Source organism: Pseudonocardia halophobica (genome assembly GCF_027922425.1).
GTDB classification, from domain to species: Bacteria; Actinomycetota; Actinomycetes; order Mycobacteriales; family Pseudonocardiaceae; genus Pseudonocardia; species Pseudonocardia halophobica.
Window position 1 is genome coordinate 57,672 of record NZ_BSFQ01000019.1, and the last position, 57,671, is coordinate 115,342.

The 57,671-nt window shown below is 74.4% G+C and carries 47 protein-coding genes and 1 tRNA gene (2 of these 48 cut by a window edge); 21 read left to right on the forward strand and 27 right to left on the reverse strand.

Annotation, left to right across the window (positions count from 1 at the left end):
• Positions 1-1,553, reverse strand: the 5' portion of a protein-coding gene (uvrB, locus tag PKE99_RS21425; protein WP_037044202.1) for an excinuclease ABC subunit UvrB. It extends 658 nt beyond the left edge of the window; the window shows 1,553 of its 2,211 coding nt (coding positions 1-1,553); it begins with the start codon at positions 1,551-1,553; its stop codon lies off the left edge, out of view.
• Positions 1,554-1,635: 82 nt separating this feature from the next.
• Here uvrB and PKE99_RS21430 point away from each other — a divergent pair, with 82 nt between their 5' ends.
• Positions 1,636-2,166, forward strand: coding sequence for a ribonuclease FAU-1 family protein (locus tag PKE99_RS21430; protein ID WP_081924019.1), 531 nt, complete (start codon positions 1,636-1,638; stop codon positions 2,164-2,166).
• A gap of 37 nt (positions 2,167-2,203) precedes the next feature.
• Here PKE99_RS21430 and PKE99_RS21435 read toward each other — a convergent pair whose 3' ends face one another.
• The 5 genes from PKE99_RS21435 to rpsA form a co-directional block, all read right to left on the reverse strand.
• Positions 2,204-2,866: a hypothetical protein gene (locus PKE99_RS21435; protein ID WP_037044199.1), complete on the reverse strand. Its 663-nt coding sequence runs from the start codon at positions 2,864-2,866 to the stop codon at positions 2,204-2,206.
• Positions 2,863-3,735 carry an RNA polymerase sigma factor gene (locus PKE99_RS21440; RefSeq protein WP_051737218.1) on the reverse strand — a complete coding sequence of 291 codons (873 nt, stop codon included), beginning with the start codon at positions 3,733-3,735 and terminating at the stop codon, positions 2,863-2,865. Before PKE99_RS21440 ends, PKE99_RS21435 begins: the two co-directional genes overlap by 4 nt.
• Before the next feature lie 162 nt (positions 3,736-3,897).
• Entirely contained in the window at positions 3,898-5,097 is a 1,200-nt protein-coding gene (coaE, locus tag PKE99_RS21445) for a dephospho-CoA kinase (RefSeq protein WP_037044196.1), read from the reverse strand.
• A 25-nt stretch (positions 5,098-5,122) separates the two neighbouring features.
• Positions 5,123-5,833, reverse strand: coding sequence for a hypothetical protein (locus tag PKE99_RS21450; protein ID WP_156067442.1), 711 nt, complete (start codon positions 5,831-5,833; stop codon positions 5,123-5,125).
• A 178-nt stretch (positions 5,834-6,011) separates the two neighbouring features.
• A complete protein-coding gene (rpsA, locus tag PKE99_RS21455) occupies positions 6,012-7,481 on the reverse strand; it encodes a 30S ribosomal protein S1 (RefSeq protein WP_037044191.1) in 1,470 nt (489 codons plus the stop codon).
• Between the two features lie 322 nt (positions 7,482-7,803).
• On the opposite strand from rpsA, the gene PKE99_RS21460 reads away from it, so the two are divergent.
• From PKE99_RS21460 to PKE99_RS21470, 3 genes are all read left to right on the forward strand, one after another.
• Complete coding sequence (locus PKE99_RS21460; RefSeq protein WP_037044189.1) at positions 7,804-8,622, forward strand: class I SAM-dependent methyltransferase; 819 nt, start codon at positions 7,804-7,806, stop codon at positions 8,620-8,622.
• Positions 8,619-9,698 carry a DNA glycosylase AlkZ-like family protein gene (locus PKE99_RS21465; RefSeq protein WP_051737217.1) on the forward strand — a complete coding sequence of 360 codons (1,080 nt, stop codon included), beginning with the start codon at positions 8,619-8,621 and terminating at the stop codon, positions 9,696-9,698. Before PKE99_RS21460 ends, PKE99_RS21465 begins: the two co-directional genes overlap by 4 nt.
• Before the next feature lie 80 nt (positions 9,699-9,778).
• Positions 9,779-10,213 carry a hotdog fold thioesterase gene (locus tag PKE99_RS21470; protein ID WP_037044186.1) on the forward strand — a complete coding sequence of 145 codons (435 nt, stop codon included), beginning with the start codon at positions 9,779-9,781 and terminating at the stop codon, positions 10,211-10,213.
• A gap of 40 nt (positions 10,214-10,253) precedes the next feature.
• Here PKE99_RS21470 and PKE99_RS21475 read toward each other — a convergent pair whose 3' ends face one another.
• The 6 genes from PKE99_RS21475 to PKE99_RS21500 form a co-directional block, all read right to left on the reverse strand.
• Entirely contained in the window at positions 10,254-10,976 is a 723-nt protein-coding gene (locus tag PKE99_RS21475; RefSeq protein ID WP_037044184.1) for an ABC transporter ATP-binding protein, read from the reverse strand.
• On the reverse strand, positions 10,976-11,980 hold the full coding sequence (locus PKE99_RS21480; RefSeq protein ID WP_231498156.1) for an ABC transporter ATP-binding protein: 1,005 nt from the start codon (positions 11,978-11,980) through the stop codon (positions 10,976-10,978). The genes PKE99_RS21475 and PKE99_RS21480 overlap by 1 nt, the downstream gene beginning before the upstream one ends.
• The gene (locus tag PKE99_RS21485; RefSeq protein WP_051737216.1) at positions 11,977-13,758 is read right to left on the reverse strand and encodes a branched-chain amino acid ABC transporter permease; all 1,782 of its coding nucleotides are present in this window, start codon (positions 13,756-13,758) and stop codon (positions 11,977-11,979) included. The genes PKE99_RS21480 and PKE99_RS21485 overlap by 4 nt, the downstream gene beginning before the upstream one ends.
• The gene (locus PKE99_RS21490) at positions 13,755-14,681 is read right to left on the reverse strand and encodes a branched-chain amino acid ABC transporter permease (RefSeq protein WP_037044183.1); all 927 of its coding nucleotides are present in this window, start codon (positions 14,679-14,681) and stop codon (positions 13,755-13,757) included. The genes PKE99_RS21485 and PKE99_RS21490 overlap by 4 nt, the downstream gene beginning before the upstream one ends.
• Before the next feature lie 99 nt (positions 14,682-14,780).
• Positions 14,781-16,013 (reverse strand): branched-chain amino acid ABC transporter substrate-binding protein, encoded by a 1,233-nt coding sequence (locus PKE99_RS21495; protein WP_037044180.1) that lies wholly within the window; start codon positions 16,011-16,013, stop codon positions 14,781-14,783.
• A gap of 470 nt (positions 16,014-16,483) precedes the next feature.
• On the reverse strand, positions 16,484-17,113 hold the full coding sequence (locus PKE99_RS21500; protein WP_231498155.1) for an ANTAR domain-containing response regulator: 630 nt from the start codon (positions 17,111-17,113) through the stop codon (positions 16,484-16,486).
• Between the two features lie 139 nt (positions 17,114-17,252).
• Between PKE99_RS21500 and PKE99_RS21505 the strand changes: the two genes are divergently transcribed.
• A tRNA-Leu gene (locus PKE99_RS21505) sits at positions 17,253-17,329 on the forward strand.
• A 430-nt stretch (positions 17,330-17,759) separates the two neighbouring features.
• The gene (locus PKE99_RS21510) at positions 17,760-19,835 is read left to right on the forward strand and encodes a DEAD/DEAH box helicase (RefSeq protein WP_197040568.1); all 2,076 of its coding nucleotides are present in this window, start codon (positions 17,760-17,762) and stop codon (positions 19,833-19,835) included.
• 28 nt (positions 19,836-19,863) lie between these two features.
• On the opposite strand, the gene PKE99_RS21515 is transcribed toward PKE99_RS21510, so the two are convergent.
• Positions 19,864-20,958, reverse strand: a complete 1,095-nt coding sequence (locus PKE99_RS21515; protein ID WP_037044172.1) for a class I SAM-dependent methyltransferase — start codon at positions 20,956-20,958, stop codon at positions 19,864-19,866.
• A 162-nt stretch (positions 20,959-21,120) separates the two neighbouring features.
• Between PKE99_RS21515 and PKE99_RS21520 the strand changes: the two genes are divergently transcribed.
• Together PKE99_RS21520 and PKE99_RS21525 are read left to right on the forward strand one after the other, a co-directional pair.
• Complete coding sequence (locus PKE99_RS21520) at positions 21,121-24,036, forward strand: ATP-binding protein (protein ID WP_037044169.1); 2,916 nt, start codon at positions 21,121-21,123, stop codon at positions 24,034-24,036.
• A gap of 217 nt (positions 24,037-24,253) precedes the next feature.
• Positions 24,254-25,033, forward strand: coding sequence for an isocitrate lyase/PEP mutase family protein (locus PKE99_RS21525; protein WP_037044168.1), 780 nt, complete (start codon positions 24,254-24,256; stop codon positions 25,031-25,033).
• 7 nt (positions 25,034-25,040) lie between these two features.
• Here PKE99_RS21525 and PKE99_RS21530 read toward each other — a convergent pair whose 3' ends face one another.
• The 4 genes from PKE99_RS21530 to PKE99_RS21545 form a co-directional block, all read right to left on the reverse strand.
• On the reverse strand, positions 25,041-25,463 hold the full coding sequence (locus PKE99_RS21530; protein WP_037044166.1) for an SRPBCC family protein: 423 nt from the start codon (positions 25,461-25,463) through the stop codon (positions 25,041-25,043).
• A gap of 15 nt (positions 25,464-25,478) precedes the next feature.
• Positions 25,479-26,012, reverse strand: a complete 534-nt coding sequence (locus PKE99_RS21535) for a DUF1360 domain-containing protein (RefSeq protein ID WP_037044164.1) — start codon at positions 26,010-26,012, stop codon at positions 25,479-25,481.
• 30 nt (positions 26,013-26,042) lie between these two features.
• Positions 26,043-27,359, reverse strand: coding sequence for an erythromycin esterase family protein (locus PKE99_RS21540; RefSeq protein ID WP_037044161.1), 1,317 nt, complete (start codon positions 27,357-27,359; stop codon positions 26,043-26,045).
• Between the two features lie 88 nt (positions 27,360-27,447).
• A complete protein-coding gene (locus PKE99_RS21545) occupies positions 27,448-27,603 on the reverse strand; it encodes a hypothetical protein (protein WP_197040567.1) in 156 nt (51 codons plus the stop codon).
• 168 nt (positions 27,604-27,771) lie between these two features.
• On the opposite strand from PKE99_RS21545, the gene PKE99_RS21550 reads away from it, so the two are divergent.
• Entirely contained in the window at positions 27,772-28,788 is a 1,017-nt protein-coding gene (locus tag PKE99_RS21550; RefSeq protein WP_037044159.1) for an NAD-dependent formate dehydrogenase, read from the forward strand.
• A 10-nt stretch (positions 28,789-28,798) separates the two neighbouring features.
• Here the strand turns inward: PKE99_RS21550 and PKE99_RS21555 are convergent, their stop codons facing one another.
• The gene (locus tag PKE99_RS21555) at positions 28,799-30,169 is read right to left on the reverse strand and encodes an NAD-dependent succinate-semialdehyde dehydrogenase (RefSeq protein WP_037044483.1); all 1,371 of its coding nucleotides are present in this window, start codon (positions 30,167-30,169) and stop codon (positions 28,799-28,801) included.
• Between the two features lie 78 nt (positions 30,170-30,247).
• Here PKE99_RS21555 and PKE99_RS21560 point away from each other — a divergent pair, with 78 nt between their 5' ends.
• From PKE99_RS21560 to PKE99_RS21570, 3 genes are read left to right on the forward strand one after another with little or no spacing between them, the layout of a single operon-like run.
• Positions 30,248-30,781, forward strand: coding sequence for a 2Fe-2S iron-sulfur cluster-binding protein (locus tag PKE99_RS21560; RefSeq protein WP_037044156.1), 534 nt, complete (start codon positions 30,248-30,250; stop codon positions 30,779-30,781).
• On the forward strand, positions 30,778-31,785 hold the full coding sequence (locus PKE99_RS21565; protein ID WP_037044154.1) for an FAD binding domain-containing protein: 1,008 nt from the start codon (positions 30,778-30,780) through the stop codon (positions 31,783-31,785). The genes PKE99_RS21560 and PKE99_RS21565 overlap by 4 nt, the downstream gene beginning before the upstream one ends.
• On the forward strand, positions 31,782-33,869 hold the full coding sequence (locus tag PKE99_RS21570; RefSeq protein ID WP_037044152.1) for a xanthine dehydrogenase family protein molybdopterin-binding subunit: 2,088 nt from the start codon (positions 31,782-31,784) through the stop codon (positions 33,867-33,869). The genes PKE99_RS21565 and PKE99_RS21570 overlap by 4 nt, the downstream gene beginning before the upstream one ends.
• Here the strand turns inward: PKE99_RS21570 and PKE99_RS21575 are convergent.
• Together PKE99_RS21575 and PKE99_RS21580 are read right to left on the reverse strand one after the other, a co-directional pair.
• Positions 33,838-34,893 (reverse strand): NAD-dependent epimerase/dehydratase family protein, encoded by a 1,056-nt coding sequence (locus PKE99_RS21575; protein ID WP_051737215.1) that lies wholly within the window; start codon positions 34,891-34,893, stop codon positions 33,838-33,840. The genes PKE99_RS21570 and PKE99_RS21575 overlap by 32 nt on opposite strands.
• Entirely contained in the window at positions 34,890-35,720 is an 831-nt protein-coding gene (locus PKE99_RS21580; RefSeq protein ID WP_037044150.1) for a SigB/SigF/SigG family RNA polymerase sigma factor, read from the reverse strand. Before PKE99_RS21580 ends, PKE99_RS21575 begins: the two co-directional genes overlap by 4 nt.
• A 232-nt stretch (positions 35,721-35,952) precedes the next feature.
• On the opposite strand from PKE99_RS21580, the gene PKE99_RS21585 reads away from it, so the two are divergent.
• Together PKE99_RS21585 and PKE99_RS21590 are read left to right on the forward strand one after the other, a co-directional pair.
• Complete coding sequence (locus PKE99_RS21585; protein WP_156067440.1) at positions 35,953-36,282, forward strand: hypothetical protein; 330 nt, start codon at positions 35,953-35,955, stop codon at positions 36,280-36,282.
• 159 nt (positions 36,283-36,441) lie between these two features.
• Positions 36,442-37,932: an ATP-binding protein gene (locus PKE99_RS21590; RefSeq protein ID WP_037044148.1), complete on the forward strand. Its 1,491-nt coding sequence runs from the start codon at positions 36,442-36,444 to the stop codon at positions 37,930-37,932.
• A 45-nt stretch (positions 37,933-37,977) separates the two neighbouring features.
• Here PKE99_RS21590 and PKE99_RS21595 read toward each other — a convergent pair whose 3' ends face one another.
• Both PKE99_RS21595 and PKE99_RS21600 read right to left on the reverse strand, forming a co-directional pair.
• Positions 37,978-39,225, reverse strand: a complete 1,248-nt coding sequence (locus PKE99_RS21595; protein ID WP_051737214.1) for a glycosyltransferase — start codon at positions 39,223-39,225, stop codon at positions 37,978-37,980.
• Between the two features lie 172 nt (positions 39,226-39,397).
• A complete protein-coding gene (locus PKE99_RS21600; RefSeq protein WP_051737213.1) occupies positions 39,398-39,907 on the reverse strand; it encodes a PRC-barrel domain-containing protein in 510 nt (169 codons plus the stop codon).
• Positions 39,908-40,068: 161 nt separating this feature from the next.
• On the opposite strand from PKE99_RS21600, the gene fdh reads away from it, so the two are divergent.
• The 3 genes from fdh to nrfD are packed head-to-tail and all read left to right on the forward strand — an operon-like array spanning position 40,069 to position 45,220.
• The gene (fdh, locus tag PKE99_RS21605; RefSeq protein WP_197040574.1) at positions 40,069-43,278 is read left to right on the forward strand and encodes a formate dehydrogenase; all 3,210 of its coding nucleotides are present in this window, start codon (positions 40,069-40,071) and stop codon (positions 43,276-43,278) included.
• A complete protein-coding gene (locus tag PKE99_RS21610) occupies positions 43,275-44,213 on the forward strand; it encodes a 4Fe-4S dicluster domain-containing protein (protein WP_037044144.1) in 939 nt (312 codons plus the stop codon). The genes fdh and PKE99_RS21610 overlap by 4 nt, the downstream gene beginning before the upstream one ends.
• The gene (gene nrfD, locus PKE99_RS21615; protein ID WP_425566506.1) at positions 44,210-45,220 is read left to right on the forward strand and encodes an NrfD/PsrC family molybdoenzyme membrane anchor subunit; all 1,011 of its coding nucleotides are present in this window, start codon (positions 44,210-44,212) and stop codon (positions 45,218-45,220) included. Before PKE99_RS21610 ends, nrfD begins: the two co-directional genes overlap by 4 nt.
• 9 nt (positions 45,221-45,229) lie before the next feature.
• Here the strand turns inward: nrfD and PKE99_RS21620 are convergent, their stop codons facing one another.
• A complete protein-coding gene (locus PKE99_RS21620; protein ID WP_037044142.1) occupies positions 45,230-45,874 on the reverse strand; it encodes a hypothetical protein in 645 nt (214 codons plus the stop codon).
• Positions 45,875-46,118: 244 nt separating this feature from the next.
• Here PKE99_RS21620 and PKE99_RS21625 point away from each other — a divergent pair, with 244 nt between their 5' ends.
• A complete protein-coding gene (locus PKE99_RS21625; protein WP_051737211.1) occupies positions 46,119-46,451 on the forward strand; it encodes a GYD domain-containing protein in 333 nt (110 codons plus the stop codon).
• 77 nt (positions 46,452-46,528) lie between these two features.
• On the opposite strand, the gene PKE99_RS21630 is transcribed toward PKE99_RS21625, so the two are convergent.
• Positions 46,529-47,728: a baeRF2 domain-containing protein gene (locus PKE99_RS21630; RefSeq protein WP_051737210.1), complete on the reverse strand. Its 1,200-nt coding sequence runs from the start codon at positions 47,726-47,728 to the stop codon at positions 46,529-46,531.
• A 249-nt stretch (positions 47,729-47,977) separates the two neighbouring features.
• Between PKE99_RS21630 and PKE99_RS21635 the strand changes: the two genes are divergently transcribed.
• From PKE99_RS21635 to PKE99_RS21645, 3 genes are all read left to right on the forward strand, one after another.
• Complete coding sequence (locus PKE99_RS21635; RefSeq protein ID WP_037044140.1) at positions 47,978-49,261, forward strand: alpha/beta hydrolase; 1,284 nt, start codon at positions 47,978-47,980, stop codon at positions 49,259-49,261.
• Positions 49,258-51,732: a bifunctional lysylphosphatidylglycerol flippase/synthetase MprF gene (locus tag PKE99_RS21640; protein WP_231498154.1), complete on the forward strand. Its 2,475-nt coding sequence runs from the start codon at positions 49,258-49,260 to the stop codon at positions 51,730-51,732. Before PKE99_RS21635 ends, PKE99_RS21640 begins: the two co-directional genes overlap by 4 nt.
• Before the next feature lie 269 nt (positions 51,733-52,001).
• A complete protein-coding gene (locus PKE99_RS21645) occupies positions 52,002-53,543 on the forward strand; it encodes a bifunctional aspartate transaminase/aspartate 4-decarboxylase (RefSeq protein WP_051737209.1) in 1,542 nt (513 codons plus the stop codon).
• 43 nt (positions 53,544-53,586) lie between these two features.
• On the opposite strand, the gene PKE99_RS21650 is transcribed toward PKE99_RS21645, so the two are convergent.
• The 3 genes from PKE99_RS21650 to PKE99_RS21660 all read right to left on the reverse strand — a co-directional run.
• Positions 53,587-54,990 (reverse strand): alanine--tRNA ligase-related protein, encoded by a 1,404-nt coding sequence (locus PKE99_RS21650; protein ID WP_037044138.1) that lies wholly within the window; start codon positions 54,988-54,990, stop codon positions 53,587-53,589.
• A 77-nt stretch (positions 54,991-55,067) separates the two neighbouring features.
• Entirely contained in the window at positions 55,068-56,291 is a 1,224-nt protein-coding gene (locus PKE99_RS21655; RefSeq protein ID WP_051737208.1) for a hypothetical protein, read from the reverse strand.
• A 404-nt stretch (positions 56,292-56,695) separates the two neighbouring features.
• Positions 56,696-57,671 carry the 3' portion of an alpha-amylase family protein gene (locus PKE99_RS21660; protein ID WP_081924012.1) on the reverse strand. The gene runs 1,070 nt beyond the window's last position, so 976 of the gene's 2,046 nt are visible here — the last part of the coding sequence; the start codon falls outside the window, past its right edge — the gene reads right to left on this strand; its stop codon occupies positions 56,696-56,698.

Here is a 57,671-nt window from a genome sequence, read left to right on the forward strand (position 1 = left end):
ACCTCCGAGTGCAGGTACCGCACCCGGATGCCCAGCTCGAGCAGGTAGTCGGTGAGGTCCTCGGCCATCTTCTTGGTCAGCGTGGTGACCAGGACCCGCTCGTCCCGCTCGGCGCGCTCCCGGATCTCGCCCACCAGGTCGTCGATCTGGCCCTTGGTGGGCTTCACGACGATCTCGGGGTCGACCAGGCCCGTCGGGCGGATGACCTGCTCGACGAACTCGCCGCCGGTGCGCGACAGCTCGTACGGGCCCGGGGTGGCCGACAGGTAGACCGTCTGCCCGATCCGGTCGGCGAACTCCTCCCAGGTCAGCGGGCGGTTGTCGACCGCCGACGGCAGCCGGAAGCCGAACTCCACCAGGTTCCGCTTGCGGGACATGTCGCCCTCGTACATGCCGCCGATCTGCGGCACGGTGACGTGCGACTCGTCGATGACCAGCAGGAAGTCGTCCGGGAAGTAGTCGATCAGGGTGGCCGGCGCGGTGCCCGGGCCGCGGCCGTCGATGTGCCGCGAGTAGTTCTCGATGCCGGAGCAGAACCCGACCTGCCGGATCATCTCCAGGTCGTACTGGGTGCGCATGCGCAGCCGCTGGGCCTCGAGCAGCTTGCCCTGGTTCTCCAGCTCGGCGAGCCGCTCCTCCAGCTCCTTCTCGATGTCCCGGACCGCGCGCTCCATCCGCTCGGGCCCCGCGACGTAGTGCGTGGCCGGGAAGATCCGCACGGTGTCGACCTGCTTGACCACGTCACCGGTGAGCGGGTGCAGGTAGTAGAGCGCCTCGATCTCGTCCCCGAAGAACTCGATCCGGATCGCGAGCTCCTCGTACGCCGGGATGATCTCCACGGTGTCGCCGCGCACCCGGAAGGTGCCGCGGGCGAAGCTCAGGTCGTTGCGCGTGTACTGCACGTCGACCAGCAGGCGCAGGAACGCGTCTCGGTCGATCTCGCCGCCGACGTCGAGCTTCACGGAGCGGTCGAGGTACGACTGCGGCGTGCCCAGGCCGTAGATGCAGGACACCGACGCGACGACCACGACGTCCCTGCGGGACAACAGGTTCTGCGTGGCGGAGTGCCGCAGGCGCTCCACGTCGTCGTTGATCGAGGAGTCCTTCTCGATGTACGTGTCCGTCTGCGCGATGTACGCCTCGGGCTGGTAGTAGTCGTAGTACGAGACGAAGTACTCGACCGCGTTGTTCGGGAGCATCTCCCGCAGCTCGTTGGCCAGCTGCGCCGCGAGCGTCTTGTTCGGGGCCATCACCAGCGTGGGCCGCTGCACCCGCTCGATCAGCCACGCGGTGGTGGCCGACTTGCCCGTACCGGTGGCGCCGAGCAGCACCACGTCCTGCTCGCCCCGCTTGAGGCGCTTCTCCAGCTCCTCGATCGCCGCCGGCTGGTCGCCTGCGGGCTCGTACTCGCTGACGACCTCGAAGTGCCCGCCGGTGCGCTCGATCTCGCCCACGGGGCGGTACTCCGAGTGCGCGAGCGGGACCTCCGCCTCGCCGCCCTCACGAGCGCTGCTGTCACGAGCGCTGCCGGGAACCTCTGTCGCGAATGCCACGAACCCAGGGTACGAGCGACCCCCGACAGTTTCCTGCCGCCGAACCCCCCGCGCGGACCGTTCGTCGGGCAGGATCGGCCGCGTGCACCCGCCGAAGATCCAGACCTTCGACGTGCCCGCCGGCGTCAACTTCGACACCAAGGGCATCCGGCGCGAGGTGGCGGAGTACCGCCGCACCCCGTTCGGGCTCTACATGAGCCGGCCGGTGGTGGGCCGGGCGTCGGCGTGGTGGATCGAGTCGTGGCTGCTGCCCGACCTCGGGCTCGTGGTCACCGACTGGCAGTGGAACCCCGGGCACGAGCGCGAGCAGGACTTCTACCTCGACGTCGCCCGCATCGAGCCGGGCGAGGGCACGTGGCGCACCACCGACCTCTACCTCGACCTGGTGGTCAAGCGGGGCCTCTGGACCGAGGTGCTCGACGTCGACGAATTCGTCGAGGCCGTGGCCGGCGGGCTGATCGACATCGCGACGGCGGAGTGGGCGCTGCACCGCTGCCACGCGACCGTGGCCGCACTGTCGGCCCACGGCCACGACCTGGACGCCTGGCTGGCGGAGCAGGGCGTCGTCCTCACCTGGCAGGGGCCGGGCGAGCAGGTGCGGCCCGCGGGCTGACCGCCCTCTCGACGGCGCGGACCCGCGGGCGCGCCGCTCAGGCGATCAGCGCGGCCAGCAGGCCCTGCTGCTCCGCCGTGGTGGTCGACGTCGGCGTCGAGGTCCGCGTGGTCGTGGTGGTGGTGCTGGTCGGCGCCGCGGTGGCCGAGGTCCGGGTCGGCGTGGTCGGGTCCGGGTCACCCTCGTCCGTCGGCGTCGGCTTCGTGGTGGTCGTCGGCTTCGGGGTCGTGGTCGTCGTCGGCTTCGGCGTGGTCGTGACGACCGGGGGCGGCTCCACCGGGATCGGCGCCGGCGCCACCGGCTCCTGCGTGGTGGTGCGGGCGCGCGTGGTCGTCGTCCGCTTCTTCGTCGTGGTCGGGACGGGCTCCGCCGCCGCGACGGGCGCGGGGGCGACCGGCGGCGGCGCCACGGTGGTGGTCACCGGCGGCGGTGTCGTGGTGGGCACCTGCGCCACGGGGGCGACGACGACGGGCGCGGGCTCGGCGGCGGCGGTGCCGATCGCGGTGACCCCGCCGAGGGCGCCGACGGTCAGCACCGCGGCCGCGGCGGCACCGCTCGCGCGGTTGGCCGCACCGGCACGCCGGATGACGTCCTCGATCGCGGGCAGCGAGACGCCCGCGGCCAGCTCGTCGTCCAGCCTGCGGAGCTCGTCCGCGCCGCGGCCCTCCGGACGCGTGCCGTACTGCACCGGATTGGTCACCGGGCCTCCTCCTGGTCCGTGCCGTCGGTCGTGCCCTGAATCGTCTTCTCGGTCGACTTCTCGTCCCCGTCGGGCCGTTCGTCGGGGCCGTCGACGTCCCCACGCGCCGCGGGCGCGCCCGGAACGGCCGCCACGGTCGCCGACTCCACGTACTCCGCCCGCTCGCCGGGCTCCGGCGGCAGGAGCGGGACGCTCCCCAGCGCGGCCAGACCGGCCACGCCCTCCTCGATCAGGCTCCCGACCCGGTTGAGCCGCGCCTGCACGGTTCCCGGCGACACCCGCTCGAGCGCCGCGACCTCGCGGACCCCCATGCCGGCCATGTACACCAGCACCGCCGTGCGCCGCTCGTCGGCCGGCACCCGGGCGAGGGTGCGCAGCACGGCCGCGGTGCGCGGGTCGAGTCCCGCCTGCTCCTGCACGGGCGCACCGCGCAGGCCGAGGCGTGCGGCCAGGCGCCGCCAGGTGCTCGCCGAGGACCGCACCGCGACCCGGCGCACCCACGCCTCCGCGTCGCCCTCGCGGATCTCCGACCAGCGGCGCCAGGCGCGGGAGTACGCGTCCTGCACGAGGTCGTGGGCGGTGCCCGAGTCGAGGGTGATGGCGAAGAGCTGACCGACCAGCCGCGGGTAGTGCGCCTCGAGATGGGCGCCGAAGTCGGTGCGCAGCCCGCTCGGTGCGACGGGGTCCGCAGGAAGGTCTCGTTCGACGACGGAGCCGTCGGCAGCACCGTCCGACGCAGCACCCTTCGGAGCAGGGCCGTCCACGGTGCCGTCCCCAGTGGCGCCGATGGCGCCGTCCGCGACGGCGTCCTCCGGGGCGCTGTCCTCCGGATCGGCCGGAGCGGGCTCCTGGTCGACCTGTGCGCTCACCCTCCGCCCCTTCGTCGCCCCGCTGCCTCCCGGCCGGGCCCCGCCGGGTCCGGCCACCGTTCCCCGCCGCGGGCGTCACCCGCCGTCACGGTCCTGCCCGCGTATCGCGCGGGCCCGGCCCCCCGTTACAGCGAACCCCGGCCGGAAATACGCCCGATCAGCCTAGTACGACGGCAACCAACTGGTGGACGCGGCCCACTGCTCGGCCCTCGGCAACGCGGCGTCGAACCACGGCTCCTTGCGTGCGACGTAGCGCTCGGCGTCGGCGTCGCCGGCGAACTCGGCCGCCGCGGCCCGCTTGACCTGCAGGTACTCTGCCCGCGCCGCCTCGTCCGCCCGCAGCCAGTCCCGGAACAGCAGGGCGTAGCGCCAGCCGGTCGAGCCGTGCACGCGCACGTGGAGGTGCACCCGCTGGGCCGGGTCGGCGGCGGCGAAGTACCGCTTCCGCCAGTGCTCCGGGTCGGGGTCCGCGGGCTTCGGGTTGTCCTGCGTGATGCCCGGGATGCGGACCAGGCCGATCGCGCGCAGCGGCTCGTCGAGGGCGTCCGCGTCGTCGAGCGAGGCGACCGCGAGCTGCAGGTCCGTGACGTCCTTGGCGGGCAGCCCGGGCACCGCGGTCGACCCGATGTGCTGCACCCCCCGGCCGCGCTCCCCCGCCGCCCGGGCGACCCGCGCGGCCAGACGCGCACCCCGGTCCTCCCAGCCCGGCTCCGGGTCGACCAGGACGGGTGCTCCCCCGCGGACAGCACGGCCGAGCCGGACGTTCTCCTCGAGCGGCACCAGGCGGTCGTGCCAGAGCCGGTCGACCCGGGCCCGCAGCTCCTCCTCGGACCCGTCGTTGTCCAGCACCGCGTCGGCGACCGCCAGCCGCTCGGAATCCGACGACTGCTTCGCGATCCGCGCCCGCGCGTCCTCCTCGGTCATCCCGCGGCTCTCCACGAGCCGGCGCACGCGCACCTCGGCGTCCGTGTGCACGACCACGACGAGCGGGAACCGGGTCGCGTTGCCCATCTCGACCAGCAGCGCGGCGTCGTGCACCACGATCGCGTCGGGCCCGGCCCCGGCGACCAGCTCGGCCTGCCGCCGGGCGATGAGGGGATGGGTGATGCCGTTGAGCACGGCGAGCTGGGCGTCGTCCCCGAAGACGATGGAGGCGACCTTCGGCCGGTCCATCTCGCCGTCCGGCCCCACCACCTCGGGTCCGAACGCCTCGGCGATCCGGGCGAGCCCCTCGGACCCCTTCGCGACGACCTCGCGGGCGATGAGGTCGGCGTCGACCAGGACCGCCCCCAGCTCCACCAGCCGCCGCGAGACCGTCGACTTGCCCGCCCCGATACCGCCCGTCAGCCCGATCTGCAGCACGGGGACGACCGTACCTGCGGGTGGATCACCGGGCGGCGGCCACCGGCGACACCGCCTTCGGGGGCGTGGTGGTCGAGGGCGCGCTCGCGGGTGCGGGCGGCGCGCTCGTCTCCGGTGGGGCCGGCTGGGTCGCGCCGTCCTTGGGCAGCACCCGCAGCGCCAGGTCGACGAGCCGGTCGACGGGAGCGCCCGGAGCCCGCGCGGCCGCCGGGAGCACGAAGGTCAGCGTGTCCACGCCGTAGACGACGGCGAGCACCGTCTCGGTCCCGCGCTCGACCGCGACCGCGGGCGCGGCCCCGATCGACAGGTCGCGGGACTGCCCGTCCGACCGCTCCGCGTTGGTGTTGAGCTGCCACTGCCGCTTGGCCGCCGCGGCGTCGCCGTACCGCCCGATGTTGATGTCCAGCAACGTGTTCCCGCCGCCCTGGCCACTCGCGGAGTAGCGGCAGCCGATGCGCTCGGTACGGCCGACCGACGGCTCCGGGACACCGCGGATGGTGCGCAGCGCGGTGGACCCGATGGGGCGGGCGAGGAGGGCGCCGAGATCGTCCGGGCCGAGCAGGGAGGCGCAGTCATCCGGAAGGGCGATCTTCGTGGGCCCGGCACCGGACCCGGCGGCCGCCGACTCGGTGAAGGTCGGCACGGGCAGCGACTCCTCGCCGGTCGCGGTCGAACAGGCGGTCAGCACGCCCAGCCCGACGGCCAGCATCGCCACCACACGCCCCCCGACACGCATGGATCAACCGTAGATCCCCCTACATGATCGACACACGTGGCGCGCCCGGGCCGTGACGGAACGCAGCCCGATCGTGATCCGCGCGACACCCGGTGGAGTACCCCCGGACGCCGAACGGCCCCGGTCCGCGAGGACCGGGGCCGTTCGTCAGACCGAGCGTCAGGCGCTCAGCCGGGGATCACGCACCGCCGGAGAGCTTCTCCCGCAGGGCAGCGAGCTGCTCGTCGCTGGCCAGCGACCCGCCGCTCTGCGCCTCCTGGGAGGCGCCGCCGCCGGACGAGTAGTTGGCGGCGCCGGTGTCGGCACCCGCCTCCTCCTCGGCCTCGGCGGCCTTGCGGATCTGTGTCATGTGCTGCTCGTAGCGCTCGTGCGCCTCGGCGTACTGCTTCTCCCAGGCCGCGCGGGCCTCGTCGTAGCCTTCCTTCCACTCGCCGGTCTCGACGTCGAAGCCCTCGGGGTAGATGTAGTTCCCCTGGTCGTCGTACTCCGCCGCCATGCCGTAGCGGGTGGGGTCGAACTCGGTGTCGACCGTCATGCCCTCGTTGGCCTGCTTCAGCGAGAGCGAGATGCGGCGCCGGTCGAGGTCGATGTCGATGACCTTGACCATCGCGTCGTCGCCCACCTGGACGACCTGCTCCGGGATCTCCACGTGGCGCTCGGCCAGCTCGGAGATGTGGACCAGGCCCTCGATGCCCTCCTCGACGCGCACGAACGCACCGAACGGGACGAGCTTGGTGACCTTGCCCGGGACGATCTGGCCGATCGCGTGGGTCCGGGCGTAGAGGCGCCACGGGTCCTCCTGCGTCGCCTTCAGCGACAGCGAGACCCGCTCGCGGTCCAGGTCGACGTCGAGGACCTCGACGGTGACCTCCTGGCCCACCTCGACGACCTCGGACGGGTGGTCGATGTGCTTCCAGGACAGCTCGGACACGTGCACGAGGCCGTCGACGCCGCCGAGGTCGACGAACGCGCCGAAGTTGACCACCGAGGAGACGACGCCCTTGCGCACCTGGCCGCGGGCCAGCTGGTTGAGGAACTCGCTGCGGACCTCGGACTGGGTCTGCTCCAGCCAGGCGCGGCGGGACAGGACCACGTTGTTGCGGTTCTTGTCCAGCTCGATGATCTTGGCCTCGATCTTGCGGCCGACGTACGGCTGGAGGTCGCGCACGCGGCGCATCTCGACCAGCGAGGCGGGCAGGAAGCCGCGGAGCCCGATGTCCAGGATCAGGCCGCCCTTGACGACCTCGATGACGGTGCCCTCGACAGGCTCGTCCGCCTCCTTCAGGGCCTCGATCGTGCCCCAGGCGCGCTCGTACTGGGCGCGCTTCTTGGAGAGGATCAGGCGACCCTCCTTGTCCTCCTTCTGGAGGACGAGGGCCTCGACGAACTCGCCGACCTCGACGACCTCGGCGGGGTCGACGTCGTGCTTGATCGACAGCTCCCGCGAAGGGATGACGCCCTCGGTCTTGTAGCCGATGTCGAGCAGGACCTCGTCACGGTCGACCTTGACGATGGTGCCCTCGACGATGTCGCCATCGTTGAAGTACTTGATCGTCTGGTCGATGGCGGCGAGGAAGTCCTCCTCCGACCCGATGTCGTTGACGGCGACCTGCGGCGTGGTCGGGGCGGCGGTGGTGTCGGTGGACATGTAGTGGGGTGCTCCGGTGGATGTCTTCGGTTGTGGCCGCGTCACGGGCGGCCGGTCGGTGGATGTAGCCGTGACTGGATGGTGCGTGTAACAGTCACCTTCGATCGTCGATTCCCCGCGGGTGATCGAGCGCCGCGAGCCCCTCGTGCACCAGCTCGAGTCGGCCCCGCACACGTTGACCACGGGTACGGGTCATGCTACGCGGCACCCGATCAGCGGGGCAATGCGGGTCCCCGGTGTGGAACTGGGACGATCCGGGGCGTGAGCTGCACGTGTCGGGTGGATCGATCATGAGCGCGCGGACGCCCCGCCGGGACCGGCGATGAGCGCCGAGGAGGTGCTCGGGACGGCCGGGATCGCCCGCCGGACGGTGGGTGCCGCGGAGTCCGAACGGGCCAGCCGCGCCTGGTGGGACGCCGACGCCGCGGACTACCTCGCCGAGCACGGCCCGGACATCGGCGACGCCGAGTTCGTGTGGTGTCCCGAGGGCCTGCACGAGGCCGAGGCCGGGCTGCTCGGCGAGGTCGCCGGGCGTCGCGTGCTGGAGGTCGGGTGCGGGTCGGCGCCGTGTTCGCGCTGGCTGCGGGTGCAGGGGGCCGAGCCCGTCGCGCTGGACCTGTCCCGCGGGATGCTGCGGGCCGCCGCCGACCTCAACGCCCGGACCGGGATCGACGTCCCGCTCGTCCAGGCGGGCGCCGAGCACCTGCCGTTCGCCGACGGCTCCTTCGACCTCGCCTGCTCGGCCTTCGGGGCGGTGCCGTTCGTGGCCGAGCCGGTGCAGGTGATGCGAGAGGTGCACCGGGTGCTGCGGCCCGGCGGCCGCTGGGTGTTCGCGGTCAACCACCCCATGCGCTGGATGTTCTCCGACGACCCGGGGCCCGGCGGGCTGACCGTCACCCAGTCGTACTTCGACCGGACCCCCTACCTCGAGGTCGACGGCGAGGGCCGGGCGACGTACGTCGAGCACCACCGGACGCTGGGCGACCGGGTGCGGGACGTCGTCGCGGCCGGCCTGGTGCTCGACGACCTCGTCGAGCCGGAGTGGCCCGACGGCTTCGACCGGGTGTGGGGCCAGTGGTCGCCGCTGCGGGGCGAGCTGTTCCCGGGCACGGCGATCTTCGTGACCCACCGCCCGGCATGACCCTCCTGCGGGTCACCTGGCGGCAGGTCACGCGGTGGCGGGCGGAGCGCCAGCTGCTGACCCGCGGCGAATCGGACGCGGTCGAGGTCGCGCGCCGGCTGACCGGCATCCACGCGCAGGTGGCGTCGAGCAGCGTGGCGATCGCGGCCGTCCGCGGCAGCTCCGACGGCGTCGACGCGGCCCTGTGGTCCCGCCGTGCCCTGGTCCGGACCTGGGCGATGCGCGGGACGCTGCACCTGCTGCCGGCCGACGAGCTCGGGCTGTGGGCGGCGGCGCTCACCGACCGCGAGTCGCGCCGCCGCTTCCCGCCCTCCTGGGAGCGGGAGCACGGCGTCTCCGGTGAGACCCTGCACGCGATCACGGGCGCGATCGGGCGGGTGCTCGACGCGGAGCCGGTCACCCGCGCCGAGCTCGTCGAGCGGGTGTGCGCGGACCTCGGCCGGCCGGAGGTGGCCGGGCCGCTGGCGACGAGCTGGGGCGCGCTGCTCAAGCCGGCCGCCGCCCGCGGGCTGCTCTGCTCGGGGCCGGACGGCACCTTCGTCTCCCCCGCCGGCTGGCTCGGCCGCCCGCTCGACGGGTGGGCGGCCGCCGAGGCGAACCGGGCCGTCCTGCTGCGGTTCCTGGCCGTCAACGGCCCGGCGACGGCGCCCGACGTCGCGCGGTGGTGGGGCGAACAGCCTGCGCCGGCGAAGCGGTGGATCAAGGCCGCGCCGGTGGTGCCGGTCGAGATCGACGACGAGGCGGGGTTCGTGGTCCGGGCCGAGGACGCCGACGCGCTCGCCGCCGTCCCGGCCGCGGGCGAGCACCCCGGGGACGGCCCGTTCCTGCTGCCCGGCTTCGACCCCTGGGTCATCGCGCCGCTCAGCCACCGCCGGCGGGCGATCCCGGAGGGGCGGGAGTCCGAGGTCAGCCGCACGGCCGGGTGGATCTCGCCGGTGCTCGTCGTCGACGGGCGGGTGGCCGGGGTGTGGGAGCGCTCCGACGAGACGATCACGGTGCGGGCGTTCACCCGGCTTCCGGCCGCCGTCCGGAAGGCCGTCGCGACGCGGGCCGGCGCCGACGTCGTCTGGTCGTGAACGCGCAGGTCGACCGGGGTCGTGAGTGGCTACCGCCCCTCTAGGGGCAGTAGGCACTCACGGGTGGCTAGATTCGGGCGGTGCCGATCGACGCCTCCCAGCTCCCCTCCCTGCACGGCCCCACGGTGGCCGGCCAGCTGAACGACCGGATGGGGATCGAGATCCTCTCCGCGTCGCTGGAGGAGGTGCGGGGGCGCATGCCGGTCGACGGCAACCGCCAGCCCTACGGCCTGCTGCACGGCGGGGCGAGCGGCGTGCTGGCGGAGACGCTCGGCTCGGTCCTCGCGGCGATGCACGCGCTGCCGGAGCGCTTCCCGGTCGGGCTCGAGCTGGCGTGCACGCACCACCGCGCGGCCACCGAGGGGTTCGTGACGGGCGTGGCCCGGCCCATCCACGTCGGCCGCAGCACCTCGACCCACGAGATCGTGCTGACCGACGAGCAGGGCCGCCGGACCTGCACAGCCAAGCTCACCTGCCTGCACCGGGACACCGAGCCCACCGTCCGCCCCTCGTGAGTGGCGATAGTCGCTATAGCGACTATCGCCACTCACAGGATCAGGTGCCGACGTTCTCGCCGAGGTAGGCCTCCTGCACCCGCGGGTCGGCGAGGAGCTCGGCGCCCGAGCCGGAGAGCGTGGTGCGGCCGAGGTCGATCACGTAGGCCTTGTCCGACAACGCCAGCGCGGCCAGCGCGTTCTGCTCGACCAGGAGCACCGTGGTGCCCTCGTCGCGCAGCTCCCTGACGGTGTCGAAGATCCGCTGGGTCATGATCGGCGAGAGCCCCATGGACGGCTCGTCGAGCATGAGCAGCTTCGGCCGGGACATCAGCGCGCGGCCGATCGCGAGCATCTGCTGCTCGCCGCCGGAGAACAGGCCGGCCTTGTTGGCGCGCCGCTCCCCCAGCACCGGGAACAGGTCGAACACGCGCTGCATGTCCTGCGCGATGCCGGACTCGTCCTTGCGGGTGTACGCGCCGAGCCGCAGGTTCTCCTCGACCGACATGCGGGCGAACAGCCGGCGGCCCTCCGGGCTGTGCGCCACGCCCCGGGAGAGGATCTCGTGCGCCGGCATCTTCTGGATCGGTGTGCCGTCGAACTCGATCGTCCCGGAGACCGGCCGGAGCAGCCCGGACAGGGTGCGCAGCGTGGTCGTCTTGCCGGCGCCGTTCGAGCCGATCAGGGAGACGATCTGGCCCTGCTCGACGTCGAACGTCACGCCGCGGACGGCCTGGATGGCGCCGTAGGCGACCACCAGGTCGCGGACGGACAGGAACGTCATTACTCGGACTTCCCCTCTGCCGTGCCGGCCCCGTCCGCCGCACCGCCGGTCTGCAGCTGCGCCGAGACCTCCTCGGGCGGGGCGCCGAGGTAGGCCTCGACGACCCGGGGGTCGCCGCGCACCTCGTCCGGCGAGCCCTCGACCAGCAGCTCGCCCTGGACCAGCACCAGCACCCGGTCGCACAGCGTGAAGATGAACTTGGTGTCGTGCTCGATCACGACCACCGACACGCCCAGGTCCCGGATCGCGAAGATCAGCTGCCGGGTGGCCTCGGTCTCCTGCGCGTTCATGCCCGCGGTGGGCTCGTCGAGCAGCAGCACCGACGGGTCCGTGGCGAGCGCGCGGGCGATCTCGAGCCGCCGCTGGTCGCCGTAGGGCAGGTTGCGGGCGAGCTCGTCGGAGAAGCGGGTCAGCCCGACGAACGCGAGCAGCTTCTCCGCCCGCTCCGCCGCCTCGGCCTCGCTGCGCCGGAACCGCGGCCCGTGCAGCAGCGACGAGATCGGCCCCTGCTTCATCCGCACGTGCCGCCCGACCAGCACGTTCTCCGTGGCGGTCATCGAGGGGAAGAGCCGGATGTTCTGGAACGTCCGGGCCACACCCGCCTCGGTGACCCGCGCCGGGTCCTGCGGCATCGCCCTGCCGCGCAGCGTGACCTGGCCCGAGGTCGGCGTGTAGAGCCCGGTGAGGCAGTTGAAGAAGGTCGTCTTCCCCGCCCCGTTGGGCCCGATCAGGCCGATGATCTCGCCCTCGTGCAGCGACAGGTTCACGTCGCTGAGCGCACGCAGGCCGCCGAACTGCATCGTCACGCCGGACGACACGAGGATCGGCTCCCGGGTGCCGGTGGCGATGTGCATGTCCTCGGCGAGCTCGGCGGTGACCTCCTCGGGAGGGGCCTCCACCTCCACCACGGCCTCGGCCGCCGCCGAGGTGCCGTCGGTGGTCGTGCCGTCCGTGGTCGTGCCGTCCGTGGGCGTGCCGTCCGCGGTCTGGGGGTTCTCGCTCACGGCTCCACCCTCGTCGGAAGGGGCCCGGGGCCCTCCTTGGCGACGTCCTCGACGTCGGGGTCGGTCAGCTCCGCCTTGCGGTGCCGGTCCGGCACGATGCCCTGCGGCCGGAACCGCATGATGAGCACCAGGGCCAGGCCGAACAGCAGCAGCCGGTAGTCGGAGAACTCGCGCAGCTTCTCCGGCAGCACGAACAGGATCGACGCGCCGAGCACGGCGCCGGGGATCGTGCCCATGCCGCCGAGGATGACCGCGGCGAGCAGCGTGACCGACTCCAGGAACCGGAAGGAGTCGTAGGCGACGACGGCCGTCTTGTGCGCGAAGAACGCGCCCGCGAGGCCGGCGAGCATCGCGCCGATGAGGAAGGCCAGGATCTTGATCGGGCCGGTCCGGATGCCCATGGCGCTGGCGGCGTCCTCGTCCTCGCGGATGGCGATCCACGCCCGGCCGAGCCGGGAGTTCTTGAGGTGCGCGAACACCAGCATCACGGCCGCGACCAGCAGCACGATCAGGAAGTAGTACAGGACGCCCGAGGGCAGCCGCAGGCTCCCGATCACGACGGAGTCCGAGAACTTGAAGTCGCCGACGCCCACCGCCGGGATGTTCGGGATGGCGTTGGCGCCGCCCGTCAGCCCGCCGATGTTGTTCTGCGCGCTGCGGACGAAGATCTCACCGAAGGCCAGCGTGACGATCGCCAGGTAGTCGCCGCGCACCCGCAGGGTCGGCGAGCCGACGATCGCGCCGAACATCCCGGCCACGACGGACGAGATGATCATGACCAGCACGAACGGCAGGTGGATGCCGATCTGCGAGGCCGCCGCCCCGGACAGGTTCGCCGCCACGAAGGCGCCGATGCCGAGGAACGCGACGTACCCGAGGTCGAGCAGGCCGGCGAGGCCGACCACGATGTTGAGCCCGATCGCCGTGGCCGCGTAGACGCCGATGTTCGACGCCACCGTCATCCAGTACTCGGTGCCGGCGCTGGTCAGCGGCAGCAGCAGGGCCACGATCAGCAGCACGATCACGCTGAACGTGCGGTGCCGCTCCGAGACCGCGGAGACCCAGGTGAGCAGGCCGGAGGCGTTGAGCGCGGCGAACGCGCCGCCCAGGGCCGCCAGCAACGACAGGAACACGACGCCGGCGTAGGGGTTGACGACCCCGCCCTGACCGCCGCTCGTGAGCACCGCCGCCACCAGCAGCAGCACGATCACGAACAGGACGACGAGCAGGATCCACTCCACCCACCAGGGCAGCGTCCAGGTCCACACCGGCTTGCGCTCGAGCCCGCCCGCGCTCGCGCCGAGCACGGTGACCAGGCCGCCGACCAGCGCGACGATCGAGCCGAACGCGATCGTCCCCTCGGACGCGGTGATCGCGCCGAGCCCGCCGCCCTCGACCGTGATCCACAGGCCGTTGATCAGGGCGACGACGGTGGCGCCGATCCCGAGCCCGCGCACGATGCGGTGCCGCGCCGGGATCCGCCGCAGGGCCGCCACCACGATCGCGGCCAGCCCCAGGATCACCAGGTGCAGCCGGAAGCCGGTGACGCCGAACGGGTCGACGAAGAAGTTGAGGGTCGCCTTCTCCGGGTAGGGCCCCTCGTTGAGCACGAAGGTCACCCACGGCAGGTAGGCGCCCACCAGCGTGAGCACCCCGCCGACGATCATGAGGACGGTGGAGCGGGGCGCGGCCGCGTCGAGCAGCCGGGCGAACCGGCCGGTGTGCCGCGGCCGGGCCGCGGGCGTGGCCGGGGTCTCGGGGGTCGCGGTGGTGGTCATGCGCGCACCCGCTCGGACTCGCCGAAGAAGCCCTGGGGCCGGAACACCAGGACGATGATCAGCACGACGAAGATCCAGACGTAGTCGTAGGCCGTGCCGCCGGGGAGGTACTGCCCGCCCAGGGCCTTGACCAGCCCGATCACCAGGCCGCCGACCACGGCGCCGCGGATGTTGCCGATGCCGCCGAGCACGGCCGCGGTGAACGCGAAGATGCCGTTCTGGAAGCCCATGTCGATGTTGATGTTGTTGAGGTAGCTGCCGTACAGCACGCCCGCCACGCCGGCGAGGGCGCCGCCGATGGCGAAGGTCAGCACGATGACGCGGTCGGGGTCGATGCCCATCAGCCGCGCGACGTCCCGGTCCTGCGAGGTGGCCCGCATGGCGCGGCCGAGCCGGGTCCGCTCCACGAACCGCTCGAGGCCGAAGGCCAGCACCAGCGACATGACGATCAACAGGATGCCGACGTACCGGATCACCACGCCGTCGCCGATCGGGATGACGACGGCGCCCTCGATGAACAGGTTCGGGAACGGGAGGGCCGCCGTGGCCCCCGGGTAGAACACGCGCATGGCCTCCTGCAGCGCGACCGACACGCCGAGGGCGGTGATCAGCGGGGCGAGGCGCGGCGCGTTGCGCAGCGGCCGGTAGGCGAAGCGCTCCATGGCCACGGCGATGAGCATCGCGACGATCGCGCCCGCCACCAGGGCGATCGGCAGCGCGAAGTACCAGGTCGTGGCGATCGCCGTGGGCAGGATGTACGTCAGGGTGGCCAGGCCGCCGTAGGCGCCGACCATGAAGATCTCACCGTGCGCGAAGTTGATCAGCGTGATGATCCCGTAGACCATCGTGTAGCCGAGCGCGATCAGCGCGATCAGCGAACCGAGCACCAGCCCGTTCGCGATCTGGGACAGGAACGTGGACAAACGAGGGGTCTCCTCCACCGCGTGCACGAGCGGGGACGGGTGGTGTCCCGTCCCCGCTCACGTGCATCCTCGTCGCGTACCCCCGGTCGGGGACGCGCGTCAGCTGGCCGGGTAGGTGCCCGTCTCCAGCGGCTTGAACTCGCCGCCCTGGACCGAGTACACGGTCAGCACCTTGTTGGTGGTGTCGCCGTACTGGTCGAAGGAGATGGCGCCCGTCGCACCCTGGAGGTTGGTGGCCTGGACCGCGGAGATCAGGCCGTCCCGGGTGGCGTCGGAGAAGGTGCCGTTGCCGACCGCCTTCGCCACGCCCTGGATGAGGACGTTCGCGGCGTCGTAGGTCAGCGCGCCGTAGGCGCTGAACGGCTCGGAGTAGCCGGCCGCGGCGTAGGCGTCGATGAAGGCCTTGGCGCTGGGCAGCTGCTCCGGCGGGGCGCCGACGTTGGTGGCCAGGTCGCCCTCGCGACCCCCGAGCGAGACGTAGGTCTTGTCGACGATGCCGTCGCCGCCCATCAGCGGGATGTTGAGGCCCGCGTCGGCCAGCTGCTTCGACAGCGGGCCGGCGACCGGGTACTCGCCGCCGTAGTAGACCGCGTCGGGGTTCGTCGGGCGGATCTTGGCGATGACGCCGGAGAAGTCCGTGTCCTTCTCGCCGACCTTCTCGCGCGCGACCACCGTGGCGCCGAGCTTCTCGGCCTCGGTGGCGAACTGCGACGCGAGGCCCGCGCCGTAGGTCTTGCCGTCGTCGATCACGGCGATGTTCTTCTTGCCGGCCTTCTGCACCATGTACTGCGCCGCGAACGGGCCCTGGATGGCGTCCGTGGTCGCGGTGCGGAAGTACGTGGCGTTCGGCCGCGACGGGGCGGACTGGTAGTTGTCGCCCTGGGTCAGCGCCGGGTTGGTGTTGGCCGGCGAGATCTCGACGATCTTCTTGTTGGCCAGGATCGGCGCCGCCGACTGGGCGGTGGAGGAGTTCAGGGTCCCGATGACGCCGACGACGTTCGGGTCCGAGGCCAGCTTAGTGGCGGCCTGACCGGCGATCTGGGCGGTGGCCTGGTCGTCCTCGGCCTGCAGCGCGAGCCGGTACCCGGGCACCGTGCAGTTCTGGTTGGCCTGGTTGACCGCGAGGTCGGTGGAGTTCTTCATGCCGAGGCCCAGCGCCGAGAGGCTGCCGGACAGCGGGGCGATGAACCCGACGACGAGGGTCCCCTTGCTGGTGTCGCAGGAACCTCCGCCCCCGCCCGTCGCCTCTTCCCGGTTGGTGCTGCACGCGGTGAGGGCGAGGGCCCCCGCGAGCAGGGCGGCGGTCGCTGCGACCTTCCGCGTCCGACTCATGTTCTGTCCTTCCGTGCCAACCACGTCGACGGCGGTCCCCCGAGCACCCGCCAGGCCCCCGGACAGACGCCGGAAGCGCCGCGGACGTTAGGTCACCGGCGGGTGCGGCGTCATCCCGAGCGGCGGCAGCTTTACCAGACCGCAACCGGATATCGCGCAGCGTCACCACGGCCTCACCCGGAGTGCTGAGTTATCAGATCGTTATCAAGCGGCAGCGCGCTGACCAGCACAGACGGCGTTAGCACGTGGTGAAGCTCGCACTTCCCGCGGTGCCGTTACCGCAGGGTAACGATCATGCGCACGGGTCGGAGAACGGCGCGAGGCCGCCCCGGCGGTCTGCCGGGACGGCCTCGCGACGACGTGCGGTGAGGTGCGGGGCGGTGCTGATGCCCGCTCCGCGGGCTCCGCTCCGAGCCGATGCTCGCTCCGCGAGCTCCGCTCCGAGCCGATGCTCGCTCCGCGGGCTCCGCTCAGCCCTTCGCGGGGGCGAGCCCCTCGATGACGGCCTCGGCGACCGCCTTCATCGTGGTGCGGCGGTCCATCGCGGTGCGCTGGATCCACCGGAAGGCCTCGGGCTCGGTCATGTTCTGCTTCGCCATCAGCAGGCCCTTGGCCCGGTCGACGACCTTGCGGGTCTCGAACCGGTCGTGCAGGGAGGCGACCTCGTCCTCGAGGGCGCGCTTCTCGGCGAAGCGGGACACGGCGAGCTCGATCGCGGGCACCAGCTCGTGCCGGGCGAACGGCTTGACCAGGTAGGCCATGGCGCCCGCGTCGCGCGCACGCTCGATGAGGTCGCGCTGGCTGAAGGCGGTGAGCATGACGACGGGCGCGATCTTCTCCTCGACGATCGTGGCGGCCGCCTCGATGCCGTCCTTCTTCGGCATCTTGACGTCCATGATCACGAGGTCGGGCTTGAGGTCGCGGGCCATCTCGATGGCCGCCTCACCGTCGGGGGCCTCGCCCGCGATCCGGTATCCCTCTTCCCCGAGCATCTCGGTCAGGTCGAGACGGATCAGCGCCTCGTCCTCCACCACGAGGACGCGCCAGCCGACGGCGGGTCCGTCGTCGGTCGTCTTGTCCTCGGACACTGGCTGGCTCACGGGTGGGTTCTCCTTAGGCATGCGGGTCGAACGCAAGGGCCCAGGGTAGCGGCGATAAGGTTGCGCGCAGGTTGCCCAGGCCCTGTGATCCCGCGCGACGCGAGCGAGAACACAGTCGGAGCCGGAGGGCGGCCTGCCGGCCCCCGTAGCCCAATCGGCAGAGGCAGCGGACTCAAAATCCGCCCAGTGTGAGTTCGAGTCTCACCGGGGGCACCACCCTGCGACCTGCGGGTCCGCGGTCGGCGTGATCACTCCCCGGCGCGTCGCGGTGCCGGCACCGGTCCCCGGACGGTACGGTGGACGGCGCGGGCACCCCGCTGGGCGCCGCGCATCCGGTCACGGCCGGCCTGCGCGGTGGGTGTCGCGGAATCGTCGACCGGGAATCCCTGTTGTGCCGTGTGCGGGCTGTACGCCCCGGCGGCGGTGATCTCACGCAGACCCGGACCGGCGGCGTCCCGGAGGAGCCGTCTCGGTCTCCCCCGCCACGCCCACACCCGACCGCAGCACTGTGCGCGGCGCGGCCGCAGCGGCGGCCCTGCCGGGCATCTCCGAGGAGGAATGAGTGGCTCGACGAGGCAAGCCCCAGACGAGGGCTCGCCGTAGCGCCCCGCAGAACCGACGCGGCCACGAACGCGCCGAGGACGTCATGTCGGTGCTGGCACGCTCCGTCCGCGAGGTCGAGACCGCCCTGCGGAACAGCCGGGTGACACCCGCGACGCGGACGAAGTTCCAGGCGGTCGCATTGTTGCTGCGCCAGGAGCGCGCCCGCGTCCGGGCGGACGAGAACGCCCGCGACCGGCAGCGGACCGAGAAGCTCAAGCGGCTCGACGGCATCGCGAAGGCCCTGGCCATGAGCGCCGTCCGCGAGCCCACCCTGCTCGCGCTCCTCGAGGAGGACGCCGTCGTCACCGACGAGGCCCGTTCCCTCACCCGCACGGTCCTGCGGAAGGCGGGCATCGAGACCGCCCCCGAGGAGGACGTCCCGGCCCCCGTCGTGGAGGCCCCCGCCGCCCCCGCCAGGCCCCGCGTCGTTCCGCAGTCGGTGGTCTCGCGGCAGATGGCGAACCCGTTCCTCGCCCCCGACTTCTCGGCCCCCCGGCCGGCCGCACCCCGTCCCACCCCGCTCGCGGGCTGGGAGCTGCTCGGGCCGCTGCTGCGGTCGTTCGAGCGGGCCGGCGCCGGCACCGCGGCGTGCATGACCCTGCCGACGGTCGAGTCCGCGCCGTCCACCCGGAAGGCGCGGGGCGGGAACGACCGCGAGCTGATGCCGCACCAGGCCCGCGTGGTCGCCGCGGCCGCGGCCGGCCACCGCACCTTCCTGCTCGCCGACGAGCCGGGGCTGGGCAAGACGGCCCAGGCGCTGCTCGCCGCCGAGGCGGCCGACGCCTATCCCCTGCTGGTCGTCGTGCCCAACGTCGTCAAGACGAACTGGGTGCGCGAGGCCGGCATCTGGACGCCCCGCCGCGCGGCCACCGCGATCCACGGCAACGGCGAGACCGTCGACGGCTTCGCCGACATCGTCGTCGTCAACTACGAGGTGCTCGACCGGCACGTGGGCTGGATCGGCGACTTCGGCTTCCGCGGGATGGTCGTTGACGAGGCCCACTTCATCAAGAACAAGTCCTCCCAGCGCTCGCAGCACGTCCTGGAGATCTCCGACCGCATCCGGTCCTTCACCGCGCGGCCGCTGCTGATGGCCCTGACCGGCACCCCGCTGATCAACGACATCGAGGACTTCCTCGCCATCTGGCAGTTCCTCGGGTGGATCGACTCGACGAAGCCGCGCGCCGAGCTGATGGACGCGCTCGCCGCGACCGGCCTCACCCCGGCCGACCCGGGCTTCTACCGCGCCGCCCGGCAGGCGGTCGTGGACCGCGGCATCGTCCGCCGGCGCAAGGTCGACGTCGCCGCGGACATTCCGGCCCGGCGGATCGCCGACCTCCCCGTCGAGCTCGACGGGGCCGCAGGCCGCTCGATCCGGGCGGCCGAGCGCGACCTCGCGCGTCGCCTCGTGGCGCGCTACGAGGACGCGCTGGCCACCCGCCGGTCCGGCGCGGTCGTCGAGGGCATCGACCACGACCTCGTGCGCCGGGTCGCCCGGTGGGAGCAGAAGGACGCGGCCGAGGCGTCGAGCGGCGACAACGTCTTCGGCATGATGCGCCGCATCGGCCAGGCGAAGGCGGCCCTCGCCGCGGACTACGCCGCCCAGCTCGCCCGCAGCGCGGGCAAGGTGGTCTTCTTCGCCAAGCACGTCGACGTCATGGACGCCGCGGAGGAGGTTTTCACCAAGCAGGGTGTCCGATTCTCCTCGATCCGCGGCGACCAGACGTCGGCCGTCCGGCAGCGCAACATCGACGCCTTCGTCAACGACCCGGACGTCTCCGTCGCGGTCTGCTCGCTGACCGCGGCCGGCGTCGGGCTCAACCTGCAGGTCGCGTCGAACATCGTCCTCGCGGAGCTCTCCTGGACGGCCGCCGAGCAGACGCAGGCGATCGACCGCAGCCACCGCATCGGCCAGACGGAACCGGTCACCGCGTGGCGCATCATCGCCGCGCAGACCATCGACGCCAGGATCGCCGAGCTGATCGACGGCAAGGCCGGCCTCGCCGCCCAGGCGCTCGACGGCTCCGACGAGGAGGTCGGGTCCTCGGCCGACGTGCAGCACGCCGCGCTGGTCGCGCTCCTGACGGAGGCCCTGACGGAGGCGCTGCCGGTGGCGTGAGGCGCCTCGCGAGGTCCGGCCCCGCCGATCACCGCACCAGGCGGTAGAAGCGGAAGAAGTCGTTCTCGATGTCGAGGATCTCCAGGTCCGCGAACCCCGCCTCGCGGGCGTAGCGGCGCAGGGTGTCCGGCCGCATGACGGTCCCGGTGCCGGCGGAGTCCTCGTGGGCCATCCCGTCGGCGAGGCAGCACAGCAGGCTGTAGCCGTACATGAGCCGCTCGATCTCGTCGCCGGGCGCCGCGAACGTCTCGGCCACCCGCTCGTCCATGACCACGACGGTCCCGCCGAGCCCGCGCATCGCCTCCAGGACCGCGACGGGGTCGGGCAGGTCGTGGATGCACTCGAAGGCGAAGACGACGTCGTAGGTCCCGTCGGCGGAACCGGCGTCAGCGAGGTGGAAGCGGACCCGGTCGGCCACCCCCGCCTCCCGTGCGTTGCGGCGGGCGGCCTCGACGGAGGGTTCGTCGAGGTCGAAGCCGTCGACGGTCACCTCGGGGTAGGCCAGGGCGATCCCGATCGCCGACCAGCCGTGCCCGCACCCGACGTCGGCGACCCGGGCCCCGGCCCGCAGCGTCGCGTCGATGTCGGGGACCGAGGGCAGGTACTCGCGGCCGAGGGGCCCGAGGAACAGCGGCCGGTTGGCGGCGGCCTGGCCCTCGCGGGCGTCGGTGCCGTGCTGTGCCCACGAGACGCCGCCGCCGGTGCGGAAGGCCTCGGCGAGCAGGTCCGTCTGCTTGGCGCACCCCAGCGCGAGCCGGGCGAGCGGGACGACGTGGTCCAGGGACAGGACGTCGACCAGCGCGGCCCGGTGCTCGACCGGCAGCGCGTAGCGGCGGGCGGTGCCGTCGGGCTCGGCGTCGGCCGTCAGGATCCCGGTGACGGCCTGCTGCTCGCACCACTCCCGGGTGTAGCGCTCGGCGGTGCCGGTGCGGGCGGCGAGCTCGGCCGGGGTCAGGGCGGTGCCGTCCGGGCCGTCGGCGAGCGCGCGGTAGTAGCCGAGCCGGTCGCCGAGGTAGACGGCGTGGACGTCCATCGTGGCGAGCAGGGCGGCGAAGAGTCGCTCGGTCAAGGACTCGGTGGTCCCGGTCGTCGCTGTGGTGGTGGTCGTGTCGGTGGCGGTCATGGGTCTCCCCCTTCTCTCGCCGACGACGATGGCCGGGCGTGCTGTCGGCCTCCTGTCGGTCCGCTGTCAGCGGCGGTCCGGGTACGGCCCCGCCGGCGCCGAACGAGGCGAAGGGGACGAAAGACGCTGCCGCCCGCGCACCGGATGCGCCACGATGGCCCGATGGCGGCCCTCCGGGTGCTCGGACCGCTCGCCCTCGCCGACGGGTCGGTCGCGGTCGGGTCGGCGCGGCAGCGGCGCCTGCTCGCCGCCCTGGCGCTGCGCCTGGACGAGCCCGTGCCGGTGGACCTGCTCGCCGAGCTGGTCTGGGGCGCCACCCCGCCGGCCGACCCGGCGGGCGCCGTGCAGACGAACGTGGCGCGGCTGCGCCGGCTGCTGCCGCCGGGCCTCGTGGTCGAGACGACCCCGCGGGGCTACCGGCTGCGTGCCGACCGGACCGCGGTCGACGCCGCCGCCTTCACCGATCTGCTCGACGGCCTCGCCGCGGACGGGCACGACCCGGCCGCCCGGCTCGCCGTGCTCGACGCCGCCCTCGCGCTGTGGCGCGGGCGGCCCTTCGCCGACCTCGACCACCCCACCGTCGAGCCCGAGGTGGCGCGGCTCGACGAGCTGCACCGGCACGCCGTCGAGGAGCGGGCGACCGCCCTGCTCGAGGCGGGCCGGCCCGCCGACGCCGTCGCCGCGCTGGAACCGCTGGTCCGCGCCGAACCGCTGCGCGAGCGCGCCGTCGGCGTGCTGATGCGGGCGCTCGTCGCCGCCGGGCGCCAGGCCGAGGCGCTCGACGCCTACGCGGCGCTGCGCACCCGGCTGGCCGAGGAGCTGGGGCTGGACCCCTCACCGGAGCTGCGCGAGCTCGAGGGCCGGGTGCTGCGCCAGGAGCTCGCACCCCCGCCCACCGCACCGCCTCCGTCCGTCGCTCCCGGACGCACCGCGTCGCCTCGTCCGCCCGCCAACTCGTTCGTCGGGCGGAGCGCGGAGCTCGCCCTGGCCGCCGAGCTGCTCGACCGGTCCCGGCTGGTCACGCTCACCGGGCCCGGGGGCGTCGGCAAGACCCGGCTGGCCCGGCACGTCGCCGCGGAGGCCGGCGCGCGGTATCCCGACGGCGTCCTGCTCGTGGAGCTCGGCGACGGCGGCCCGGACGACGTCGAGTCCGCCCTGGCCGGGCTCCTGCGGATCATCGACGCCGACGCGGGCTCGCTGCGGGAGCGGATCGTCGAGGTGCTCGCGCCGCGGCGGCTGCTCCTGGTGCTGGACAACTGCGAGCACGTCGTCGAGCGGGCGGCGGCGCTGGCGGAGGCCGTGGTGGCGGGCGCGCCGGGCGTCGACGTCCTGGCCACCGGCCGGGAGGCGCTGCGGATCGACGCCGAGCAGTGCCTGCCCGTCGCCCCGCTCGGCCCGCCCGACGCGGCCCGGCTGCTGGCCGACCGGATCCGGGCGGGCGACCCCGCCGCGGTCGTCGACGGGGCGCTCGTCGACGAGATCTGCGCGCGGCTCGACGGGCTGCCGCTCGCCCTGGAGCTCGCCGCCGCCCGGGCCCTGCCGCTGGGGCTGGCCGGGCTGGTGGAGGCCCTCGACCGGCCCCTCGACGTGCTGCGCGGCGGGCGGCGCACGGCCGCCGCCCGGCACCGCTCGCTCCGCGACGTCGTCGCCTGGTCCTACGGCCTGCTCGACGAAGAGCAGCGCACGCTCTTCGACCGGATGGCCGTGTTCGCCGGGCCGGTCGAGCCGGCGGCGGTCGAGGCCGTGTGCGGCGACGCGGCGGCGCTGCCGGACCTGGTCGAGCGCTCGCTCGTCGTCCGGCGGGGGACGCGGTTCACGATGCTGGAGACCCTGCGCGCCTTCGGCCGGAGCCGGATCGCCGAGCGGGCGGAAGGGCCCGGCCTGCGGGCCCGGCACGCCGCGTGGGCCGCGGGCCTCGCGGCGGAGGTGAGCCGTGCGCGGCGCGGGCCCGGGGAGGCGGAGGCGGTGCGCCGGTTCGACGCCCACCTGGCCGATCTCCGGCGGGCCCACGCCTGGCTCGTCGAGAACGGGCCCCGCGACGACCTGCTGCGCCTCGCCGGGCTGTTCGCCGAGCTCGGCTACCTGCGCTGCCGGATCGATCTCGTCGACCCGGCCGAGGAGGCCCTGCGGGCGGCCGGGGTGGTGGGTGCCGACGGCCGCGTCGCGACCCGTCGGCTCTCCCCCGCCGCCGCCCGCACGGTGTACTTCGTCGCCTGCGCCTGCTGGCAGCGCGGGGACCTCGACCTGGCCGCGGCGCACGCGGACGCGTTGACCGCGCTCGGCTTCCCCGCCCACGGCCACGAGCTCTTCGCCAACCTCCACACCTTCGCCGGCCGGCTGTCCGAGGCCCGGACGGCGGCCGACGCGGCCCGCGCCGCTCTGCGGACGACCCCGCGGGACGACCCCGACGGACCCGACGACCACGTGGTGGTGGCCGCCCTCGTCGACCGGCTGTTGTGCACGACCTACGCCCGCGGCGACGACACCGGCGCCGACCCGGACACGACGGCGTTGGAGGCCGAGCTCGCCGGAGTCGCGGCCCGGTCCGGCGCGCCGACCGTGCGGGCCTGGGGCGAATATGCGCAGGGCGAGCACCGCACCGAGCAGGGCGACCCCGGGGCCGGGGCGCACCTGCGCGCCGCAGTGGCGCTGGCCGAGGAGGCCGACTCCACGTTCGTCGCCGGGATCGCCCGGCACACCCTGCTCACCTCGGCGGTCCGGCACGGCGACGCCCCGCTCGCCGAGCTGCGGCCGCTGCTGGAGCACTGGCACCGCTCCGGGTCCTGGACACACACCTGGGTCGCGATCCGCGCGCTGATCGAGGCGCTGTCCCGGCTTGGCCGGCACGCCGAGGCCGCCACGCTGCTCGGCGCGCTGCGGGCCAGCCCGCGCGCCACCCCGGCGTTCGGCCCGGACCTGGACCGCGAGCGCCGGGTCGAGGCGGCGGCCCGCACGGCGCTCGGCCCCCGGCTCGAGGCCGCGCTCACCAAGGGTGCGGGGCTCGACGACGCTGCGGCGTTCGCCCTGGCCCTGCGCCTGACGGGCGCCCCGGGCCCGGGTCCCTCGCTCGGGACTTAAGTCCCTAGAACCCGTTCCAAGTCTGGGCCAGGCTCGATGCTCGCGGCGGTGGGAGGGGACGCCCGGCCGGCGATCGGATCGAAGTCCGGACCCGACCCCGGACCGGTGCCGCGTGGGCTCGGCCGGAGGGCACGCCGGCCGAGCTCACTCATGTCGGGGTGGTCCGCATTCGGGAGCGCGCTGTGCTGGTCTCCGTTGTGCTGGTTACGGTCCGGCCATGAGCACCATCGTCGAGAAGGCCACCGAACTGCGCCGGCTGCACGAGGCGCCCGAGCTCCTGCTCGTCGTCAACGTCTGGGACGCGATCACCGCCCAGGTCGTCGCGCAGACCCCCGGCACCAGGGCCCTGGCCACCGCCAGCCACGGCATCGCCGCCTCCCGCGGCTACGAGGACGGCGAGAACATCCCACGCGACGAGATGATCGCCGAGGTCGGGCTGATCGCGCGGGTCGCCGGCGACCTGCCGGTGACCGCCGACCTCGAGGCGGGCTACGGCGACCCGGGCGGCACCATCGCGCGCGCCATCGACGTCGGCATCGTCGGCGCCAACCTCGAGGACCAGATGAAGCCGCTCGCCGACTCGGTCCGGGCGGTCGAGGCCGCGATCGCCGCCGGGGAGAAGGCGGGCGTGCCGTTCGTGCTCAACGCCCGCACGGACGCGTTCCTCAAGGCCGGCGACCGGGACGCCGAGGAGGTCCTCGCCGACGCGATCGAGCGCGGCCGCGCCTACCTCGAGGCGGGCGCAACCACCTTCTTCGTGCCGGGCAGGCTCGACGAGACCACGGTCGGCCGCCTCGTCGAGGCGCTGGGCGAGCGGAAGGTCAACCTCATCGGTGTGCCGGGGTCCATCCCGCTCGAGACCGCGCAGAGGCTCGGCGTCGCCCGGGTCTCCTACGGCCCGTGGAGCCAGAACGTCGCCCTGACCGCGCTGGCCGCGCTCGCCGAGGACGTCTACGCCGGCGGCGGGCTGCCCGCCGGCACCCGCCGGCTGAACTGACGCGGGCTCAGCCCCCGCGGCGCACGAGCATCTCGAGCGAGACGCGGGCGACCGGCAGGTAGAGGGCCAGGACCGGCCACGGCCCGTCGACCGTCAGCCAGGTCCGGGTGCCGGTCCCCTGCGGTTCCACGCCGTGGTCGAGCGACAGCCCGACCGGGCCGAACCGGACGTCCCAGGCCCAGGAGCCGGTGCCGGCGGGAGTGCCGTCCGGCCCCGGCGCCCCGGGTTCGTGGACCTCGGTGACCGTGAACGGCACGGCGAGCCGCAGCGGCCCCCGCACCCGTCCGGTCATGCCCGGGACCAGCCGGTCCGCGGAGGCGTCGACCCCGAGCAGGTACGGCGCCCACTCGGGCCAGCGTTGCGGGCGGGCGTAGCGGTCCCAGGCCTCGTCGGCCGGCACGGGGCCGGAGGCATGGATCGTGGTGCGCACGGTCCCGATCGTCGGTCACTCGGCGGCCTGCTGCGCGGCGGAGTACGCCAGCTGCAGGAAGTCCGCGCCCGCCAGGGCCGTGAAGGTGCCGATCACCAGCCGGGTCGGCCGGGGCGCGAACACCAGCCCGATCACCAGCCCGGTGGCGATCCAGAGGTCGAGGCAGAAGGGGCAGGTGAGGAGCTCGCCGATGCTGTGCCGCAGCGACGAGTCCTTCCGCGGCTCCTCCGTCACCTCGGACGGCCCCGACGTCTCCGCGAACGTCGCGAACGGCGCCCGGAGCGGGCTCGTCACGGCGTCCTTGGTGATCGTGCGGGAGAGCTTGTGGGTGGCCACGGTGAGCAGCACCAGGTCCGTGACCGACAGCCCCGGCAGCGTCCGCCGGGTCGCCGCCGCGATCCCCGCGACGGCGGCCACCACCGCGGCGAACGCGCCCATCACCACGGCGTAGCCGCTCAAGGGGCGGTCCGCCCCCTGCCGGTAGGTGTCCGCCTCGGAGCGGGCCCGGTCGTCGGCCACGGCCGCGACCTTCCGTGCCGTACCGGCCATGTGTCCTCCTGGTCTCGTGGGGCCGCCGGGTCAGACCCCGGTCGGCGCGGTCTCGGGTTCGGGGTCGTCGCGCGGCTCGGGGTGGACCGGTTCGAGCGCGGTGGTGTCGCCGCACCAGATCAGGGCGTCGTAGCGGTCGCCCAGGGTGGACGGCACGTAGTTGCCCCGGCGCTCGCGCCGCGGGTGGTAGACCACGCCGATCGCCCGGTGGTCCAGTGAGGTACGCAGCCACCGGGGCTGCTGGGACGGCGGCGGGAAGGACAGCACGGACGGCCCGTCGCCCACGGCCTCGTGCAGCAGGTCCTCGGCACTTGCCGGGCGGGCCTCCGGGACCCGCATCCGCTCGGCCGCCGCGCCCCAGGCCTCGCCGGCGAGCACCGTGCCGCGGTGCCCCGCCTGCCCCACGAGCACGACGCCCTCGTCGGCGTGCCGCTCGCGGGCCAGCTCGCCGAGGTTGGTCATGCCGTGTGCCGCCATGTCGGTGGCGTGGGCGTCGCCGATGTGCGTGTTGTGCGCCCACACCACGCCCTTCGAGCCCGGGCCCGCGTGGTCGAGGAGCCGGTCGAGCGTGTCGGCCATGTGGTGGTCGCGGACGTTCCACGACTCGGGGCCGCCGCGCACCGCGGTCCGGTAGTAGCGCTCGGCCCCGGCGACGACCGCCGCGTTCTGCTCGGCCACGAACCGCTCGTCCGCGGACCCGGTCTCGCCCCGGCTGTGCCCGGCGCACAGCTCCTGCAGCACCTCGACGACGGGCTCCTCGCAGTCCTCCGGGACCCACCGCGTGCGCCGCGCGTAGTCGAAGGGGTCGGGGCCGAACGGGTCGAAGCAGGCGTAGGCGGCCCGCGCGGTCTCGGCGAGCACCGGCTCGTGCTCGGCCAGCCAGTCGACGACCGCGCGCATCGAGCGGTGCAGGCTGTAGACGTCCAGGCCGTGGAAGCCGACCCGCTCGGCCGGCGGCCGCGCCGCGTTGTGGTCGTGCAGCCACCGCATCGCGTCCCGCACGGCGGTGTTCGCCCACATCCACGTGGGCCAGCGGTCGTAGCCGGCGAGGGCCTCGTCGGCCGTCGCGGGGCCCTCCGGGTCCCCGACCGCGTACCGGTGCAGCCTGCGGCAGTCCGGCCAGTCCCCCTCCACCGCGACGAACCGGAAGTCCTGCTCGGCGACCAACCGCCGGGTCAGCCGGTCCCGCCACGCGTAGAACTCGTGGGTGCCGTGCGACGCCTCGCCGATCAGCACCAGGCGGGCCCGCCCGGCGCGGGCGACCAGCTCGTCGAGGTCGGCGTCGTCGTCGAGGGGCCGCGCGAGGTCGCGGACGGCGGCGACGTCCCGGTCGCTGCGGGCGATCACCCGCCCCGCCTACCCGGCCACGGGCGGCTCAACCGGAGCGGGCGGAAGAGAGGCCGTGGTCCCGGGCGCCCGGGACCACGGCCCGCACCTAGAACCAGACCTTGCGGCCACCGACGGGCCGGCCGGTGCGGCCGAGGACCAGGAAGATCACGCCCAGGATCAGCAGGATCGCGCCGATGTAGTAGAGCAGGGACAACCCGGTCAGGAAGCCGACCACGAGAAGTATGAGTCCGAGGATGATCACGGCGTCTCCTTCGACGGCCGGGCACCCTGTGCGCCCGGTGGTGATCGCTTGTACCCGAACAGGTGATCATCCATGCGCCCGAAGGTCACGATCCGGCGACGGTGCGGGGCGTGTGCGTGTGCGCACGCGGGGGTAGCCGCAGGGCACGCGAGCAGCGGAGGTAGCCCCGTGAAGGTCGTCGCCGTCCTCTACCCGGACGAGCAACCCGACGAACACCCCGACGTCCTGGCCAGCGCCGCCCGCGGCCTCGACCTGGGCGACGACCTCCGGCAGGCCGGGCACGAGCTCGTCACCACCAGCGAGACCGGCGAGGCGCTCGACGCCGAGCTGGCCGACGCCGAGGTGCTGATCACGACCCCGTTCTGGCCCGTCTACCTCGACCGCGCGCGGATCGAGAAGGCGCCGGGGCTGAAGCTGGTGATCACCGCCGGCGTCGGCTCGGACCACGTGGAGTCCGACGCCGCGACCGAGCACGGGATCACGGTCACCGAGGTCACCGGCAGCAACGTGGTGAGCGTGGCCGAGCACAACGTGCTGCAGATCCTTGCGCTGGTGCGCAACTTCGTGCCCGCGCACGAGCAGGTGCGGCAGGGCCGCTGGGACGTCGCCGACGCCTCGCAGGAGGCCCACGACCTGGAGGGCAAGACCGTCGGGATCGTCGGCCTGGGCGCGATCGGCGCCCGCACGGCCCTGCGGCTGAAGGGCTTCGACGTGCGGATCCTGTACTACGCCCGGCACCGGCGCAGCCCGGCCGAGGAGGAGATCCTCGGCGTCCGCTACGCCCGGCTCGACGACCTGGTCCGCGAGTCCGACGTGGTCTGCGCGGCGCTGCCCCTGCAGCAGGGCAGCACGGCCCTGTTCGACGCCGACCGGATCGGGCAGATGAAGCCGGGCGCCTGGCTGGTCAACACCGCCCGCGGCGCGATCGTGGACACGGACGCCCTGCGCGACGCGGTCGGGTCCGGGCGGCTGGGCGGCTACGCCGGCGACGTCTGGTACCCGCAGCCCGCACCCGAGGACCACCCGTGGCGGACCATGCCGCGCAACGCCATGACCGTCCACTACTCGGGGATGACGATCGAGGCGCAGCGGCGGATCGCGGCCGGCGTCCGGGAGATCCTCGACGCCCACCTGGCCGGCGACCCGCCGCCGGAGGACTACGTCGTCGCCGCGCCCGGCGACTGACGGGACCCGGTCAGCCGCCCTCGATCCACACCGTCTTGGCGTTGACGAAGGTGCGCGGCCCGAACCCGGCGAGCTCCCGGCCGTAGCCGGAGTTCTTGGCGCCGCCGAACGGCACCTCCGGGGTCGACTCGGTGAACCGGTTGACGTAGATCATCCCGGTCTCGATCTCCCGCACCAGCCGCTCCTGCTCGGCCTCGTCGGTGGTCCACACGCTGCCGCCGAGGCCGAAGGGCGAGTCGTTCGCGATCCGGATGGCGTCGTCGAGGTCCTGCGCGCGCCAGACCGACGCGACCGGTCCGAACAGCTCCTCGCGGTGCGCGGGCGAACCGTCGGGGATGTCCGCCAGCACCGTCGGCGGGTAGTAGAAGCCCGGGCCGCTCCCCGGCTCCCCGCCCGTGACGAGCGTGGCGCCGGCGGCGACGGTGTCGCGGACCTGCTGGTCGAGGGTCTTCACGGCGTCGCCCGAGGACAACGGCCCGACGTCCGTGTTCTCGTCCATCGGGTCGCCGACGGTCAGCGCCGCCATCGCCTCGCCCAGCCGGCGGGTGAACTCGTCCGCGACATCGGTGTGCACGATGAACCGCTTCGCGTTGATGCAGGACTGGCCGTTGTTCAGGGTCCGCGAGGTCACGGCGTTGCGGACGGCCGTGTCCAGGTCGGCCGAGGGCAGCACGACGAACGGGTCGCTGCCACCCAGCTCGAGGACGCTGGTCTTGATCTGCTTCCCGGCCGCGGCGGCGACCGCCCGGCCCGCCGCCTCGCTGCCCGTCAGGGTCACCGCCCGGACCCGGTCGTCGGAGATCACCTTCTCGATCTCGGACGAGCCGATCAGCAGCGTCTGGAACACGTTCTCCGGGAACCCGGCGCGCAGGAACACGTCCTCGATCGCCAGGGCGCACTGCGGCACGTTCGACGCGTGCTTGAGCAGGCCGGTGTTGCCCGCCATCAGCGCCGGCGCGGCGAACCGGAACACCTGCCAGTACGGGAAGTTCCAGGGCATCACCGCCAGCACGGGCCCGAGCGGCTCGTACCGGGTGAGCACCCGGGCGCCCTCCACCTCGTGCGGCACGTCGGCGAGCATCGCCTGGGCGTTGTCCGCGTAGTAGCGGCACCCCTTGGCGCACTTGTGCACCTCGGCGACGGCGGAGCCGAACGTCTTGCCGACCTCCCGCGTCGCGATGCGGCCGAGCTCCTCGGCCTCGTCGTCGAGCCGCTGGGCCAGGCCCCGGAACAGCTCCGCCCGGCGCTCCGCCGGGACGTCCCGCCAGTGCCGGAAGGCGGTCGCGGAGGCCATGATCTTCGCGTCGAGCTGCTCGGCGGTGAGCGCGTCGAAGGTCTTCAACTGGTCGCCGGTGCTGGGGTCGATCGTCGCGATGGCCATGCCCCACGGGTACCGCGCGCGGCGCCGGATCATGCCGTGTGCCGGGATGGACCGGGGAGATCCGGGAAGTCCCCGTGCATGGAGACCGAACTGACCCTGCGGGTCGACGGCGCCACCCACCACCTCCGCGTCGACACCCGGACCTCGCTGCTCGACGCGCTGCGGCAGCGGCTCGGGGCCACGAGCCCCAAGAAGGGGTGCGACCACGGCCAGTGCGGCGCGTGCACCGTGCTCGTCGGCGGCCGCCGCATCCTGGGCTGCCTCGCCCTCGCCGTGGCCTACGACGGCGCCGAGGTCACGACGGCGGCCGGGCTCGCGCCGGGCCCGGACGAGGACCACCCGGTGCATCGCGCGTTCGTGGACCACGATGCCTTCCAGTGCGGCTACTGCACCCCCGGACAGGTGTGCTCGGCCGTCGGCGTGCTCGACGAGCTGGAGCGCGGCTGGCCCAGCGCCGCCACCGCCGACGTGGCGGGCGGGCCGGACCTGGGCGACCCGGAGGCCCTCGACCGGGAGATCGCGGAGCGGATGAGCGGCAACCTCTGCCGCTGCGGCGCCTACAAGGGCATCCGCGCGGCGCTGGCCGAGGTCGCGGAAGGGGTGCGCCGATGAGGCCCTTCGCCTACGCCACCCCGCCCGACGCGCGCGAGGCCGTCCTCGCCGTGGCCGAGCGGCCCGACGCCGCGTTCCTCGCGGGCGGCACCAACCTCGTCGACCACCTGCGCCTGGGCGTGGCCACGCCCGGCCTGCTGGTCGACGTCACCGCGCTGACCTCCGCCGAGATCGAGGACCTGCCGGACGGCGGGCTGCGCCTCGGCGCCGCCGTGCGGAACTCCGACCTCGCGGCCGATCCCCGGGTCCGCGGGCGCTACCCCGTGCTGGCCGAGGCGCTCCTCGCCGGCGCCTCCGGGCAGCTGCGCAACATGGCCACGACCGGCGGGAACCCGCTGCAGCGCACCCGCTGCGTGTACTTCCAGGACGTCACGACGCCGTGCAACAAGCGCGAGCCCGGCTCGGGCTGCGCGGCGATCGGCGGGGCGACCCGCAACCACGCGATCCTCGGCACCTCGGGGCGGTGCATCGCCACGCACCCGTCGGACATGGCGGTCGCGCTGGCCGCCCTCGACGCGCAGGTGCACGTGCTCGGGCCGGACGGGGAACGCACCGTCCCCTTCACCGACCTGCACACCCTGCCCGGGGACACCCCCGAGCGGGACACCGTGCTCGGGCACGGCGAGCTGATCACCGCGATCGACGTGCCGGCGGCGCCGATCGCCGCGCGTTCCCGGTACCGGAAGGTGCGGGACCGGGCCTCGTACGCCTTCGCCCTGGTGTCCGTGGCCGCCTGCCTCGACGTGGCCGGCGGCCGGATCCGCGACGCGCGGCTCGCGTTCGGCGGGGTGGCGCACAAGCCCTGGCGGGCGCACCGGGCCGAGGAGGCGCTGCGCGGCGCCCCCGCCACCGACGAGTCCTACCGCGCCGCCGCCGGGGTCGAGCTGGCCGACGCCCGCCCGCAGGAGGGGTTCGACGGCGGCAACGCGTTCAAGATCCCGCTGCTCACCGGGACATTGGTGAGCACCCTGCGCGCGCTGGCCGGAGAGGAGACCCGCGCATGACCGCCACCCTGGAACCGAGGGCCATCGGGCGCGGCCTCGCCCGCCGCGACGGCGGGGCGAAGGTCCGCGGCGTGGCGATCTACGCCGACGAGACGCCGGTCCCCGACCCGCTCTTCTGCCGGATCGTGCAGGCCACCGTCGCCCGCGGCCGCGTCTCCGACGTCGACACCGCCGGAGCCACGGCGCTCGACGGCGTCGTCGGCGTGATGACCAGCACCGAGGCCGAGCGCCTCGCCTCCACCGACGACGCCGAGCTCGCGGTGCTGCAGGGCACCGAGGTCGGCTTCCGCGGGCAGATCGTGGCCGCGGTGCTGGCGGAGACGGACGAGGTGGCCCGCGAGGCCGCGGACCTGGTCCGCGTGACGTACGCCGAGGAGCAGGCCGACGCGCGGCTCTCGGCCGACCGCGGCGACCTCTACACCCCGGAATCGGTCAACCCCACCTATCCCCCGGACACGCACGAGGGCGACGTGGCCGCGGCGATGGCCGAGGCCCCCGTGACGGTCGAGCAGACGTACACCACGCCGATGCACCACAACAATCCGATGGAGCCGCACGCGACGACGGCCCTCTGGGAGGACGGGCACCTCACCCTCTGGGACTCCACCCAGGGCGTGCACCCCGTCCGGCAGACGGTCACGCAGATCTTCGGGCTGGAGCCCGAGCAGGTGCGGGTGGTGTGCCCGTACGTCGGCGGCGGCTTCGGGTCGAAGGGCAACCCGCACGCCAACGTGATCATGGCGGCGATGGCGGCCCGCGCGGTGCCCGGCCGGCCGGTCCGGCTCGCGCTCACCCGCCAGCAGATGTTCTCCCTCGCCGGCTACCGCACCCCCACCATCCAGCGGATGCAGCTCGCCGCCGAACGGGACGGGACGTTGCGCGGCATCGCGATCGACGTCGTCGAGCAGACCTCGCGGATCAAGGAGTTCGCCGAGCAGACGGGCGTGCCGACCCGGAACATGTACGCCGCGCCGAACCGGCGGACCACGCACCGGCTGGCGGCGCTCGACGTCCCGGTCCCGTCGTGGATGCGGGCGCCGGGCGAGTGCCCGGGCATGTTCGGGCCCGAGGTCGCGATGGACGAGCTCGCCGCCGAGCTGGGCCTCGACCCGGTCGAGCTGCGGATCCGCAACGAGCCCGAGGTCGACCCGGAGACCGGGAAGCCGTTCTCCTCCCGCAACCTGGTGGCCTGCCTGCGCGAGGGCGCCGCGCGGTTCGGCTGGGCCGGCCGTGACCACCGCCCCGGCATGCGTCTCGAGGACGGGTGGTGGGTCGGCACCGGAGTGGCGGCGTCGGTCTACCCGACGATGCGGATGCCGAAGTCGACGGCCACGGTCACCTACGACGGCGGCCGGTACGTCGCGCGGATCGGCGCCGCCGACCTCGGCACCGGCACCTGGACCGTCCTCCCGCAGATCGCCGCCGACGCGCTCGACGTCCCGGTCGAGGACGTCGACGTGCTGATCGGCGACACCGACCACCCCGAGGCCTCGGTCGCGGGCGGCTCGTCCGGCACCACGACCTGGGGATCGGCGCTGGTCGAGGCGGTGCGGGAGTTCCGGGACAAGTACGGGGAGGACCCGCACGACGGCGACGCGGCCTCCGGGTCGGTGAACCCGAACGCGGCCGAGGAGGACTACGTGATGTCCGCCTTCGGTGCCCAGTTCGCCGAGGTCCGGGTGCACGCCGACACCGGCGAGGTCCGGGTGCCGCGGCTGTACGGGGTGTTCGCGGCGGGGCGGATCGTCAACCCGCGGCTGGCCCGCTCGCAGTTCCTGGGCGGCATGACGATGGGGCTGGGTATGGCCCTGCACGAGCAGAGCCTGCTCGACCCGCGCACCGGGCACGTCGTGAACCACGACCTGGCCGAGTACCACGTGCCGGCCAACGCGGACGTCGACGACCTGCAGGCGCACTGGGTCGACGAGGACGACCCGTACGTCAACGCCATGGGGTCCAAGGGGATCGGCGAGATCGGCATCGTCGGGACGGCCGCGGCGGTGGCCAACGCCGCCTGGCACGCCACCGGTGTGCGGGTGCGGGACCTGCCCGTCACCCTCGACCGGGTGCTGCCGGCGCGCTGACCCGCGCGCCGTCCGGGTCCGTGTCGGCGAGCGCGTCGAGCAGGATCCGGGCGGTGCCGGCGGTGTCCACCGCGGGCGCCCAGCCCAGCTCGCGGCGGGCCCGCCCCGTGTCCATCGCCGGGGTGTCCACGGCCAGGTCGAACCAGCCCGTGGTCGCGCCGAGCACGTGCAGCCGGTTCAGCAGGCCGAGCACGCCCCGCACCAGTGCCCGCGGCACCCGCACCGGGCGGGCGCCGGCGACGGCGGCGAGCTCCCGGGTGCCGAGCGCGTCCGCGGCCACGTTGAAGGCCCCGGCCGCGCGCCGGTCGAGGGCGGCGGCCACGGCGCGGCCGAGGTCGTCGGCGTGCACCAGCTGCAGGACGAGCCCGGACGGCAACGGCAGCACCGGGATGCGCCCGGCGCGGAGGGCGCGCAGCAGCGCCGTCGGCACGACCGGGCCGAGGAACAGGCGCCGCATCCGGGCCGCGGCGTCCGACCGGACCACCAGCGCGGCCCGGACCCGGGTCACCGCGACGCCGGGGTGGGCGCGCCCGAAGTCGTCGAGCATCGCCTCCGCGGCGACCTTGTCCCGGCTGTAGAGCGAGCCCGGGTGCGCCCGGACCGGCCAGGCCTCGTCGACCGGGCGGGCGGGCCCACCGGGCGGGTGCGGGCCGTACACCGCCTGCGACGACAGGAAGACGACCTGCCCGACGCCCGCGCGGCCGGCGGCGTCGAGCACGGCGGCGGTGCCGTCGAGGTCGACGCTGCGCGGCGTCGACGCGTCGCCGACCGGCTGGATCGCCCACGCCAGGTGCACGACGGCGTCGGCGCCGCGCAGGAGCTCCGCCAGCCGGTCCGCGGTGTCCGCGGCCAGCAGGTCCAGCGGGTGCCAGGTGACCCGGCCGGTCCGGGGCGCGTCCTCCGGCGGGTGCCGGCACACCGCGCGCACAATCACCTCGGGCCGCTCCGCCAGGGCGTCGAGCAGCCCGGAACCCACGGTCCCGGACGCCCCGACCACCACGACCGTGCGCGCGGGACCCGTCATGGGGAGGTGCCGCCGTCGAGCCCCTCCCGCAGCTGCGCGAGGGTGCGGGCGAGCAGCCGGGAGACGTGCATCTGGGAGATGCCGACGCGCTGGGCGATCTGGGTCTGGGTCATCTCGCCGAAGAACCGCAGCGTGAGGATGAGCCGCTCCCGCTCGGGCAGCGCGGAGATCAGCGGGCGCAGCGACTCGCGGTGGTCGACGTGCTCGAGCGCCTTGTCGACCTCGCCGAGGGTGTCGGCGACCGGCTGGTCGTCCGCGTCGTCGACGGCGGTGAGCGAGCCGGCGTGCTGGTTCGCCTTGGCCGCCAGGGCCTCGACGATCTCCTCGCGGTCCACGCCCAGGTGCCGGGCCAGCTCGCTGGGCTTCGGCGCGCGCCCGAGCTCGTGCGCCAGCGGGCCCGAGGCCTTGCCGATCGCGACACTGAGCTCCTTGAGCCGCCGCGGCACCCGCATCGACCAGGTCCGGTCGCGGAAGTAGCGCAGCATCTCCCCGCGGACGCACGGGATCAGGTAGCCGAGGAAGTCCCCGCCGGCGCGCTCGGGGTCCCAGCGGTCGATCGCCGAGATCAGCCCGATCGTGCCCACCTGCACCAGGTCCTCGATGCCGGCGCGGTAGCCCGCGCCGTGGCGCTGCGCGAGGTGGCGGACCACCGGCAGGAAGGCCAGGACGAGGTCGGACCGCAGCCGGTCGCGGTCGGGGTGGCCGGCCGGCAGCGCGGCGAAGCGCTCCAGCACGGGCATCTGGTCGGCGTACTCGCTGGGGCCCTGGGTCCGCTCGGCGGTGCGAGAATCCTGGACGGGCTCGGGAACCGTGTTCGGCGCGGTCATGGGGCCTCCTACACGTCGGTGGACGTCAGAGGCAGCTGGCTGTACCTCGGTCGAGCGGCGCGCGACGGGTGGTGGGCGCACTCGGGGCGTCGATCGTGCATCGGTCGCACCTCGACCGTACAAGCGCCCTCCGGGGGGCGCGCGTCGAGTTCGGCCCGGACGCATGGGTCGGACGCACCGGGGTATGACGCGCGACACATCGTTCCGGCAGGACCCCCGCGAAGGAGACCCGATGACCGTCCGGCCCGCCCCCGCCCGACCCGTTGCGCCCGCCCCCCGACCTCCCGCGACGCCCGACGTGGCGGCCGTGCTCGGCCCCTTCGTCGCGTGGCTGGCGAGCCGTGAGCCGTACGAGGGCCTGCGCCGCAGACAGGTGCGGGTGGTCGAGCGGTTCCTGCGGTGGGCCGCCGCCGACCGCGGCGATCCGCGCACGCGGCGGGAGCGCTTCGAGTCCGAGATCGGCGTCGGCGGCACCGCGGAGGCGCAGGCCGTCGGATCGGCGCTGGACCGGCTCGCGGAACACCGTCGCATCCTCGCCATCGCCCCCTTCCTCGACGACTGACGGAGGACCGACGACGGCGACCGCGACGGACACGACAGCGACGACGGTGAGGACGACGGCGGGCATGCCACACGCCGGGGGCGCCCGGCCTCTATCCTCGGCGGACCCGGTCCCGCCGGGCAGGTCGCCGCCGTTCGGCGCCGGCCGGAGAGGAGCGACGTGAACGCCGACTCCCGCCCCGAGCGGGATCCCGCTCCGCCCGGCGACGCTCCCCCGGCCCACCTGCCCGCCACGCTGCCGCTGCTGGCGGACCTCCGGCTGGCCGCGCTGTGGGTGCCCGCCGCCCCGCTCGGCCTCACCGCGCTCCCCTCCGCCGACGGCGCCGCCCCCGCGGGCGACTGGCTGGACGTGGTGCCGCTGCCGGACGGGCGGCTCGCCCTCGCCGTCGGTGACCTCGTGGGTCCGGCACCGCGCCCCGGCGCGGTCACGGGGCTGCGCACCGTGCTGCGCCAGGCGCTGCACACCGCGCCGACGCTCACCGAGGCCCTCGAGCAGATCGACCGGGCCGCCGGCATCGACGACGCCCTGCACGGCGCCTCGCTCACCGTCGTCGTCGTGGGGCCGGACGGGGAGCTCGAACACGCACGCGGCGCCCATCCCCCGGCCCTGGTGAGCGGGCCGGGCGGGCTCGCCCCGCTGCCCGGCCAGGCCTACGGCCCCCTGGGCGTCGGCGCCGCACCCCCGGTGCCGGCGACCGCGCAGCTCGCCCGCGGGGAGACGCTCCTGCTGTACTCGGACGACCTCGTGGAGGGCCGCGGGCGGACCTCGCCCGGCCGTGGCCCCGGGCAGGAGGTCCTGCTCGACCCCGAGGCCCCGGTGGACGACCCCGCGGCCGTGTGCGCCCGGCTCGCCGCGCGGGCGCCGCGCGGCGGGGTCGCCGTGCTGGCCGCACACCGGCGCCTCGTGCCCGTCGAGCCGTTGCGGCTGGTGCTGCCGGTCGACCCGTTCGCCCTCAGCCCGCTGCGCGAGACGGTCACGCGCTGGCTGGAGGCGGCGGGCGTGGCGCCGCGGACCGTGGTCGCGGCGCCGATGGTGGTCTCCGAGCTCGCCGCGAACGCCATCGAGCACGCGTATCCCGAGGGCTCCGACGGCGAGATCCGGATCGGTGCCGAGCTGACCGGGGCCGGGCTGTGCATCACCGTCGCCGACGACGGCACCTGGCAGCCCCCGGAGGAGGACGCGGCGGACGACGACGAGGAGGCCGGTTTCGGGCTCGCGGTGGTCCGGGACCTCTGCGACGCCCTGGTCGTCGAGCCCGGGCCGGCGGGCACGACGGTCACCGCGGTGCTGGCCGTCGGCAGGCCGGTCGCGGTCGGCGACACGCCGCGTCCCGGCCCGACGGCCGTGCCCGAGATGTTCGCCGTCCAGCCCGGCGAGGCCCCGGGGGTGCTGCACGTGCGAGGCGACGTCGACCTGCCGGCCGTCGCCACCCTGCGGGCCGCGCTGCTCGACGCGGCCGCGGACGGGGAGCGGTGCGTCCTCGACCTGTCCGCCACCACCCTGTTCGCCAGCGCCGGGGTGCGGCTGCTGCACCAGCTCGACCCCGGCACGGACCTGTGCGTGGTCGCGCCACCCGGCAGCGTCGCGCGGCCCGTGCTCGAGCTCACCGGGCTGGCGCACCTGCTGAGCGACCGGGCCGAGAGCGCCTGACGGCGGGCCGCGGTCGGTCGCGGCCCGCCCCGGGGACGGCGTCCGTCAGCCGGTGTCGCCGACGTGCGCGGCGCCGGTCTCCCCCGCGCCCGCGTGCTCGCGGGCCTCGACGGCCTCGGCCGCCTCCCGGTACACCTGCTCGACCGCGGCGACCAGCCGGTCGCGGTCGTACCGGGACACCGCCCGGTCCCGGCCCGCGATGCCGAAGGCCAGCGGCACGGCGCCCTCCCGGAGCAGGGCGCGCAGCGCCTGGGCCAGGACGTCCGGCCGGGCGGGCGGCACCAGCACGCCCGTGACCTGGTCGACCACCGTCTCGGCCAGCGCGCCGACGGCCGACGCGACGACCGCGCGGCCGCACGCCATCGCCTCGAGCGCGACCATGCCGAAGCCCGTCCGGTGGGGCACGTGGACGAGCGCGTCCGCGGAGCGCAGCAGCGCGGGCAAGGTCTCGCGGTGCACGGCCCCGAGGAAGCGGACGCGGCGCTCGACGCGGGCCTCGCGGGCCACCGCGTGCAGCCGGGCCAGCTCGCGGTCCCGCGAGGGGTCGATCTCCGGGTCGTCCGTGCGCGGCCCGCCGGCGACCAGCAGCTCGGCCTCCGGAACGGTGCGCAGCGCGCGGATGACGTCCTGCACGCCCGCCTCCTCGTCGAGGCCCGTGACGGCCAGCAGCCGGGGGTGCTCGCCGCGGCGCAGCGTCGGCCCCTCGGGCTGGAAGATCTCGGTGTCGACGCCGTAGGGCACCACGCGGATCACGGAGCGCCGGGCCCCGAGCCGGACGAGGGCGAAGACGTCGTCCTCCCCGTTCGCGACGACCCGGTCGGCGCGGGCGACGAGCACGTGCTCGGCCGAGGCGCGGCCCCGGGTGTCGACGGACGGGTCGACCGGGCGCTCGCCGACCCCGGGCAGGGTCACGACGAACGGCAGGCCGAGCTCGCGGGCGGCGGCCGCCGCGGCCAGGCCGGCGGTCCAGGAGTGGGCGTGCACGACGTCCGGCCGCGCGGCGCGCCACCGGCGCTCCAGCTGCTCGGCCAGCACCGGCACCTGCGTGACCAGCCGGTCCTCGGGCAACGGCGTGGCCGGGCCGGCGTCGACGTGCCGCACCTCCAGCCGCTCGGCCGGGTGCACGACGGGCGCCTGGTCCGGCGAGTCCCGGCGGACCAGGACGGTCACCTCGTGGCCCGCCGCGGCCAGACCCGCGCCGAGCCCGGCCAGGTGCTCGCTCAGCCCGCCGTGGCCCGGCCTGCCGGGCTCGGCCAGCGGGCTGCACCGGTCGCAGATGATCTCGACGCGCACGGCTACTCCCCTCGTTCGCGTCGCACGGTCCGAGGACGGGCCGCACCGGGTACTTCTCCCCGGGACCGTACGGACGTGCGGCCCGGCACGCCAACGCTGGTCGGCGAGCGGTGCGGCGCAACGGATCACGAGCCGGCGGTCGCGCCGCCGTGGCGCTGCGGTGGTGCCGCGGTCAGCCCGCCCGGACGCCGGGGACCGCGTCGCCCCCGGACGCGTCGTCGGGCGCGGCGGGGTCGTCGAAGCCGTCCGCCCCGGCGGCCACGTGGTCGCGCTCGGCGCGGTCGTCCTCGACCCGCTCGTGGCGGCCGTCGCCGTGCCGGCCGGAGGGCCGGGGGCGCGGGTCGTCCGTCTGGGCCGTCTCGGTCGGGCCGCCGTGCGGCACGCCGTAGTGGTCGAACAGTGCGGCCTCGGTCTCCTTGCTCAGGTGCCCCTCGGGCACCTCGGGCGCGGTCCGCAGCTGCTCGGCGTCGTAGGGCACGTGGAGCTCGCCCTCCTCGATCATCCCGCCGGCCAGCGGCAGGGCGGCGTGCCGCGAGCCCGCCAGGCCGCCGGTGAGCACGACCCACTCGGGCCGCTGCGTCTCGTCGTCGACGTAGACGGAGTCGACGGCGCCGAGCTCGGCGCCGTCCCGGTCCCGCACCGTCAGCCCCTGCACGCGGGCGGGGTCGTCGAGGTCCGCCATGGCTACCTCCTCGGGTCTGGCCGCCGAGGGTCCCCCGGGCGGCACGCGGTCAACACGGCGATACACCGCGGGATGCCCGGCCCGCCGCGTCGCACACCCGCCGTGGGTCGCTTCACAGCGTCCGGTGGTTGGGAGACCCCGTGATCGGGCACCACGAGGAGGTGGGAGTGCGCACCTGGATCGAGGGGTGGCCGGTCTACCGGCAGCTGGCCGGACCGGACCGCCTCGGCCGCGGCACCGCCTCGCGGTCCGACGGCACCGAGTCGCTGCGCGCCCGCACCCAGGACGCCGACCGCGTCACGCAGTCGATCTGCCCCTTCTGCGCCGTCGGCTGCGGTCAGCGGGTCTTCACGCGCAACGGGCAGGTCACCCAGGTCGAGGGGGACCCCGACTCCCCGATCAGTCGCGGGCGGCTGTGTCCCAAGGGGTCGTCGACGCTGTCGCTGGTCACCTCCCCCGACCGGGTCACCACGGTCCGCTACCGGCGCCCGCACGGCACCGACTGGGAGGACCTGGACCTCGACACCGCGCTCGACATGATCGTCGACCGCGTCCTCGACACCCGCCGCCGCACCTGGCAGGAGACGGACGACGAGGGCCGGTACCTGCGCCGCACCATGGGCATCGCGAGCCTCGGAGGAGCGACCCTCGACAACGAGGAGAACTACCTCATGAAGAAGCTCTACACCGCCCTGGGCGCGGTGCAGATCGAGAACCAGGCCCGTATTTGACACTCCTCCACGGTTCCCGGTCTGGGGACCTCCTTCGGTCGCGGCGGCGCGACGAACTACCAGCAGGACCTGGCGAACTCCGACTGCATCGTCATCCAGGGCTCGAACATGGCCGAGGCCCATCCCGTGGGCTTCCAGTGGGTCATGGAGGCGAAGAAGCGCGGCGCCACGGTCATCCACGTGGACCCACGGTTCACCCGCACCTCCGCGGTGGCGGACCTGCACGTCCCGATCCGGGCGGGCACGGACATCGCGTTCCTCGGCGGGCTGATCCGGCACGTCCTGGAGACCGGCGCGTACTTCGAGGACTACGTCCGCGCCTACACCAACGGGCCGATGCTGCTGCGGGGGGACTTCGCCGACACCGAGGACCTCGACGGCCTGTTCTCCGGGTTCGACCCGGAGACCGCCACCTACGACACCGAGACCTGGCAGTACGAGGGGGCGACCGCGCCCTCGGCCGCGGGTGACCGGGACCTCGACGTCCACGAGACCGAGCGCGGCGAGATGCCCGGCTCGGGCGGGGCGCCGATCGCGGCCGATCCGGAGCGCGACGACACCATGCAGGACCCGCGCTGCGTGCTGCAGGTGCTCCGCCGGCACTACTCCCGGTACACGCCGGAGAAGGTGCACGAGATCTGCGGCATCCCCGTGGCGACCTTCCACCGGGTCGCCGAGGCCCTCGTTCGGAACTCGGGCCGGGAGCGGACCAGCGCCTTCGCCTACGCCGTGGGCTGGACCCACCACACCGTCGGCGTGCAGTACATCCGCGCGGCCGCGGTGCTGCAGGCGCTGCTGGGCAACATCGGCCGCCCGGGCGGCGGGATCCTGGCGCTGCGCGGGCACGCGAGCATCCAGGGCTCCACGGACATCCCGACCCTGTTCGACCTGCTGCCGGGCTACATCCCGATGCCGCACGCCCACCGCGACGAGGGCCTGCAGCACTTCATCGAGTCCAACGCGGGCACGAAGGGCTTCTGGGCCGACCTCGACGCCTACGTCGTGAGCCTGCTCAAGGCCTGGTTCGGCGACGCCGCCACGGCGGACAACGACTTCTGCTTCGACCACCTCCCCCGGCTGACCGGTGACCACTCGTCGTTCCGCACGGTGATGGACCAGGCCGACGGGAAGGTCCCCGGCTACTTCGTCGTCGGCGAGAACCCGGCGGTCGGCACGGCCAACGCGCGGATGCAGCGCCACGGCCTCGCGAGCCTGGAGTGGCTCGTCGTCCGCGACCTGAACATGGTCGAGACGGCCACGTTCTGGAAGGACGGGCCGGAGATCGAGACCGGCGAGATGCGGACCGAGGACATCGGCACCGAGATCTTCTTCCTGCCGGCCGCCGCCCACACGGAGAAGGACGGCACGTTCACCAACACCCAGCGCCTGCTGCAGTGGCACCACAAGGCCGTCGAGCCGCCGGGCGACTGCCGCAGCGACCTGTGGTTCTACTTCGAGCTCGGGAAGCGGATCAAGGCGAGGGTCGCCGGCTCCGACGACCCGCGCGACCGGCCGCTGCAGGACCTGACCTGGGACTACCCCGTCGACGCGACCGGCGAGCCGAGCGCCGACGCGGTGCTGCGGGAGATCAACGGCGTCGACGCGGACGGCAAGGCCCTGCCGGGCTACACCGCACTCAGGTCCGACGGGTCCACCAGCTCGGGTTGCTGGATCTACTGCGGCGTCTACGCCGACGAGGTCAACCAGTCGGCGCGCCGCCGGCCCGGCGCCGAGCAGGACCTCATCGCCGCCGAGTGGGGCTGGGCCTGGCCGATGAACCGCCGGGTGCTCTACAACCGCGCCTCCGCCGACCCCGTCGGCAGGCCGTGGAGCGAGCGGAAGCGGCTCACCTACTGGGACGGGGAGAAGTGGGCCGGGCCGGACGTCCCGGACTTCCCCGCCGACACCCCGCCGGACTACGTGCCGCCGCCCGGCGCCCACGCGGCGAAGGCGATCGGCGGCGCCGAGCCCTTCGTCATGCAGTCCGACGGGCGGGCCTGGCTGCACGCCCCCGCCGGGCTGGCCGACGGCCCGATGCCGACGCACTACGAGCCGGAGGAGTCGCCCGTCGGCAACGCCCTGTACGGGCAGCGGGCCAACCCCGCCCGGCAGCGGTTCGAGCGGGCGGACAACCACTACCACCCCGAACCGGGGACGCCGGGCGCCGAGGTCTACCCGTACGTCTTCACCACGTTCCGGGTCACCGAGCACCACACCGCGGGCGGCATGAGCCGCTGGACGCCGCACCTGAACGAGCTGCAGCCGGAGATGTTCCTGGAGGTCTCCCCCGAGCTCGCGGCCGAGCGCGGGCTGACACACGGCGGCTGGGCCCACGTCGTCACCGCCCGGTCCGCGGTCGAGGGCCGGGTGCTGGTGACCGAGCGGGCCAAGCCGCTGCGACACGGGGACACGGTGATCCACCAGATCGGCGTGCCCTGGCACTGGGGCCCGAACGGGCTCTCCACCGGCGACGCGGCCAACGAGCTCCTCGGCGTGTCCCTCGACCCGAACGTGCACATCATGGAGACCAAGGCCGCCACCTGCGACATCCGCCCCGGCCGGCGCCCGCGCGGGCCGGAGCTGGTCACGTGCCTCGCCGACCGCCGGCGGCAGGCCGGCCTGGAGGAGGAGCCACGGTGAACTCCCTGTCCGGCCCCCTCGCGGACCCGTCGGCCGACGCCGGCTACGCGGACGGGCACCCGCCGCGCGTCGGCTTCTTCACCGACACCAGCGTGTGCATCGGCTGCAAGGCCTGCGAGGTCGCCTGCAAGGAGTGGAACGCCCTGCCGGCCGACGGCGTGGGCGACCACGGCGCCGCCGGCGACGTCCTGGGGCTGACCGGGATGAGCTACGACAACAGCGGCGGGCTCGGCGCGAGCACGTACCGGCACGTCGCGTTCGTGGAGCAGCGGGTCCCGGCGCGCGACTCCGCGCCGGTGGATCTCGGGATGCCGGCCATGGAGCTGCCCGGAGCGGTGCAGCCGGGCGTGGACCGGGACGACGCCACCGAGGTCCGCTGGCTGATGTCCTCGGACGTCTGCAAGCACTGCACCCACGCCGCCTGCCTCGACGTCTGCCCCACCGGGTCGCTGATCCGCACCGAGCACGGCACGGTGCTGGTGCAGGAGGACATCTGCAACGGCTGCGGGTACTGCATCCCCGCCTGCCCCTACGGCGTCATCGACCAGCGGCAGGGCGACGGGCGGGCGTTCAAGTGCACGATGTGCCAGGACCGGCTCGGCGCCGGCCTGGCCCCGGCGTGCGCCACGGCCTGCCCCACCGAGTCCATCCAGTTCGGGCCGCTCGACGAGCTGCGCGAGCGCGCCGACGCCCGGTTGGCCGAGCTGCACGACCGCGGGGTCGGCGAGGCCCGGCTCTACGGCCGCGACCCCGACGACGGGGTCGGCGGCGACGGCGCCTTCTTCCTGCTCCTCGACGAGCCGGAGGTCTACGGGCTGCCGCCGGACCCGGTCGTCACCACCCGGGACCTGCCGTCGATGTGGCGGCACGCCGCGGGTGCCGCGCTGGCCGTGGCGGGCGCCGTCGCGGCCGCGTTCCTGGGCGGCCGGCGGTGAGCGCGCCGGAGCACCGCACCGCGGCCGGGACCCCGCGGACGCGGCGCCGCGGGAAGGGCCGCGGCGAGCGGCTGATGGTGCCCGAAGCCGAGTTCACCTCGTACTACGGGCGCCCGATCATCAAGCCGCCGGTGTGGAAGGTGCCGGACGTCCCCGCCTACCTGTACCTCGGCGGGCTCGCCGGGGTGTCCGCGCCGCTCGCGGCGCTCGCCGACCTGACCGGGCGACCCGGGCTGCGGCGGGTGGGACGGGTCGCGGCGGCGGGCGGCGCGACCCTCAGCGTCGGGTTCCTGGTCCACGACCTGGGCCGGCCGGAGCGCTTCCTGCACATGCTGCGGGTGCTGAAGGTGACCTCGCCGCTGTCGGTCGGGTCGTGGATCCTCGCGCCGTTCGGCGCGCTGTCCGGGGCGACGGCGGTGGCCGAGGTCCTGGGCGTCACGCCCCGGCTGGCGCGCGCGTCGGGCCTGGCCGCGGGGGCACTCGGCCCGGCGCTGACGACGTACACCGCGGTGCTGGTCGCCGACACCGCGGTACCGGCGTGGCACGAGGGGTTCCGCGAGCTGCCGTTCGTGTTCGCGGGGAGCGCGATGGCGTCGGGCGGCGGGGCCGGGCTGCTCGCGCGGGGCGACGTCACGCCCGCGAGGCGCGTCGCGGTCGCCGGGGCCGTGCTCGAGCTCGCGGCCACCTCGGTGCTGGAACGCCGGATCGGCTTCGCGGCCAAGGCCTACCGGAGCGGCCGGGCCGGCGCCGTGCTCACGGGCGCCCGCGTGGGGACGGTCGTGGGTGCCCTCGGTGCGCTCGCCTCGGGGTTCGTGCGCGGCCGGCCCGGTCGCGTGCTGGGCGCCGCCGCGGGCCTGCTGCTCAACGCCGCCTCCGCCGCCACCCGCTACGGGATCTTCGAGGCGGGCATGGCCTCGGCCCGCGACCCCGAGTACACCGTCCGCCCGCAGCGGGAGCGTCTCGAGGCGCGGCGGGCGGAGGACCACCCCGCTGGGAGCGACCGGTAGCGCGGGCGGTCACGGTGCCACGTGGGTGCCGGCCGGGATCGCCGGCTGCGTCGGCGGCACGACCGGGGCCATCGGGTGGGCCGGGACGACCGGGGCCGCCGGGTGCGCGGACGGGACGGCCGGCGTGCCGTGCCCGCTCCCGTGGGCCATCGTGGCGGTTCCCGTGTGGGGGGTCGCGGCGGGGATCGAGGGCGTGGAGTGCCCGCCGAGCCCGATGATCAGCCCGCCCGCGACGGCCGCTGCGGCGAGGATCCCGCCGACCGCGACGGCGACGGTCCGGCCGGTGCGGGACCGCGGGGCACCGGCTTCGCGCGGAGCCGGCCCGTGGGAGTTCGCGGCGTGCAGGGCGGTGTAGTAGTCGTAACCCAGGCCGTAGCCGTAGCAGTCCATCCCGGCGAGCACGGAGGCCCAGACGCCCGGCCGCGACGTCGCCGCCGGGGGGTCCTGCTCGGGGCGGTCCTGCTCGGGGCGGTCCTGCACGGGGCGGTCCTGTTGCACCGGAGGGTGCTGCACGAGGCCGTTCCACACGAGGCGCTCCTGCACCGGGCCTTTCGGCACCGGACGGTCCTGCACCGGGCCGGGACGGGCGGCGTCGCGGCGGGGGTCCTCGGGGCCCTCGGAAGCGGACTCGGTGATGGTGATCGTGGTGCTCATGGGGGCCTCTCCTCGGGTCCGGCAGGGCGTCCCGGGTGGTGCGCCCCGACGCCCTCGACGGTGCTCCCCGCCGGGCCCCCGTCCCGTCGGGCCGATGGTGGACGTACCGGCTGATCGCGCCGTCCCCCGATCGCCCGACCCCGCACCGAGCTGGACCGCCGGGACGCGTACGTACCTCTACGCAGCGACAGCGGGCGGCGGTCGGAGGAGGCTGGACGGCTCCACGGCACAGGGAGGGTCGACGATGGCGAAGTTCGCGTTCTTCTTCAGCTACAGCCCGGAGACGTGGAACCGGATGGTGCTGAAGCCCAGCGACCGCACGGCCGCCGTCCGGACCATGCTCGAGGCCCAGGACGCCCGGCTCGAGGCGCTGTACTACATGTTCGGGGGCCACGACGGCATCGTGATCTTCGATGCGCCCGACTCCCGCGCGGCGGCGGCGATCTCGCTCGCGGTGACCGCGTCGGGCGCCTTCGACCGGCACGAGACCCGTGAGCTGATCACCCCGGACGAGCTGGTCGGCGTGCTGGAGAAGGCGGGTCTCCCGCTCCAGGCGTACGTCCGCCCCGGGGACTGAGGGCTTCTACGGCACACCGATACGGCACGGAGCCACGACGCACCCCGCGCGGGCGTGCGTCGTGGCTCCGGGGTGCCTCAGATCGGGAAGCGCAGGGTGGCGCCGAGGCCGTCCGCCAGCTCGCCGTGCGCGAACAGGCCGGGCTCGGGCGCCTCCTCGCCCGTCGCGTCCGCGGCGGCGCGCGCCTCCTCCTCGGCCTGCCGGGCGTCGTCGAGGCGGTCCCTGCCGCGGACGACGGCCGGGTCGTCCAGCCGCACGAGCTGCCCGCTCTGGCACGCGAGCGCCCGGATGACCGCCGGCACGCCGGGCACCCGGTGGGGGTCGGTGGCGTTGAGCGCCTCGAGCTCCTCGCGCTGCACGCCGAGATGCGTCGGCTCGGTGCCGGACCACACCTCGGCGTCCGTCAGCGCGGCGGGGTCGAGGAACAGGGTGTCGACGGCCTCGGCCCGCACGGCCGCGACCACGTCGGCCAGCCCCGTGACGGCCTGCCCGTCGGGCCGGCCGGCCAGCTGCCGGTAGTGGTCCCAGGCGGCGCGGCGCTCGGCGTCGAGGACGTCCTCGACGGCGGCGGCGACGGTGTCCGGCACGTCCTCCGGGGAGATGCCGCCGGAGTGGTCGACCTGCGCGACGATCTGCGCGGACCGCTCGGACAGGGAGTCGACGAGCAGGGACCGGGCACGCGGCGGTCCGGCCACGACCAGTACACGGGCGCCGCTCGCGCGCACCCGCGCGTCCACCCGTTCGGCCACGGCAGCCGCGTTCTCGCGCCAGGTCTCCTCGACCCGCTCCTGCATGTTCAGGTGCGACAACCCGCCGCCGCGTACCTTGTGCACCGGCCCGCTGGGCCCGCTGACCTGCTCGGCCTCGGCGTCGCCGGGGGCGAGGATCTCGCCGCCCTCGTCGTCGACCCGGACGACCACGGCCGGCACCTCCTCCCGCACCTCGCCGGTCACCGCGCCGAGCTCGGGCAGCGGCGACCAGGTGGTGACGGCGGTGCGCGGCGGCGCCGGCAGCACGGCGTCGACCAGGACGCCCTTCTCGGCGGCCACGAGCACCCGCCCGCCGGTCCCGTCGGGCGGCGGGGCGTCGGCCAGCGCGCCGTCGACGGCCTCGACGACGGACTCCGGCGCACCCTGGCCCGAGAGCTCCTCGCGGACGGCGCGGCGGCGCAGCTCGTCCTGGCGCGCCGCGTCCTCGGTGTCGTGGGAGACGTCGAGCATCACGGTCGCGAAGGGGCCGGGTGCCGCGCAGGCGTCGCGCAGCCAGTCGAGTCGCACGGGTTCCTCCGTTCCGGGCCTCGCCGGGGCGGGCCCTGTCGAGGACGGACATCGTCGACGTCGGCGGTACCCGGTGGGCCACCCGCGAAACGAGGGCCGGGGCCGGCGGGGCGGGGCCGCACTACACCCGGCCGGGTGATTTCCGGTCCCGCACCGTGGCCGCTCGGCCATGGTCCGTAACGACACACCAGGACGTGACGAACCGGTCGGTGATCACCGGGTGATCGTCGGGGCGGCGGGAGGAGCGCGGTGGGCGGACTCTCGCTCGTCGACGGGTGGCTGCCGATCGCGCTGCTGGCCGTCGGCGGGCTCGCGATGTTCGGGTTGCTCACGCGGTGGGGCCGCGGCGCGGTGGCCACGGTCGTCGTGGCCGTGCTCGTCGCCGCCCTGGTGTTCGCCGGACTCAACCTGCTCGTGGTCGACGTGCTCGACCTCGTCCCGGAGCCGCTCCCCCGGCAGGTGCTGCTCTGGACCGCGCTCGGGCTCGGCGGCGTCGTGCTCGCGCTGGGGTCGCTCGTCGCCACCCGCCCCGGCCGGAAGGTGGTCGCGCTCGTGTGCGGCCTGCTGGTGGTCGTGTCCGCGGCCGCACAGATCAACGTCTACTTCGAGCAGTACCCGACGCTCGGCGCCCTCGCCGGCGGCGACGAGCGGTCCTTCGCGGGCGGGCACGGCGCCCCCTCCCGCTCCATGTCCACCCCGGTCGCCTCGCGCTGGACCGGCCCGGCCACCGGCACGTCGAGCATCGAGACCGCGCCCATCCCCGGCACCGTCAGCGGGTTCACCGGCCGGGACGCCCAGCTCTACCTCCCCGCCGCCTACAACTCGCCGAACGCCCCGTTGCTGCCCGTGCTGGTGCTCGTCGCCGGCCAGCCCGGCGGTCCCCAGGACTGGGTGGTCGGCGGCACGCTGCAGGCCTTGATGGACGAGGTCGCGCAGCGGCATGGTGGGCTCGCGCCGGTGACCGTCGTCGTCGACCCGAACGGGGCGGACGGGAACAACACCATGTGCATGGACTCGGACATCGCGAAGGCCGACACCTACCTGTCGGTCGACGTGCCGCGCTGGATCGAGGCCAACCTCGGGGTCGACTCCAACCACGCGCACTGGGCCTTCGGCGGCTGGTCCTTCGGCGGCACCTGCGCGCTGCAGATGGCCACCCGGCACCCGGACCTGTACCCGAACTTCGTCGACATGGCGGGCGAGCGCGAGCCCGCGATCAGCGCCGACCGGACGCAGACGATCCAGATCGCGTTCCACGGCGACACCGCGGCGTTCGACGCGCTCACGCCGCTGACCCTGCTCGCGGAGCGGAAGTACCCCGACGTGTGGGGCTACTTCGCCTGCGGCGGGGACGAGGAGGAGGTGGGGGAATGGCAGACCGAGGTCTCGACGGCCGCGCAGCGGGCCGGGATGACGGTGCGGACGCAGGTCGTGCCGGGGCAGGGGCACTCGTGGGGGGTGCCGCACGCGTCGCTCCCGCCGGCGATGGACTTCCTGGGTCCGCGGCTCGGCCTGACGGCGGCGGCGCGGTGAGCGCGCCGGACGGCCTGCCCGCGGGCGGGACGGTCGAGGGGCCGACGCCCGCCGAGAAGGAGCCCACCGCGACGCCGCCCGCAGCCACGGTGCCCGTCCAGGCGCCGCCCGCCGACGAGCCGCCCGCCGCGAACCCGCCCGCGGCGAGGGCACCCGCGGAGAAGCCGCCCGCGGAGAAGCCGCCCGCGGTGAAGGCACCCGCGGAGAAGCCGCCCGCGGCGAAGGCACCCGTCGAGAAGCCGCCCGCGGGGAAGGCCGGCAAGCCGGTGGAGAAGGCCTCCGGCCCGCCGCCCGCCGCGCCGGTCACGGCCGACGCGGCCCCGCCGGCGTCGGCCCCGCTGCCCGCGGCCGCCGGTCGTACGGCGCCCTTCGAGGTCTGGGCCTCCCGGCTGACCGCCGCACTCCCCCACGCCTGGCGCCGGATGCCGTTCACGATCACCGTGGTCGCGGTGACCCTGCTCGTCGGGCTGGTCGGGCGCACGATCTGGCGCCCGCTCTGGCAGGAGGGCTGGTTCCCGCAGGTCGCCTACGGCGTGCCCGCCCTGCAGGAGGGCCGGGTCTGGACCCTGTTCACCGGCTGGTTCTTCGCGATCACGCCCGGCCAGTACGTCACCGGATTGCTGCTGTTCGCGATCGTCGTCGGCGCCTGCGAGATCCGGATGGGCACGAAGGTCGTGGCGATCACCGCGCTGGCCGGCGAGATCGGCGGCGTGCTGCTGGCGTCCCTGCTCGTCTGGGCCCTGTCGCACACGTCGTGGCCGTGGGCGGTGCACCTCGCGACCGTGCGCGACGCCGGGTTCACCACCGGCGCGCTCACCGTCCTCGCGGTCACCACCGCGGCGCTCCGGTCCCCCTGGCGGCTGCGGATCCGGGCGCTGCTCGGCTTCTACGTCCTGGTGGCGTTCCTGTTCGAGGGCACGCTGTCCGACGTCGCCCACCTCATCGCCGTCGCCGTCGGGTTCGTGGTGGGCCAACGGCTGTTCGGCGTGGAGCCCGGCTTCGGCCCACGGACCCGCCGCGAGACGCGCCTGCTGGCGTTCGCCGGGCTCGTCGCGATCGCGCTGACCGAGCTCGTCGTGCTGCTGTTCCCCGGCCGCGGACCGTTCGGCGAGACGGCCGGCCAGGCGACCTCGCTGCTCGACGTGCTGATCGACGTCGTGATCGTCGGGGTCGTGGCCAACGCGCTGCGGCTCGGCAAGCGGTGGGCCTGGTGGGTCACCGTCGTGCTGGGCGTGCTGAACGCCCTGGTCGCGGTGGCCGCCGTCGTCATCCTGCTGGTGGGCGGGGTGGTGACCGACGAGGCGATCACGCTCGGCACCGGGGTGCTGTGGATCGCGGTGCTGGTCGTGCTGCTGTTCAACCGGCGGGCCTTCCGGGTCCCGATCCGACGCCGCGTGCCGGGCGGGCTCGCCGCGAGCGAGGCCGACGCCCTCGAGCGGGCCCGCACCCTGCTCACCTCCGTCGGCGGCTCGACGATGTCGTGGATGACGCTGTGGCCGGAGATGCGCTTCTACTTCCTGCGCGACGGCCGCGGGTACGTCGGCTACCAGCGGCACGCCGGGATCGCCCTCGCCCTGGCCGACCCGGTGGCGCCGCAGGGCACGATCGCCGCGGCGGTCACCGAGTTCACCGAGGACGCCGAGCGCGGCGGGCTCACCCCGTGCCTGTTCTCCGTCACCGACACCGCCGCCGAGGCCGCCCGGGCCGCGGGCTGGCGGACCGTCCAGATCGCCGAGGACACCCTCATCGACCTGCCCGGGATCGCCTTCAAGGGCAAGAAGTGGCAGGACATCCGCACCGCGCTGAACAAGGCGAAGCGCGAGGGCATCGAGTTCCGGGTGGTCACGCTCGCCGCGGAGTCCTTCGCCGTCCTCGCCCAGGTGCGGGCGATCTCCGAGGAGTGGGTGGGCGACAAGGGGCTGCCGGAGATGGGCTTCACCCTGGGCGGCGTCGACGAGGCCCTCGACCCGGCGGTGAAGGTCGGACTGGCGATCGACGCCGGCGGCAGCGTCCACGGCGTGACGTCCTGGTTGCCGGTCTACGCCGAGGGTGGCCGGATCCGCGGCTGGACGCTCGACGTCATGCGGCGCCGGACGGACGGGTTCCGGTCCGCGATGGAGTTCATGATCGCGTCGGCCTGCCTCGCGTTCGCGAAGGAGGGCTACGAGTTCATCTCGCTGTCCGGCGCCCCGCTCGCCCGCGGGGACGACCAGGCGGAGCTGGACCGCACCGACCGGCTGCTGGACAAGCTCGGCGGGGCGCTGGAACCATTCTACGGTTTCCGTTCCCTGCACGCGTTCAAGGCCAAGTTCTCGCCCCGCTACGAACCGGTGCACCTCGCATTCCGTGACGAGGCGGACCTCCCCCGTATCGGAATCGCGCTCACGCGTGCGTATCTGCCCGACGCCACGCCACGACAGCTGATCGCGGCCGGTTTCTCCGGGGGCGGCAAGGAGCCGGCGACGCACTGACCGGGCACTTTCCGTCGTCGATTCAGATGATCCGCGGGAACCGGGCCTTGTGGGGCGACAATGATGTGCGCTAGTTTTCTTTCCGCACGGGGGATGCGCACTTGGGGCGCCCTGTCAGGTTCAATTCCTGTGTCCTCCACCAACGTCCGGCCGGGGGCCGATCGCCATGCGCGATCGGCCCCCGTCCGCGTTCGCGGGCCGGGTCCCGTTCGCGGGTCGGGTCCGGCCCGCGCCTCCGCCTCTCCCGCCCCCTCGCCCGAGGAGTCCCGATGACCGATGTCGCCCCGGCGTCCCAGCCCGCGCTCACCGACTCGGCCCGGCACTCCGGCCGCCCGGTGCTCGACGCCGGGCGCGGCCAGCCCAACTGGATCGCCACCACCCCGCGGGCGGCGTTCTTCCGCCTCGGGTCCTTCGCCGTCGAGGAGGCGGCCGCCGCGGGTTCCGCGGCCGCCGGCGACCCGTTCTGGGGCAGCACCCCGGTGTCGGCCGGGATCGCGGACCGGCTCGCGGCCGCGCTGGCGCTCGACCCGTCCGAGGGCGCGCGATTCCTGTCGGCGTCGGTCGACTGGGTGGTGCAGGAGCTGCAGGCGGACCCGGACGCGCTGGTCACCGAGCTGGTCCGCGCCGTGCTGGGCGACGGCTACCCCTCCCCCACGCGGATGCTGCGGCACTGCGAGCTGGTGCTGGAGCGCTACCTGGTGGAGGTCACCGGCGTGGAGTCCGGCCCGCCGGGGCGCTTCCACGTCTTCGGCACCGAGGGCGGCGCCGCCGCGATGGCGTACACCTTCCGCTCCCTCAAGGAGAACGGCCTGGTCTCGCCGGGCGACAAGATCGCGATCGCGGCGCCGGTGTTCACCCCGTACCTGCAGATCCCGGCGCTGGCGGACTTCGGCTTCGAGATCGTGGAGATCCGGGCCGCGGCCAACAAGCCGTACCGGTTCGACGCGGGCGTGCTCCAGGCGCTGCGCGACCCGGCGATCAAGGCGTTCGTGGTGATCAACCCGGGGAACCCCGACACCCGCGCGATCCGCCCCGAGCGGCTGCGCGAGGTCCGCGACCTCGTGCACCACCACCGCCCGGACCTGGTGATCGTGGCCGACACGGTCTACGCGACCTTCGTCGAGGGCTTCCGCGGGATGCTGGCCGAGGTGCCGCGCAACGTGATCTGCCTGCACTCCTTCTCGAAGAACTTCGGCGCGACCGGCAACCGGGTCGGGTTCGCCGCGGTCGCGGCCGACACCGTGCTCGACGACATCCTCGCCGGCCGCACGGGCCCCGCGCGGGCGGCCGCGGACCGCCGGTACTCGTCGCTGACCCCGGACTCCGGGACCCTGCCCTTCCTCGCCCGCATGGTGGCCGACAGCCGCGAGGTGGCCCTGCACAACATCGCCGGGCTCGCGACGCCGGACCAGGTGCAGATGACCCTCTTCGCGCTGGCCCACGTGATGCCGGAGGGCGCCGCGCACGCGGCCTCGCTGCGGCTGGAGCTGCACGACCGGCTGGTCGCCCTGCTCGCCCCGCTCGGTGTCGAGGCGCCGGGTGGCCAGGACACGCTCTACTACGCGCTGATCGATCTCACGGCCGTGGCCCGCGTGCGGCACGGCGAGGCCGGGGTGCAGCGACTCCTGGCGGCCGACCCCGGGCGGGTGCCCGAGATGCTGGCGCACGAGCACGGCGTCGTCGTGCTGCCCGGGGGCGGGTACAGCGCACCGACCTGGGACGTCCGCGTCTGCCTGGCCGCGCTGCGCACCGGGGAGCTGACGCGCGTGGGCGAGGCGATCACCCTCGTCGTCGACGAGCTGGTGGGCTGACGCCCGCCCGGACCGACGGGGCCCCGGGCGGGCCCGGACCTGCTCAGACGGCCGCGCGGGACCGGTCGCGCTGGGCGTCCATGAGGCCGTCGAACACCGTCCGCCAGTCCTCGGCGAGCGGGTAGCCCTTGCGCTGCGCCTCCTCGAGGCTGAGCTCGACCGGCATGCCGAAGGTGTCGTGCAGCTCGAACAGGTGCGTGCCCGTGACGACCTCGCCCTGCCGGTTGAGCCGGCGCAGCATCGACAGCCCCTTGCGCAGGGTCCGGGCGAACTGCCGCTCCTCCTTCTGCAGCACGGCGACGATGCGCTCCTCCTGCTCGGCCACCTCCGGGTAGACGTCGGCGAACAGCTTGCCGACGATCGGGACCAGGTCCGCGGCCACGCCCGCGGTGAGCTCGAGGTCCAGGCCGAAGCGCAGCGCCCGGCGGACGAGCCGGCGCATGACGTAGCCCTGCTTGGTGTTCCCGGGCTTCACCCCGTCCGCGGCGAGGAAGGCCGCGCCGCGGACGTGGTCGGCCACCACCCGCATGGCGTGGACGACCTCCGGCGCACCGCCGTCGTAGGACTTCCCGGAGATCTCCTGGAGCTTCTCGACGATCGGCCACAGCAGGCTGACCCGGTAGACGTCCGGGCTGTCGATCGATGCCGCCGCGATCCGCTCCAGCCCCCCGCCGAAGTCGACGTTGTGCCGCGGTAGCTCGGCGACGCCGGTCTCCGTCCTGCGGAAGGTCATGAAGACCGAGTTGCCGATCTCCATGTACTGGCCGCCGTCGGAGTTCTGGTGCGGGTACCGGCCGTAGCGGGTGTCGTGCTCCACCTGCGGGAAGTAGTAGAAGACCTCGGAGTCGGGACCACCCGGGTCGCCGACGGGCATCTCGTCCGGCGCGCCGAACCGGCTCCACCAGTTCTTGTCGCCGTAGAACGCGATCCGCGCCCCCTGGTTGCCGTGCTCGTTGCCGTACTCCTCGGTGCCGAGGTCGATGCGCCGGCACTCGATGCCGCGCTCGGCGAAGAGCCGCTCCCAGATCTCGGCGCTCACCTCGTCGCGCGGGATCCCGTGCGCCGGATCGCCGAGGAAACAGGTCACGTAGAGCCGGTCCGGGTCGAGGCCCACGACGTCGACCAGGAAATGGAACACCCGCGGGATCTGCTCGGCCTTCTCGTAGTCGCCGAGGCTCCAGTTCCCGAGCATCTCGAAGAAGGTGGTGTGCCGGTTGTCGCCGACCTCGTCCATGTCCTGGGCGCGCAGGCAGGGCTGCACGTCGGCGAGCTTCGCGCCCTGCGGGTGATCGGCCCCGAGCAGGTAGGGCAGCAGCGGTTGCATCCCGGACCCGGTGAACAGGGTCGTGGGATCGTCGCGCAGGACGATCGGCGCGCGCGTCACGATGGCGTGGCCGTCCTGGGCGAGCATGTCGAGGAATGCCCGGCGGATGTCCTGTGCGTCCATTCCGCCGACCCTGCCAGGGAGTTCGGCCGCACCATAAGACCAGAACGGGGTACAGGCCGAAGAATTGTGCGAATCCGTCACGCGTCGTCGTGCAGGAATCGCGTGCGGTAACGGGTCGCGGCCACCAGGAGGAGGAGTTCCACCACGACCGCGATCACCACGAGCTCGGCGTCGAGATAGCCGAGGGCCACGTTCACGAAGGCCAGTGCGATCACCAGACCTGCCCGGCAGAGCGCGGTGCCGGCCCGGTCCCGGCCCACCAGCAGGGCGAGGGCGGCGAGCAGCAGGACGACGCCGACGACCGCCTCCCCCGCCGACGCGATCACGAGGGCCGGCGGCCGGGTGCCGGGCGCGACGGCCCGGTCGTCGAGCACGATCTGCACGTCGGGCGCGGCGCTGAGCAGCGCGATCAGCACGGCCAGCCCGACCAGGGAGAGCAGGCCGAGCACGGCCGAGCCGCCGGCCAGCAGGAGCCGGTGGACCCAACGTGGCAGGAGCACGCGCTCGGTGCGGGCGAGGGCGCTGCGTGCCCCGCCCAGCCGGTCCCGCGGGGTCTCGACGGGTGCGGCCTCGACCACCGGGTGCACGGCGCCGGCGAGCATGGCCAGGTCGGGGCGTGCTGGCTGGGTCCGCAGGGCGTCGAGGTCCCGGAGCAGCACGGTGCGGGTGGCGGGCCGCAGCGGCCCGTCGGCAAGGTCCTTCAGCCGGACGACCGCGGCGTACGCCAGCTCGCGCGGTCTCCCCTTCGGCACGTGCCGGGCGAGCACCACCACGCCGAGCACCGCCAGGAAGGTGCTGTAGATGATCGGCGCGGCGAGCGGGGTGAAGTAGTCGTTGCGGCGGGTGATGAACTTGCCGACCTCGTCGACGAACAGCCCCGAGCCCACGCCCACGCACACCGCCATGGCCGGCTGCACCCAGCGGTTGCTCCACAGCAGCGCCACGACACCCCCGGCCAGCAGCAGCACGCCGCCCCACAACGCGTGGGCGAGGTGGTACTCGCCGCCCCCGATCTGCGGGTAACCGGTCAGCGCCAGGTACAGCCGGGTCACCACCACCGTCACCCCGAACGCCACCGCCAGCAGCCGCACGGTCCGCACCGCGTCCTCCCGCACCACGGGGCCGCGGAGGCGGGTCGGGGTGGTGGGGGCGGCGTCGAGGGCGGCACGGTCGGGGGCGGCGTCGGCGCTGGCGCTGTCGAGGGCGCCTTCGGAGACGGCGGCGTGGGACGGTGTGCCGTCGGGCGGGGCCGGCTCGACGCGCTCCGGCCCGGGCTCCCGCGGCTCCGCCGTCGCCGTCATCGCACCCTCCCCCGGGCCCGCGGCCGTGTCCGCGAGACGGTAGCGATCGACGGGCGGTCGCGACAGCCCCGTGATCGCCGGGCGGAACCGCCAGCGGCGAGATCGTCGATCGTGGAGCAGGAGCGTCGAAGATCGCCCGTCTCCGTCCCGACCGATGATCATGGACGGCGTCCGGCACCGTCACGGCCCACTGATCACCATCCAGGACCGGAACCGGCCAGATCTGGCGGAGATCGGTCCGACACAGCGATCACGGTGGAGGGCCGCCTTCACAGCGCCGACGACCCTCCTCACGGACGAGGGAGCGCGGCGAAATGCGCCGAGCCACCCCGCTACGGTCGAGATCGTCGAGCGTGGACGCGGAGCGTCGGAGATCGACCGTCCCCGTCCGGGACGGATGATCATCAGGGCTCGGCGAGCCAGGCGAAGCCCAGGGCGGGGAGGTGGGCGCGGCCCTCCTGGACCCGGACCTGACCGTCGGAGGAGAGGACGGTGTCGAGGCCCCGGACCAGCCCGGCGTCGACCGAGGCGGGGTGCTCGGCGAAGTTCGCGAGGCCGAGGAAGGTGCCGCTGCGCGGGTGGCGGCGGCGCCAGGCGAGGACGCGCTGGTCGTCGAGCACGAGCACCTCGACGGGGGCGCCGGCGTGCAGGGCGAGCAGGTCCGCGCGGGTGGTGGCGAGGCGGCGCAGCCAGTCGAACACCCGACCCTCGACGGAGCTGGCGTCGTGCCGGCGGGCGAAGGCGGCCGCGTCGAGCCACGGGCGGTGCATCCAGCGGTTGTCCGCGGCGAGGGCGGGGTCGTCGAGGTAGGAGTGGTCGTTGCGGAGCGCGAGCTCGTCGCCCATGTACAGCAGGGGCACGCCGCCATAGGCGTAGGCGACCGCGTACGCCAGCACCAGCCGCCGGATGCCGGCCTCGAGCGCGCCGCCGTCGCCGACGTCGAGGGCCTGCTCGATCCCGCACAGCGAGGCCGCGCTGCCGGAGATGCGCGCGTCGCCGGTCTCGGGGTTCTCCTGGAACAGCGCACCGCGGGCGAAGGAGCCCGGGTACCGCCCGGAGTAGAAGTCGTTGAGGAAGTGCCGGTGCGCCGCGCCGGTCCAGCCGACGGCGGCCGCGTCGACGTCGCTGATGGCCCAGCCGATGTCGTCGTGGCACCGGACATAGGTGGCCCAGGAGGCGTCCGACGGGATCGGGTCCATGCGCCGCAGCGCCTGCACCGCGAGCCGCGCGTCCCGGGTCGCCAGGCACGACCACAGCAGCACCATGAGCTGGTTGTGGTAGGCCAGCTCGCACTCGGGCCGGTGCCGCGGGTGCCCGCCGAGGTAGGGCACGAGGTCCTCCGGCGCGACGATCGCCTCCGCCTTGAACACCGTCGCCGGG

Excerpts from the sequence above, each read along its gene's own strand:
- PKE99_RS21450 (WP_156067442.1), bottom strand. The coding sequence starts at position 5,833 with ATGCGTGTCGGGGGGCGTGTGGTGGCGATGCTGGCCGTCGGGCTGGGC.
- rpsA (WP_037044191.1), bottom strand. The coding sequence starts at position 7,481 with ATGTCCACCGACACCACCGCCGCCCCGACCACGCCGCAGGTCGCCGTC.
- PKE99_RS21460 (WP_037044189.1), top strand. The coding sequence starts at position 7,804 with ATGAGCGCCGAGGAGGTGCTCGGGACGGCCGGGATCGCCCGCCGGACG.
- PKE99_RS21465 (WP_051737217.1), top strand. The coding sequence starts at position 8,619 with ATGACCCTCCTGCGGGTCACCTGGCGGCAGGTCACGCGGTGGCGGGCG.
- PKE99_RS21475 (WP_037044184.1), bottom strand. The coding sequence starts at position 10,976 with ATGACGTTCCTGTCCGTCCGCGACCTGGTGGTCGCCTACGGCGCCATC.
- PKE99_RS21485 (WP_051737216.1), bottom strand. The coding sequence starts at position 13,758 with ATGACCACCACCGCGACCCCCGAGACCCCGGCCACGCCCGCGGCCCGG.
- PKE99_RS21495 (WP_037044180.1), bottom strand. The coding sequence starts at position 16,013 with ATGAGTCGGACGCGGAAGGTCGCAGCGACCGCCGCCCTGCTCGCGGGG.
- PKE99_RS21510 (WP_197040568.1), top strand. The coding sequence starts at position 17,760 with ATGTCGGTGCTGGCACGCTCCGTCCGCGAGGTCGAGACCGCCCTGCGG.
- PKE99_RS21515 (WP_037044172.1), bottom strand. The coding sequence starts at position 20,958 with ATGACCGCCACCGACACGACCACCACCACAGCGACGACCGGGACCACC.
- PKE99_RS21520 (WP_037044169.1), top strand. The coding sequence starts at position 21,121 with ATGGCGGCCCTCCGGGTGCTCGGACCGCTCGCCCTCGCCGACGGGTCG.
- PKE99_RS21525 (WP_037044168.1), top strand. The coding sequence starts at position 24,254 with ATGAGCACCATCGTCGAGAAGGCCACCGAACTGCGCCGGCTGCACGAG.
- PKE99_RS21535 (WP_037044164.1), bottom strand. The coding sequence starts at position 26,012 with ATGGCCGGTACGGCACGGAAGGTCGCGGCCGTGGCCGACGACCGGGCC.
- PKE99_RS21555 (WP_037044483.1), bottom strand. The coding sequence starts at position 30,169 with ATGGCCATCGCGACGATCGACCCCAGCACCGGCGACCAGTTGAAGACC.
- PKE99_RS21560 (WP_037044156.1), top strand. The coding sequence starts at position 30,248 with ATGGAGACCGAACTGACCCTGCGGGTCGACGGCGCCACCCACCACCTC.
- PKE99_RS21565 (WP_037044154.1), top strand. The coding sequence starts at position 30,778 with ATGAGGCCCTTCGCCTACGCCACCCCGCCCGACGCGCGCGAGGCCGTC.
- PKE99_RS21570 (WP_037044152.1), top strand. The coding sequence starts at position 31,782 with ATGACCGCCACCCTGGAACCGAGGGCCATCGGGCGCGGCCTCGCCCGC.
- PKE99_RS21575 (WP_051737215.1), bottom strand. The coding sequence starts at position 34,893 with ATGACGGGTCCCGCGCGCACGGTCGTGGTGGTCGGGGCGTCCGGGACC.
- PKE99_RS21580 (WP_037044150.1), bottom strand. The coding sequence starts at position 35,720 with ATGACCGCGCCGAACACGGTTCCCGAGCCCGTCCAGGATTCTCGCACC.
- PKE99_RS21585 (WP_156067440.1), top strand. The coding sequence starts at position 35,953 with ATGACCGTCCGGCCCGCCCCCGCCCGACCCGTTGCGCCCGCCCCCCGA.
- PKE99_RS21600 (WP_051737213.1), bottom strand. The coding sequence starts at position 39,907 with ATGGCGGACCTCGACGACCCCGCCCGCGTGCAGGGGCTGACGGTGCGG.
- PKE99_RS21620 (WP_037044142.1), bottom strand. The coding sequence starts at position 45,874 with ATGAGCACCACGATCACCATCACCGAGTCCGCTTCCGAGGGCCCCGAG.
- PKE99_RS21625 (WP_051737211.1), top strand. The coding sequence starts at position 46,119 with ATGGCGAAGTTCGCGTTCTTCTTCAGCTACAGCCCGGAGACGTGGAAC.
- PKE99_RS21645 (WP_051737209.1), top strand. The coding sequence starts at position 52,002 with ATGACCGATGTCGCCCCGGCGTCCCAGCCCGCGCTCACCGACTCGGCC.
- PKE99_RS21650 (WP_037044138.1), bottom strand. The coding sequence starts at position 54,990 with ATGGACGCACAGGACATCCGCCGGGCATTCCTCGACATGCTCGCCCAG.
- PKE99_RS21655 (WP_051737208.1), bottom strand. The coding sequence starts at position 56,291 with ATGACGGCGACGGCGGAGCCGCGGGAGCCCGGGCCGGAGCGCGTCGAG.